The 55,205-nt window shown below is 64.0% G+C and carries 53 protein-coding genes and 6 pseudogenes (1 of these 59 running past the window's edge); 30 read left to right on the top strand and 29 right to left on the bottom strand.

Annotation, left to right across the window (positions count from 1 at the left end; genetic code table 11):
- The 4 genes and pseudogenes from WKW80_RS16255 to WKW80_RS16270 all read right to left on the bottom strand — a co-directional run.
- A pseudogene (locus tag WKW80_RS16255) lies at positions 1 to 222 on the bottom strand (NADP-dependent glyceraldehyde-3-phosphate dehydrogenase); the annotation flags it as partial.
- 82 nt (positions 223 to 304) lie between these two features.
- A pseudogene (locus tag WKW80_RS16260) lies at positions 305 to 459 on the bottom strand (ROK family protein); the annotation flags it as partial.
- Positions 460 to 957: 498 nt separating this feature from the next.
- Positions 958 to 1,209: a hypothetical protein gene (locus WKW80_RS16265; RefSeq protein ID WP_340364612.1), complete on the bottom strand. Its 252-nt coding sequence runs from the start codon at positions 1,207 to 1,209 to the stop codon at positions 958 to 960.
- Positions 1,210 to 1,356: 147 nt separating this feature from the next.
- On the bottom strand, positions 1,357 to 1,938 hold the full coding sequence (locus tag WKW80_RS16270; protein ID WP_340364613.1) for a cation:proton antiporter: 582 nt from the start codon (positions 1,936 to 1,938) through the stop codon (positions 1,357 to 1,359).
- Positions 1,939 to 1,963: 25 nt separating this feature from the next.
- Between WKW80_RS16270 and WKW80_RS16275 the strand changes: the two genes are divergently transcribed.
- From WKW80_RS16275 to WKW80_RS16300, 6 genes and pseudogenes are all read left to right on the top strand, one after another.
- Positions 1,964 to 2,320, top strand: coding sequence for a hypothetical protein (locus WKW80_RS16275; RefSeq protein ID WP_340364614.1), 357 nt, complete (start codon positions 1,964 to 1,966; stop codon positions 2,318 to 2,320).
- 16 nt (positions 2,321 to 2,336) lie between these two features.
- On the top strand, positions 2,337 to 3,629 hold the full coding sequence (locus WKW80_RS16280) for a TolC family protein (RefSeq protein WP_340364615.1): 1,293 nt from the start codon (positions 2,337 to 2,339) through the stop codon (positions 3,627 to 3,629).
- A complete protein-coding gene (locus tag WKW80_RS16285; RefSeq protein ID WP_340364616.1) occupies positions 3,626 to 5,143 on the top strand; it encodes an efflux RND transporter periplasmic adaptor subunit in 1,518 nt (505 codons plus the stop codon). The genes WKW80_RS16280 and WKW80_RS16285 overlap by 4 nt, the downstream gene beginning before the upstream one ends.
- A complete protein-coding gene (locus WKW80_RS16290; RefSeq protein ID WP_340364617.1) occupies positions 5,140 to 8,337 on the top strand; it encodes an efflux RND transporter permease subunit in 3,198 nt (1,065 codons plus the stop codon). Before WKW80_RS16285 ends, WKW80_RS16290 begins: the two co-directional genes overlap by 4 nt.
- A 12-nt stretch (positions 8,338 to 8,349) precedes the next feature.
- Positions 8,350 to 8,798 (top strand): annotated as a pseudogene (locus WKW80_RS16295) (DUF411 domain-containing protein).
- Between the two features lie 21 nt (positions 8,799 to 8,819).
- The gene (locus tag WKW80_RS16300; RefSeq protein ID WP_340364618.1) at positions 8,820 to 9,164 is read left to right on the top strand and encodes a copper-binding protein; all 345 of its coding nucleotides are present in this window, start codon (positions 8,820 to 8,822) and stop codon (positions 9,162 to 9,164) included.
- An 86-nt stretch (positions 9,165 to 9,250) separates the two neighbouring features.
- Here the strand turns inward: WKW80_RS16300 and WKW80_RS16305 are convergent, their stop codons facing one another.
- The 7 genes from WKW80_RS16305 to WKW80_RS16335 form a co-directional block, all read right to left on the bottom strand.
- Positions 9,251 to 10,387: a cupin domain-containing protein gene (locus tag WKW80_RS16305; RefSeq protein WP_340364619.1), complete on the bottom strand. Its 1,137-nt coding sequence runs from the start codon at positions 10,385 to 10,387 to the stop codon at positions 9,251 to 9,253.
- Between the two features lie 16 nt (positions 10,388 to 10,403).
- Positions 10,404 to 11,111, bottom strand: coding sequence for a fumarylacetoacetate hydrolase family protein (locus tag WKW80_RS16310; protein ID WP_340364620.1), 708 nt, complete (start codon positions 11,109 to 11,111; stop codon positions 10,404 to 10,406).
- Between the two features lie 36 nt (positions 11,112 to 11,147).
- Positions 11,148 to 12,365 (bottom strand): NAD(P)/FAD-dependent oxidoreductase, encoded by a 1,218-nt coding sequence (locus WKW80_RS16315; protein WP_340364621.1) that lies wholly within the window; start codon positions 12,363 to 12,365, stop codon positions 11,148 to 11,150.
- Positions 12,362 to 13,720, bottom strand: coding sequence for an MFS transporter (locus tag WKW80_RS16320; protein WP_340364622.1), 1,359 nt, complete (start codon positions 13,718 to 13,720; stop codon positions 12,362 to 12,364). Before WKW80_RS16320 ends, WKW80_RS16315 begins: the two co-directional genes overlap by 4 nt.
- Positions 13,721 to 13,826: 106 nt before the next feature.
- Positions 13,827 to 14,144 (bottom strand): non-heme iron oxygenase ferredoxin subunit, encoded by a 318-nt coding sequence (locus tag WKW80_RS16325; RefSeq protein WP_340364623.1) that lies wholly within the window; start codon positions 14,142 to 14,144, stop codon positions 13,827 to 13,829.
- Positions 14,145 to 14,152: 8 nt separating this feature from the next.
- Positions 14,153 to 14,623: an aromatic-ring-hydroxylating dioxygenase subunit beta gene (locus WKW80_RS16330; RefSeq protein WP_340364624.1), complete on the bottom strand. Its 471-nt coding sequence runs from the start codon at positions 14,621 to 14,623 to the stop codon at positions 14,153 to 14,155.
- A 3-nt stretch (positions 14,624 to 14,626) separates the two neighbouring features.
- Positions 14,627 to 15,892, bottom strand: a complete 1,266-nt coding sequence (locus tag WKW80_RS16335; RefSeq protein ID WP_340364625.1) for an aromatic ring-hydroxylating dioxygenase subunit alpha — start codon at positions 15,890 to 15,892, stop codon at positions 14,627 to 14,629.
- Positions 15,893 to 16,021: 129 nt separating this feature from the next.
- Here WKW80_RS16335 and WKW80_RS16340 point away from each other — a divergent pair, with 129 nt between their 5' ends.
- On the top strand, positions 16,022 to 16,936 hold the full coding sequence (locus WKW80_RS16340) for a LysR family transcriptional regulator (protein WP_340364626.1): 915 nt from the start codon (positions 16,022 to 16,024) through the stop codon (positions 16,934 to 16,936).
- 170 nt (positions 16,937 to 17,106) lie between these two features.
- On the opposite strand, the gene WKW80_RS16345 is transcribed toward WKW80_RS16340, so the two are convergent.
- From WKW80_RS16345 to WKW80_RS16375, 7 genes and pseudogenes are all read right to left on the bottom strand, one after another.
- A complete protein-coding gene (locus WKW80_RS16345; RefSeq protein WP_340364627.1) occupies positions 17,107 to 18,462 on the bottom strand; it encodes a sigma-54-dependent transcriptional regulator in 1,356 nt (451 codons plus the stop codon).
- Positions 18,459 to 20,375: a sensor histidine kinase gene (locus WKW80_RS16350; RefSeq protein WP_340364628.1), complete on the bottom strand. Its 1,917-nt coding sequence runs from the start codon at positions 20,373 to 20,375 to the stop codon at positions 18,459 to 18,461. Before WKW80_RS16350 ends, WKW80_RS16345 begins: the two co-directional genes overlap by 4 nt.
- Before the next feature lie 124 nt (positions 20,376 to 20,499).
- Positions 20,500 to 20,670: pseudogene (locus WKW80_RS16355) on the bottom strand (SDR family oxidoreductase); the annotation flags it as partial.
- Between the two features lie 39 nt (positions 20,671 to 20,709).
- A complete protein-coding gene (locus tag WKW80_RS16360; protein WP_340364629.1) occupies positions 20,710 to 22,044 on the bottom strand; it encodes an NAD(P)/FAD-dependent oxidoreductase in 1,335 nt (444 codons plus the stop codon).
- A 33-nt stretch (positions 22,045 to 22,077) separates the two neighbouring features.
- Positions 22,078 to 23,457 (bottom strand): dicarboxylate/amino acid:cation symporter, encoded by a 1,380-nt coding sequence (locus tag WKW80_RS16365; protein WP_340364630.1) that lies wholly within the window; start codon positions 23,455 to 23,457, stop codon positions 22,078 to 22,080.
- A 61-nt stretch (positions 23,458 to 23,518) separates the two neighbouring features.
- A complete protein-coding gene (locus WKW80_RS16370; protein ID WP_340364631.1) occupies positions 23,519 to 23,830 on the bottom strand; it encodes a lipoyl synthase in 312 nt (103 codons plus the stop codon).
- Positions 23,831 to 24,162: 332 nt separating this feature from the next.
- Positions 24,163 to 25,746, bottom strand: coding sequence for an MFS transporter (locus WKW80_RS16375; RefSeq protein ID WP_340364632.1), 1,584 nt, complete (start codon positions 25,744 to 25,746; stop codon positions 24,163 to 24,165).
- A 254-nt stretch (positions 25,747 to 26,000) separates the two neighbouring features.
- On the opposite strand from WKW80_RS16375, the gene WKW80_RS16380 reads away from it, so the two are divergent.
- Positions 26,001 to 26,282 (top strand): tail fiber assembly protein, encoded by a 282-nt coding sequence (locus WKW80_RS16380; RefSeq protein ID WP_340364633.1) that lies wholly within the window; start codon positions 26,001 to 26,003, stop codon positions 26,280 to 26,282.
- A 138-nt stretch (positions 26,283 to 26,420) separates the two neighbouring features.
- On the opposite strand, the gene WKW80_RS16385 is transcribed toward WKW80_RS16380, so the two are convergent.
- Entirely contained in the window at positions 26,421 to 27,125 is a 705-nt protein-coding gene (locus tag WKW80_RS16385) for a DUF2939 domain-containing protein (RefSeq protein WP_340364634.1), read from the bottom strand.
- A 48-nt stretch (positions 27,126 to 27,173) separates the two neighbouring features.
- Here WKW80_RS16385 and WKW80_RS16390 point away from each other — a divergent pair, with 48 nt between their 5' ends.
- From WKW80_RS16390 to WKW80_RS16425, 8 genes are all read left to right on the top strand, one after another.
- Entirely contained in the window at positions 27,174 to 27,506 is a 333-nt protein-coding gene (locus tag WKW80_RS16390; RefSeq protein ID WP_340364635.1) for a hypothetical protein, read from the top strand.
- 92 nt (positions 27,507 to 27,598) lie between these two features.
- Positions 27,599 to 28,000 carry an aspartate 1-decarboxylase gene (gene panD / locus WKW80_RS16395; RefSeq protein WP_340364636.1) on the top strand — a complete coding sequence of 134 codons (402 nt, stop codon included), beginning with the start codon at positions 27,599 to 27,601 and terminating at the stop codon, positions 27,998 to 28,000.
- 131 nt (positions 28,001 to 28,131) lie between these two features.
- The gene (gene bioA / locus WKW80_RS16400; protein WP_340364637.1) at positions 28,132 to 29,514 is read left to right on the top strand and encodes an adenosylmethionine--8-amino-7-oxononanoate transaminase; all 1,383 of its coding nucleotides are present in this window, start codon (positions 28,132 to 28,134) and stop codon (positions 29,512 to 29,514) included.
- Positions 29,480 to 30,682: an 8-amino-7-oxononanoate synthase gene (gene bioF / locus WKW80_RS16405; protein WP_340364638.1), complete on the top strand. Its 1,203-nt coding sequence runs from the start codon at positions 29,480 to 29,482 to the stop codon at positions 30,680 to 30,682. The genes bioA and bioF overlap by 35 nt, the downstream gene beginning before the upstream one ends.
- Positions 30,679 to 31,398, top strand: coding sequence for a dethiobiotin synthase (gene bioD / locus WKW80_RS16410; protein ID WP_422822916.1), 720 nt, complete (start codon positions 30,679 to 30,681; stop codon positions 31,396 to 31,398). The genes bioF and bioD overlap by 4 nt, the downstream gene beginning before the upstream one ends.
- 48 nt (positions 31,399 to 31,446) lie before the next feature.
- Complete coding sequence (bioB, locus tag WKW80_RS16415; protein WP_340364640.1) at positions 31,447 to 32,481, top strand: biotin synthase BioB; 1,035 nt, start codon at positions 31,447 to 31,449, stop codon at positions 32,479 to 32,481.
- Positions 32,478 to 33,743 carry a cytochrome P450 gene (locus WKW80_RS16420; protein WP_340364641.1) on the top strand — a complete coding sequence of 422 codons (1,266 nt, stop codon included), beginning with the start codon at positions 32,478 to 32,480 and terminating at the stop codon, positions 33,741 to 33,743. Before bioB ends, WKW80_RS16420 begins: the two co-directional genes overlap by 4 nt.
- Before the next feature lie 10 nt (positions 33,744 to 33,753).
- The gene (locus WKW80_RS16425) at positions 33,754 to 33,903 is read left to right on the top strand and encodes a hypothetical protein (RefSeq protein WP_340364642.1); all 150 of its coding nucleotides are present in this window, start codon (positions 33,754 to 33,756) and stop codon (positions 33,901 to 33,903) included.
- 318 nt (positions 33,904 to 34,221) lie between these two features.
- Here the strand turns inward: WKW80_RS16425 and WKW80_RS16430 are convergent, their stop codons facing one another.
- Positions 34,222 to 34,851 (bottom strand): DUF2652 domain-containing protein, encoded by a 630-nt coding sequence (locus tag WKW80_RS16430; protein WP_340364643.1) that lies wholly within the window; start codon positions 34,849 to 34,851, stop codon positions 34,222 to 34,224.
- Between the two features lie 427 nt (positions 34,852 to 35,278).
- Between WKW80_RS16430 and WKW80_RS16435 the strand changes: the two genes are divergently transcribed.
- Positions 35,279 to 35,893, top strand: coding sequence for a hypothetical protein (locus WKW80_RS16435; RefSeq protein ID WP_340364644.1), 615 nt, complete (start codon positions 35,279 to 35,281; stop codon positions 35,891 to 35,893).
- 181 nt (positions 35,894 to 36,074) lie between these two features.
- On the opposite strand, the gene WKW80_RS16440 is transcribed toward WKW80_RS16435, so the two are convergent.
- Positions 36,075 to 36,857 (bottom strand): IclR family transcriptional regulator, encoded by a 783-nt coding sequence (locus WKW80_RS16440; RefSeq protein ID WP_340364805.1) that lies wholly within the window; start codon positions 36,855 to 36,857, stop codon positions 36,075 to 36,077.
- Between the two features lie 244 nt (positions 36,858 to 37,101).
- Here WKW80_RS16440 and WKW80_RS16445 point away from each other — a divergent pair, with 244 nt between their 5' ends.
- From WKW80_RS16445 to WKW80_RS16465, 5 genes are read left to right on the top strand one after another with little or no spacing between them, the layout of a single operon-like run.
- Entirely contained in the window at positions 37,102 to 38,061 is a 960-nt protein-coding gene (locus tag WKW80_RS16445; RefSeq protein WP_340364806.1) for a TRAP transporter substrate-binding protein, read from the top strand.
- Between the two features lie 23 nt (positions 38,062 to 38,084).
- Positions 38,085 to 38,534 (top strand): type II 3-dehydroquinate dehydratase, encoded by a 450-nt coding sequence (locus WKW80_RS16450; RefSeq protein ID WP_340364645.1) that lies wholly within the window; start codon positions 38,085 to 38,087, stop codon positions 38,532 to 38,534.
- Positions 38,531 to 39,091, top strand: a complete 561-nt coding sequence (locus WKW80_RS16455; RefSeq protein ID WP_340364646.1) for a TRAP transporter small permease — start codon at positions 38,531 to 38,533, stop codon at positions 39,089 to 39,091. Before WKW80_RS16450 ends, WKW80_RS16455 begins: the two co-directional genes overlap by 4 nt.
- Positions 39,088 to 40,368 carry a TRAP transporter large permease gene (locus WKW80_RS16460; RefSeq protein WP_340364647.1) on the top strand — a complete coding sequence of 427 codons (1,281 nt, stop codon included), beginning with the start codon at positions 39,088 to 39,090 and terminating at the stop codon, positions 40,366 to 40,368. Before WKW80_RS16455 ends, WKW80_RS16460 begins: the two co-directional genes overlap by 4 nt.
- A 43-nt stretch (positions 40,369 to 40,411) precedes the next feature.
- A complete protein-coding gene (locus WKW80_RS16465) occupies positions 40,412 to 41,416 on the top strand; it encodes a TRAP transporter substrate-binding protein (protein ID WP_340364648.1) in 1,005 nt (334 codons plus the stop codon).
- Between the two features lie 101 nt (positions 41,417 to 41,517).
- Here WKW80_RS16465 and WKW80_RS16470 read toward each other — a convergent pair whose 3' ends face one another.
- The gene (locus tag WKW80_RS16470) at positions 41,518 to 41,946 is read right to left on the bottom strand and encodes a universal stress protein (protein ID WP_340364649.1); all 429 of its coding nucleotides are present in this window, start codon (positions 41,944 to 41,946) and stop codon (positions 41,518 to 41,520) included.
- A gap of 232 nt (positions 41,947 to 42,178) precedes the next feature.
- Here WKW80_RS16470 and WKW80_RS16475 point away from each other — a divergent pair, with 232 nt between their 5' ends.
- Both WKW80_RS16475 and WKW80_RS16480 read left to right on the top strand, forming a co-directional pair.
- Entirely contained in the window at positions 42,179 to 42,385 is a 207-nt protein-coding gene (locus tag WKW80_RS16475; RefSeq protein WP_340364650.1) for a universal stress protein, read from the top strand.
- A 9-nt stretch (positions 42,386 to 42,394) separates the two neighbouring features.
- Positions 42,395 to 43,086, top strand: a pseudogene (locus tag WKW80_RS16480) (YoaK family protein).
- Between the two features lie 27 nt (positions 43,087 to 43,113).
- Here the strand turns inward: WKW80_RS16480 and WKW80_RS16485 are convergent.
- Together WKW80_RS16485 and WKW80_RS16490 are read right to left on the bottom strand one after the other, a co-directional pair.
- Positions 43,114 to 43,692 (bottom strand): NAD(P)H-dependent oxidoreductase, encoded by a 579-nt coding sequence (locus WKW80_RS16485; RefSeq protein ID WP_340364651.1) that lies wholly within the window; start codon positions 43,690 to 43,692, stop codon positions 43,114 to 43,116.
- A 5-nt stretch (positions 43,693 to 43,697) separates the two neighbouring features.
- Entirely contained in the window at positions 43,698 to 44,540 is an 843-nt protein-coding gene (locus WKW80_RS16490) for a universal stress protein (RefSeq protein ID WP_340364652.1), read from the bottom strand.
- A 176-nt stretch (positions 44,541 to 44,716) separates the two neighbouring features.
- On the opposite strand from WKW80_RS16490, the pseudogene WKW80_RS16495 reads away from it, so the two are divergent.
- Positions 44,717 to 44,889: pseudogene (locus tag WKW80_RS16495) on the top strand (histone deacetylase family protein); the annotation flags it as partial.
- 22 nt (positions 44,890 to 44,911) lie between these two features.
- Here WKW80_RS16495 and WKW80_RS16500 read toward each other — a convergent pair.
- Positions 44,912 to 45,322, bottom strand: a complete 411-nt coding sequence (locus WKW80_RS16500) for a hypothetical protein (RefSeq protein ID WP_340364817.1) — start codon at positions 45,320 to 45,322, stop codon at positions 44,912 to 44,914.
- A 347-nt stretch (positions 45,323 to 45,669) separates the two neighbouring features.
- On the opposite strand from WKW80_RS16500, the gene WKW80_RS16505 reads away from it, so the two are divergent.
- The 3 genes from WKW80_RS16505 to WKW80_RS16515 all read left to right on the top strand — a co-directional run bounded on the left by WKW80_RS16505 (position 45,670) and on the right by WKW80_RS16515 (position 47,707).
- Complete coding sequence (locus tag WKW80_RS16505; RefSeq protein WP_340364653.1) at positions 45,670 to 45,846, top strand: hypothetical protein; 177 nt, start codon at positions 45,670 to 45,672, stop codon at positions 45,844 to 45,846.
- A gap of 298 nt (positions 45,847 to 46,144) precedes the next feature.
- Entirely contained in the window at positions 46,145 to 46,786 is a 642-nt protein-coding gene (locus WKW80_RS16510; RefSeq protein WP_340364654.1) for a glycoside hydrolase family 75 protein, read from the top strand.
- 147 nt (positions 46,787 to 46,933) lie between these two features.
- The gene (locus WKW80_RS16515) at positions 46,934 to 47,707 is read left to right on the top strand and encodes a M15 family metallopeptidase (RefSeq protein ID WP_340364655.1); all 774 of its coding nucleotides are present in this window, start codon (positions 46,934 to 46,936) and stop codon (positions 47,705 to 47,707) included.
- Between the two features lie 217 nt (positions 47,708 to 47,924).
- Here WKW80_RS16515 and WKW80_RS16520 read toward each other — a convergent pair whose 3' ends face one another.
- The gene (locus WKW80_RS16520; RefSeq protein WP_340364656.1) at positions 47,925 to 50,309 is read right to left on the bottom strand and encodes a DNA polymerase II; all 2,385 of its coding nucleotides are present in this window, start codon (positions 50,307 to 50,309) and stop codon (positions 47,925 to 47,927) included.
- Between the two features lie 292 nt (positions 50,310 to 50,601).
- On the opposite strand from WKW80_RS16520, the gene WKW80_RS16525 reads away from it, so the two are divergent.
- Positions 50,602 to 51,252 carry a hypothetical protein gene (locus tag WKW80_RS16525; RefSeq protein WP_340364657.1) on the top strand — a complete coding sequence of 217 codons (651 nt, stop codon included), beginning with the start codon at positions 50,602 to 50,604 and terminating at the stop codon, positions 51,250 to 51,252.
- A 201-nt stretch (positions 51,253 to 51,453) separates the two neighbouring features.
- Here WKW80_RS16525 and WKW80_RS16530 read toward each other — a convergent pair whose 3' ends face one another.
- From WKW80_RS16530 to WKW80_RS16540, 3 genes are all read right to left on the bottom strand, one after another.
- On the bottom strand, positions 51,454 to 52,512 hold the full coding sequence (locus WKW80_RS16530) for a class I SAM-dependent methyltransferase (RefSeq protein WP_340364658.1): 1,059 nt from the start codon (positions 52,510 to 52,512) through the stop codon (positions 51,454 to 51,456).
- A 375-nt stretch (positions 52,513 to 52,887) separates the two neighbouring features.
- Positions 52,888 to 54,351: a sensor histidine kinase gene (locus WKW80_RS16535; protein WP_340364659.1), complete on the bottom strand. Its 1,464-nt coding sequence runs from the start codon at positions 54,349 to 54,351 to the stop codon at positions 52,888 to 52,890.
- A complete protein-coding gene (locus WKW80_RS16540; protein ID WP_340364660.1) occupies positions 54,348 to 55,064 on the bottom strand; it encodes a response regulator transcription factor in 717 nt (238 codons plus the stop codon). The genes WKW80_RS16535 and WKW80_RS16540 overlap by 4 nt, the downstream gene beginning before the upstream one ends.
- Before the next feature lie 98 nt (positions 55,065 to 55,162).
- Between WKW80_RS16540 and WKW80_RS16545 the strand changes: the two genes are divergently transcribed.
- A protein-coding gene (locus WKW80_RS16545; RefSeq protein ID WP_340364661.1) for a cytochrome b/b6 domain-containing protein crosses the window boundary here: on the top strand, positions 55,163 to 55,205 show its beginning. 584 nt of this gene lie beyond the right edge of the window; only the first 43 of its 627 coding nucleotides appear in the window; its start codon is at positions 55,163 to 55,165; its stop codon lies off the right edge, out of view.

Raw genomic sequence — 55,205 nt, forward strand, 5'->3', positions numbered from 1 at the left:
CACCGGGTAGCTGCCGATCTCGACCTGCTTCACATCGCCCGTGGCCGGATCGCGCGTGCAGACCGGCGACAGCACCGTCTTGCAGGGGCCGTTCCATTCGATCAGGTCGCCGCGAATCAGCGAGTGCCGCTGGTGTACCTGTTCAGCCAGGCGATGCTCGGCCGGGATGTCTTCGGGTGTCGGGAAGTGCTGCGCGAGATGTTCGCCGCGGTCTGTGGTCATGGGGTCTCCGTGAAGTTGGGGATCAGCGATCGAGCTTGAGAAACAGGTCGCGATCGGGGGCAAAGTGCGGGTGCCGCGGCAGCAGCGCCCCGGCGTTGCCGATGGGTCCGGGGAGCAGGTGGCTGTCGATCACGGCCCCCCACCGATGAAGGTATCGATGAAGACGTACAGGAAGCTTCGGATGCTGCGTCCGCGCCCGGCCAACAGTTCGGCCACGCAGGCGGCTGCGGTGTCCCTGACGACTCGACCGGCAGGCCGATGACGTCGGGTTGCAGGACCGAGCGATAGCCCTCAGGGGTGCCGCTCACCTGCATGAACGCGACCGGCTGGATCACGGCTGCATCGAGCGGGAATGCGAACAGGACCGCGGCGCAGGCCTCGCGCATGTCCACACCGGACAGGCGCCGGATCGGCTTGCCGCGGCCGAACGATTCGGGCGGGAAATTGACATCGGCCAAGAGATCTCGTCGCGATGTCCCATTTCACCTGGCACCTTGAGCAGTTCGGGGCTCAGGAGCGAGTCGATGTTCTTCAGCAAGTGTGTCGTCTCCATGTGCTGGCGGTCGGCGGGCCGACGGCTGATCCTTGAGGTGTCGCCTTTGCGACAAGGGTATTATCGAGCGCCTCTATTAATAAATCAACTGGATTTATTAATGGTTCTCCCTAGTCGACTCACCGAGGAGAGGCCCACCCCAGCTCGGCAACGCTGCCTTCGCCGACGCTCCGTGTGACCCCTCACTCGGGGAAGAACCGCCTTGGGCAGGAACGCCCAAGAGCAAAAAAAAGCGAGCAGCGGACACCGGGCAGGATGTCCTGCAGCATGGAAACGCTTCCCTTGCGCAGCCGAGCATCGACACCCTGGGGCCAGGTTTGGCCGATGCCAAGGCGCTCCTCGCGCGGATGCAGGCCCAGATCGTCACGCGCCAGATCGAGATGCTGTTTAGCCAGCCAGCGCCATTGCGAAGCGTGCCGCTTGAATCGCGCCATCAAGGACTACCGCGGCGTTCAATACTGCAGCCTGTTTGGCAGCGTCGTCGTGAAGGGGCCGCGAGCACGGTGCGACGGCGCACGCTCGGTGTCGCGCGCCGGCTGGATGTTCAGCGCCTCGTCTGCGACGGAAGACGGCGTGCGCGTTCAGGAAGCGATGTTTCGGTCCATTGCTGCGGGTCTGCGCCATGCGACCAGGGAGAGCAGCGGCCCGGTTGCTGCAGTTGTGACCAAAGCCATGACCATGAGCATGGTGAACAGATCCGCACCGATCAGGCCCGCATCCAGGCCCACCTTGATGACGATGAGTTCCATCAACCCTCGCGAGTTCATCAGCGCGCCGGTGGCAAGGCTTTCCGGCCAGCCATAGCCGCAGATGCGCGCACCCGCTGCTCCGCCAACGATTTCTCCGACGCTTGCTGCCAGCAGGATCAGGCCAAGCATGCCCAAACCAGCGTTGCCGAATGCTCCCGCAGTGGTTCCCAGGCCGGCCATGGCGAAGAAGACTGGCATCAGCACCACGACCGATAGCGGTTCGATGCGCTCGGCCAGCGCATGCAGCAGTCGATCGTCGCGCGGCACGGCGATGCCGAACAGGAATGCCCCGAACACCGCATGCAGGTGCAGCCATTCGGTCGCGCTGGCGAACACTCCGATCAAGAGGGCAGTCAGGACCTTTGGGGAGGCCTGCTGCGAGCGTGTCCACGCCGCTACACTCTCGAAAGTCATGCTCCACCACCATGTCCATCGCTTCATGACCTCGTTCGCCGTGGTCATCTCGCTGCTGTTTTCGCAGCTGGCGTTGGCAAGCTACGTCTGCCCGGGTGCAAGCGACGTGGCGGCAATGGCGGAGATGATGGCCGCAGGGCAGCCCTGCGAAGGGATGGATGCAGCGCAACCCGTGCTCTGCCACCAATTCGCCGCCGACATGTCGCTGTCGTTCGAGCCGGTGAAAGTGGTGACTCCCTCGTTCCCGGCCATCGTGCAAATACTCGTCGTGCCGCTTCTCCTTGAGGCACAGCTTGCCGTCGCGTTCCCGGTCGCCGCAGCGCCGGAGCTTCGACCTCCCCCCGACCCCGTTTTCCTCTCCACGCTCAGACTGCGAGTCTGAAATCTCCGTCGACTGAATGGCGCTGGCGCGGCTCGTCCGCTCGCCAGCTGACGTCCCGTTTGTCTTCGGAGTTTTCATGCAATCCCACTACCTGCGTGTTGCCACCTTGGCAATCGCACTGCTCCCCCACCTGGTGGACGCGGCCCCCCTTACCCTTGAGACGGCGCTGGACCTTGCCGTCAAGCGCTCCGAGTCCGCTCGCGCCGCTCGCGCTGGCGTGACGAGCGCGTCCGAGCTCGCCCGCGCGGCGGGCCAGCTACCCGACCCAATGCTGCGGGCCGGCGTAGACAACTTGCCCGTGACGGGACCCGACCGCTACAGCACCACGCGCGATGCGATGACGATGAAACGCATCGGCATCAGCCAGGAATGGCTGTCGAGCGAGAAGCGAGCCGCTCGCCGCGCGTCGGCCGAGGCCGTGGTCGAGCGCGAGGGCATCCAGGCCCGCAGTTCGCTCGCCGAAATCCGCCTGAACACAGCGCTTGCCTACCTCGACGCGTACTACGTCGGCGAGGCACTCAAGCTTGCGACGCTCATGGAGCATCACGCGCATGAAGAATACGAGGCGGCGCGCGGACGCGTGGCTTCGTCCATGGGTAGCAGCCAGGAGGCGCTTGCCCTCACAGGCGCGCGTGGTTTGGCGGAAGACGAGTCGGCCGAATTGCGTCAACTGCAAAGTGCGGCCCAGGTGACGCTCGAGCGATGGGTGGGCACCGCTGCCGATGAATTGGCGCCTGTCGCCGCGATTCCTCTGCCAACGGAGCAGGCCTACGTCGCAGCCCATCCAACTGTGCTGGCAAAACAGTCCGATGTGGATGTGGCCACACGAGCGGCCGCTGTCGCAGCATCCGAGCGCAAGCCGAACTGGACCTGGGAGATTTCGTACGGGCAACGCGTCAACTATTCGGACATGGCGACTTTCGGCGTGAGCATCCCGCTCCAGGTGGCACCGTCCGAGCGCCAAGACCGAGAAACCGCCGCAAGGCTCGCCTTGGCCGACAAATCCGAGGCGGAGCTTGCCGAGGCTACGCGCGCAGCAATCGCCGAATACCGAACGCTTGGCAGCGACGCACAACGGTTGCTCGAACGAATCGAGCGGTATCGCGCGAGCGTCGTCACTCCCGCGGTGCAGCGAACTGTCGCGGCGACCGCGGCGTATCGCTCGAATCAGGGCACGCTGTTGTCCGTCTTCGAGGCGAGGCACGCCGAGGTGGATGCGCAACGAAAGCTGCTCACACTTCAGCGTGACCTCTCAAAGGCTCGAGTACAGCTTGCGTTCAAACCTTCTGCGCAAGGAGATGGCCAATGAAACGCACTCATCTCACCGCGCTTCTCGTTGTCGGCAGCGCTGTTCTCGCTGGCGGCAGCTTCCTGGCGGGACGCCACACCGGCGACGACGGCATGACGACCCAAACAAGCGCGGGTAGTGGTACATCGTCGCCCGAAGGGCGCAAGGTCCTCTACTGGCACGACCCCATGGTCCCGGGCCCACGCTTCGACAAGCCGGGCAAGTCGCCTTTCATGGATATGCAGCTTGTGCCGGTCTACGCCGACAGCGACCCAGGCTCGTCCGGTGTCAAGGTGAGCCCCACGGTGCAGCAGAACTTGGGCATCCGCTACGCGACGGCGCGCCGTGCGGAAGCGTCCACCTCGTTCGATGCCATCGGTGCAGTCCAGTTCGACGAGAGATTGAACGTGGCCGTGCAGAGTCGGGTCGCCGGCTACGTCGAGCGGTTGGCCGTCCGCGCGCCGATGGAACGTGTGCGCAAGGGCCAGGCTTTGGCGACCATCTTCGCGCCGGACTGGCTCGGGCCTCAGAACGAATTCCTTGCGCTCAAGCGAGCCGGGGTCGCGACGGACCTCGTGACAGCAGCGCGCGAGCGCATGCGCGCCATGTCGATTCCGGCCGAGCTCATTCGTCTGAGCGAGGAGACCGCCACTGCGCAGGCGCGCTTCACGCTGAGCGCACCGGCCAGCGGGGTGGTCGCTGAACTCGGCGTGCGCGAGGGCGTTGCGGTCACGCCCGGCATGACCTTGTTTCGCATCGCGGGGCTTGAAAAAGTCTGGGCTGTCGCTGAGGTTCCTGAAGCCCAAGCCGTGCGTTTGACTCGCGGCCAAAAGGTCAAGGCGGTGCTGCAGGCCGATGCCTCCCAGACCTTTGAGGGCGAACTCAAGGAAATACTGCCAGAGGTGAGCTCGAACACACGCACGCTCAAGGCACGCTTCGAGGTCGACAACAAGGAAGGCAATCTCACGCCCGGGATGCTGTTGCGCCTGCAAGTGACAGGACCGACAAGCACCCGGCTTGTCATACCCGCCGAGGCAGTGATTCGCACCGGCAGGCGCGCGGTGGCCATCGTCCGCAATGACACCGGCGCGTTCGAGCCGCGCGACGTCTCGCTCGGCCTGGACCTCGGCGACGACATAGAGGTCGTCCAGGGACTGAAGGAAGGCGAACAGGTCGTCGCGAGTGGGCAGTTCCTCATCGATTCGGAGGCCCGGCTGCGCTCCGCATTGGGGGGAACGCCCGCATCCGCCGCTGCGCCTGCGGTTGTACCCGCCTCGCCGGCCGGCCGGGCGACCATGACGTACGTTGGCGAAGGCAAGGTGGAGAGCGTCGAGACGGACGGAATCACCATCTCCCATGGACCGATTGCTTCGCTGAATTGGCCCCAGATGACCATGGGCTTCGGGAAAGCAGAGGCAAGGGCTTTTCCCGACATCAAAGTCGGCGACACGGTTCGCTTCGAATTCAAGGAAGGGGGCCCCTTGGGCTACCAACTGCTCTCGGTGCAGCGCCTGCCGTCTGGAACGAAGCAATGATTGCGGCGCTGATTCGCTGGTCGGTTGGAAACCGATTCCTCGTGCTTCTGACGACCGTCCTCCTCGTCGCGGCAGGCCTGTGGTCGGTGTCGAAGACCAGCCTGGACGCCTTGCCGGACCTGTCGGACGTGCAGGTGATCATTCGAACGCCCTTCCCCGGCAAGGCTCCACAGGTCGTCGAAGACCTGGTTACCTACCCGCTGACAACAACGATGCTAAGCGTCCCTGGCGCCAAGACGGTTCGCGGCTACTCGTTCTTCGGGGATTCGTTTGTCTACGTGCTTTTTGACGACACGACCGACCCCTATTGGGCGCGCTCGCGCGTGGTCGAATACCTCAATCAGGTTCAGAGCAAGCTGCCTGCGGGCGCCAACGCGTCGCTGGGCCCCGATGCAACCGGTGTCGGCTGGATCTATGAATACGCGCTGATCGACCGAACCGGCAAGCAGGATATCGGGCAATTGCGTGCCCTCAACGACTGGTTCCTGAAGTTCGAGTTGAAGACGATTCCCGACGTTGCCGAGGTCGCCAGCATCGGCGGCATGGTGCGTCAATACCAGGTGGTGCTCGACCCGGGCCGAATGCGCGCCCTGGGCATTGCCCAAGCGACTGTTGTGGTGGCCCTGCGGAAAGCGAACCAGGCATCCGGCGGCTCGGTCGTCGAGCTCGCGGAGGCCGAGTACATGGTGCGCTCACGCGGCTATCTCAAATCCCTGGATGACTTCCGCACGATTCCGCTCGCGGTCTTCGGCGGTACGCCGGTGCTGCTGCGTGACGTGGCGACGGTGCAGATCGGCCCCGAAATGCGCCGTGGCCTTGCTGAGTTGGACGGCGAAGGAGAAGTAACCGGCGGAGTCGTGGTCATGCGCTCCGGCAAGAACGCGCGCACCACCATAGAGGCCGTCAAGGCCAAGCTCGAAGCACTCAAACCGGGTTTGCCGGCTGGCGTCGAGATCGTGCCGACCTATGACCGTTCGCTGCTCATCAACCGTGCGGTCGAGCACCTCCAATACAAACTCTTTGAGGAGTTCGCGGTGGTGGCGCTGGTCTGCGCCATCTTCCTTTTCCACCTGCGTTCCGCCCTCGTAGCGGTGGTGGCGCTTCCGATTGGAATTCTTGTCGCCTTCATCGTCATGCATTGGCAGGGGGTGAATGCCAACATCATGTCGCTCGGCGGAATCGCCATCAGCGTCGGCGCCATGGTGGACGGCGCCATCGTGATGGTCGAGAACGTCCACAAGCATCTTGAGGCGTTCGAGGCGAAGCACGGCCGACCTCCCTCACCTGCGCAGCGGTGGCAATTGGTCAGCAGCGCATCCATCGAGGTCGGTCCGGCTCTCTTCTTCTCCCTGGTCGTCATCGCGCTGTCGTTCGTGCCGGTGTTCGCGCTCGAGGCGCAGGAGGGGCGACTCTTCTCGCCCCTTGCTTTTACCAAGACCTATGCGATGGCCGCAGCGGCAGGCCTGTCGGTGACGCTTGTGCCGGTGTTGACGGGCTACCTCGTCCGCGGTCGCATCGCTCATGAAGCTGCGAACCCGGTGAACCGTTTCCTGATGGCAGCGTACCGGCCCGCATTGGAAGCCGTACTCAGGTTCCCGAAGACCACGCTGGTCGTCGCGGCGACGCTCCTCGCGCTCACGACTATCCCCGTACTGCGCCTGGGCGGGGAGTTCATGCCTGCGCTTGACGAAGGGGACCTTCTGTACATGCCGTCGGCGCTCCCGGGGCTCTCCGTGTCCAAGGCATCGGAGCTCTTGCAACAGACGGACCGCCTCATCAAGACAGTACCTGAGGTCGCCACTGTTTTCGGAAAGGCCGGACGTGCCGATACAGCGACAGATCCCGCGCCACTGGAGATGTTCGAGACGACCATTCAGTTCAAGCCGCGCGAGAAATGGCGCGTTGGCATGACGCCTGACAGGCTCATCGAAGAACTCGACCGCACGGTGAAGGTACCGGGGTTGACCAATGTTTGGGTGCCCCCTATCCGCAATCGCATCGACATGCTGGCCACAGGCATCAAGACTCCCGTCGGCATCAAGGTCGCAGGCGCGGATCTGGCGACCATCGACAAGCTGACAACGCAGATCGAGGGCGTAGTCAGGAAGGTTCCCGGCGTCCCATCGGCGCTCGCAGAGCGGCTGACTGGCGGCCGATACATCGACGTCGACGTGGACAGGCTCACGGCAGCTCGATATGGCCTTTCGGTGGCCGACGTCCAGGCCATCGTGTCTACAGCCATCGGTGGTGACAACGTCGGAGAGGTCATTCAGGGCCGGGAGCGCTATCCCATCAACGTGCGCTACCCGCGTGAGATCCGTGACTCGCTGCAGCGCCTGCGCGAGCTGCCATTCGTGACAGACAAGGGGGCGCAACTGCTCCTTCAGGATGTGGCCAAGGTCAGCATCGAAGAAGGCCCTCCCATGCTCCGCAGCGAGAACGCGCGGCTCTCGGGCTGGGTCTACGTGGACGTTCGCGGTCGCGACATTCGATCTGTCGTGGACGACATGCAGAGGGAGGTGGCCAAGGCAGTACCCATGCCTGCCGGCTACGCCGTGTCCTGGTCCGGGCAGTTCGAGTACATGGAGCGCGCGGCTGAGCGCTTGAAGCTCGTCATACCTGTCACGCTGGCCATCATCTTCATCCTGCTGTACCTCCTGTTCAGGTCGATCGGTGACGCAGCACTGGTGATGGCCGCAGTTCCGTTTTCGCTCATCGGCGGCTTTTGGCTCGTCTGGATGCTCGGGCATTCCATCTCGGTGGCCACGGCCGTCGGTTTTATCGCGCTGGCCGGTGTGGCTGCCGAGTTTGGCGTGGTGATGCTGGTCTACCTGAAGAACTCTCTTGCGCGGCGAGTGGATGCGGGCGAACCCATGAACGAAGAGACGCTTCTCGCCGCCATTCGGGAGGGTGCGGTTCAGCGTGTTCGGCCCAAGGCGATGACAGTTGCCGTTGTCATGGCAGGCTTGCTTCCCATCATGTGGGGTAGCGGAACCGGCTCGGAAGTCATGACCCGCATAGCTGCTCCCATGGTGGGTGGCATGGTGACGGCTCCCTTGCTGAGCATGCTCGTCATTCCAGCGGCCTGGTACCTGGTGCATCGGCGCCGGTGCAACCCGAGTCCTGAGAGCCCCGTTGCTCCGGCGAGAGCTGCTGTTCCGCATCGCCCGCTCAAGCCAACATCAAACCCCTGAAAGGCAACACGCATGAACAGACGGTCAATCTTCAGTGCTATCGCAGCATTTCCGCTGCTGCAAGCGCTCCCTGCGCGATCCGCAGCCTCAAAGGTCCACGTCTACAAGAATCCCAGTTGCGGATGTTGTACGGCGTGGGTTGAGCATTTGAAGGCAGCAGGATTCGGCGTCGACGTGACGGAGACGGAAGACACCGCGTCCGTGCGAAAGCGCTACGGCATGCCGGAGCGGCTGGCAGGTTGCCACACCGGTGTGGTCGACGGCTATGTACTTGAAGGCCACGTGCCCGCTGCGGGGTCAAGCGCTTGTTGGCCGCCAATCCGCGGGCCGTTGGACTTGCCGTACCCGGCATGCCAGTGGGTTCGCCGGGCATGGAGTACGGAGACCGAAAGGACCCGTACAAGGTGCTCCTTGTCGACCGCAAAGGCCAGGAAACGGTCTTCGCCAGCTATCCAAAATAACCCCGGAAGGAGGAACTCCCAATGAACTTTCTGTATGTAGTCGTGGCCGCACCTCTGCTGACGTTCGGCGTTGCGCACGCCCAGACGTCCACTGGCTCCTTGCCTATGCCGATAAAACCTGCAGCGTCCGCTGCCGCTTCCATGCCCCTGACGGAAGCCGAAGTGATGAAGGTCGACAGGGAGCGCGGTGAGTTCGTGCTCAAGCATGGAGACTTGCCGAACATCGGCATGCCAGCGATGACCATGGCGTTCAGCGTCCCCGACCAGGCAATGGTTGACGAGTTCAAACAAGGGGGCAAGGGCCGGTTCAATGCCGAGATAGTCAAGGGCAAGCCGACCGTGACGCACATCGAGCCAGCGCGCTAACGTGGAGCCGGCGGACCTGCCGCGGTCACAGCGGCAATGTCCCGGCTCTCGACATCTGCACTGCAGAAGCGGCCATGGCAGGCGTCCTACGCCAAATCACCCGAGTGCGCACGATGCGCATGCAACGCTTCGAAGATGGGCGCATCGCTGAATCGGAAAAGGTCGAGCGTTGCATCGCCGGTTGCATCGCACTGTGCCGTGAATGGCGTCCACGAGGGTACGACAAACATGTCGCCGCGCCGGACCGCCCATTGCTTGTCGCCCACGGTCACGCTGCCGGTCCCTTCGAACACCTGGTAGACCGATGAACCGACCTCGCGTTGCGTCACCGTGCTGGCGCCGCGCCGGATCCGGTGCATCTCGGTGCGGATGGTCGGCAGCACGTCGCGCCCGTTGCTGGGGTTCGTGAATCGCACGGCCGCATGTCCCGGACTCAGCGTCGCGGCATGGCCCTCCTCTTCCAGTGCCAACTGGTCGGCGAGCGCCCGGTCGGTATCGACCCAGCGATAGGCCAGCAACGGCGTGGCTGACGGCGCGTCAGGTTGCGACAGCGGACGCAAGCCAGGGTGGCCCCACAGGCGCTCGGAGCGCGAGATCTCCGGCGTGGTCATCTCGGTTGTGCCAATGCGCTCGCGTCCGAACTCGAAGAACTGCGACTCCGTGTAATACGAGAACGGGATGTCCAGTCCATCGATCCATGCCATCGGTGCGCTGGCCGCGTTGTGATGGGCATGCCAGTTCCAGCCGGCTTGCGGCAGGAAATCGCCGCGCGACATGCGCACCGGATCGCCATTCACCACGGTCCACACGCCCTCGCCTTCGACCACAAAGCGGAAGGCGTGCTGGGTGTGTCGATGCTCCGGCGCGTTCTCGCCTGGCATGAGGTACTGGATGGCCGCCCACAGCGTGGGCGTCGCGAAGGGCTTGCCACCCAGCCCGGGATTGGCCAGGGCGATGGCTCGCCGCTCGCCGCCGCGGCCCACGGGCACGATTCGGCCCGCCTCGCCCGCCAGTTCCACGAGCCGGTCCCACCGCCAAAGGTGGGGCATTGCCTTGCTGCGCGGGCTCTGCGGCATCAAGTCGCCGATCTCGGTCCAGAGCGGGACCAGCAGCTCGCGCTCGAAACCACGATAGAGCTGTTCCAGCGCAGGGCTGGGGTCGGGCTGCCCCTTGGCGGCAACCGCCTTCAGGCGCACGGGGGAAGGCACGGTATCGACGGTCATGGTGTTCTCCTGTGCTTTACTCGGCAGGACCGATCTCGAGCGTGATCTCGCCCACGCCCGCGACACTGCCTTCGATGAGGTCGCCCGGTTGCAGCGGGCCAACCCCTTCCGGCGTGCCGGTAAAAATCAGGTCGCCAGGTTGCAGATGATAGAAAAGCGAGAGATCCGCAATGATCTCGCGAATGTTCCAGATGAGCTTGTCGAGGTCGGACTTCTGGCGCGGCTGCCCATTCACCGTCATGACGAGATCGCCCTTCTCGAGCACCTGGCCTTGCATGGGCACGACTTCCGAGATCACCGATGACTCCTCCACGTCCTTGCCCAAGTCCCACGGGCGTCCCTTGTCACGCGCTACGAGTTGCAGGTCACGGCGCGTCATGTCGAGGCCGCAGGCATAGCCGTAGATCAGCTTGTGTGCCTCCTCCTGCGGTACGCGAAATCCTGCTTCGCCGATCACCAGCACGAGTTCCATCTCATGGTGATAGTTCTTGGTCTCGGGCGGATACGCGACGGTCGCACCCGACTCGACCAGTGTCTGCGGCGCCTTCGTGAAGTAGAACGGGCGCTCGATATTCTTGTCGACGGGCTTGCCCATCTCGACCGCATGCGCATGGTAGTTGCGCCCCACGAAGAACAGGCGATTGATCGGCAGGCGCTCAGACTTGCCGCGCACTGGAAGCGACTGAACGGGAGGTGGAGCCCAGAGATATTGGGTCGTGGTCATGGTGTTCCTTGAGTGAAGGTTTGTTGGTTGAGAAAATCAGAACTTGGCAAGCGGTACGGCGGTATCCGCCAATCGGTCCGGATCGACGCTGGTGCGCCGCTCGATCAGCCGCCGCGCGAATCGCAGGTCTTTGGCAGCGTTGGGCCCCAACGCCGCGACCACCTTGCCCTCATCGAGGAAGAACATCACGAAGCTCTTGGAATTCCTGTCGCCGCGCACCACCATCTGGTGCGAGAGCGCCGGCATGCCGAAGATCTGGAGATTGACGTCGTATTGATCCGACCAGAACCACGGCAATGGCTGATGGTTCACCGCGATGCCGAGCGCAGTCCTGGCGGCAGCGATACCTTGCTCCTGCGCGTTTTGCCACGACTCGAGACGCATGCGACGACCGGCCCATTCGCAGTGCCATGCAGCGACGTCGCCCGCCGCAAGAATGTCGGGATCCGATGAGCGGCACTGCGCGTCGACCAGCACGCCACCATCGCATTCCAGCCCCGCTTCGCGCGCAAGCTCATCGTTGGCGACAAGGCCGACACCGACGAGGACTGCATCGCAATCGATTTCGCGTCCATCGCCGAGCGTTGCCGTCAGCCCATCCTGCGCGTTGCGCGCCAACTGGTTGACGCCCGCACCGAGCACGACGTCGACACCGTGCGAGGTATGCAGGTCAAGCAAATAGTCGGACATGCCGGGCGGTACGGTGCGCTCGCACAGGCGCCCCATCGCTTCCACGACGGTCACGTCCATCCCCTTCTTTCTCGCGGTGGCTGCCACCTCGAGTCCGATCCAGCCGCCACCCACGACCAGCAAGCGCCTTCCGGGGCGCAATGCCGCGCCAAGCGCCGCCGCATCCTCGATGCTGCGCAGCGTGTGAACGCCCGGCAGATCGGCACCTGGGATGTTCAGCCGTCTCGCGCGGCCTCCGCTGCAAAGGATCAGCTTGTCGTAGTGGACGGGTGCGCCGTGCATCAGAAGGAGCTGCTTCGCCGATCTATCGATGGCTGTTGCACTCACGTTCGGGCGCCAGTCGATATTCAGGAGGTCGAAGGCCTCGGGCTTCACGAGCGACGTGGTGTCCGCATGGGCGTCTCCCGACAACACGGCCTTGGACAACGGCGGGCGCTCGTAGGGGCGATGCGGCTCGCTGCCAACCAGGATGATGCTGCCCCTGAAGCCCTCGCTGCGCAGCGTCTGCGCCGCCCACCCACCGGCCTGGCCGGCACCGACGATGACGATGGTTTCGGCGTTCATCTGGCTGGCACCGCGTCAGGGATCGTTGCGCTGACGTCCTCGTGGCGCGAGGAGGCCGAACGACCGTGGTGGATGAGCAAGGTCGCAACAGCCGCCAGCACTGCAGGGATCGAGATCGCCATGAAATTCTGCTGCAAGGGAAGCGCCATGCCGACCAGCGTACCGATCACGATCGGCGCCGCCAGCGCGCCGATTCTTCCGACGCCGAGCGCCCAACCGATGCCCGTACTGCGCACGGCCATCGGATAGAACTGTCCGACGTAGGCCAGGTTGACGATCTGGGTGCCGATGGTCGACGCGCCGGCAAGTCCTACCATCAGGAACAAGACAGGCGTGGAAAGCGGATACCCCAGCAACGTGATCGAGACGGCCGCCAGCAGATACATGGTCACCAGCACATGCTTGATATGGAACCGGTCTGCCAGCCATCCGCCACCAATCGCACCGACCATGGCGCCGAAGTTCAACACCAGCACGAACGTCAATGCCGACCCCAGGCTGTAGCCTGCACTCGCCATCAGCTTCGTGAGCCATGAACTGAGGGCGTACACCATGAACAGGCACATCAGGAACGACATCCAGAACATGACGGTGCTGAACCCGCGGCCGTCCTGGAACAGGTGCTTGATGGGCGCACTGTCCGCCCTGTCTTCTTGCGGGAGCTCGAAGCGGTCGCTGGCTTGGGGTTTGTAACTCGGATCGAGCCTCGCCGCGGTGTTGCGCAATTCGTCGAATCGCCCCTTTCGGACGAGAAAGGGCATCGACTCGGGAAACGACCGGAAGATGAACGGTACCAGGACGACGGGCAAGCCGGCCACGAGGAAGACCGATGGCCAGCCGTAGTGCTCGATCATCCCCTTGCCAACCAGCGCCGCGAGCATCCCGCCGACGGAATAGCCGCTGAACATGACTGTGACCATCATGCTTCGGATGCGCAGCGGCGAGTATTCGGTCATCTGCGCAACGACGTTGGGCATGACCCCGCCGATGCCGACGCCGGCGATGAAGCGGAAGATGCTGAACATCACCGGGTCATTCGTGAGGCCGGCGGCAGCGGTGAAGATGCTGAACATGGCAACGCAGATCGCGACGGCCCACCGGCGCCCGATCCGGTCGGCGATGGTCCCGAGGATGATGTTGCCGAACATCATGCCGAACAACGCCGAACTCACCATCAGGCCCGCATTCGCGGGGCCGACGTTCATGCTCTGCATGATCGAGGGCAAGGCAATGCCGACGACGGCGAGGTCGTAGCCGTCGAAAACGATGATGAGCGCACACCAGAGCAGCACGAGGCCGTGGAAGCGATTGAAGCGCGCCTTGTCGGCTAGCGCATGAACGTCTATCTGCCGCATTTCTTGTCTCCTGGATGGTTGAATTTCTATGCCCGAACGCAGCCTGTCGGGCATGCGGCGGCGGCACCCCGGCTCGGCCGAGGGGCGTGGCATTGGCGAGAGCGGATCAGTCCAGCGCGAGGAAGACGCGGCCGCCTTCGATCCGGACCGGGTAGGACCGAATCGCTTCGGTCACCGGCGCGCAAGTGGGCTTGCCGTTGCGTACATCGAACTTTCCCTGGTGCAAAGGGCACTCGATTTCATGTCCATCGAGAAAGCCCTCGCACAGGCGCGCATGGCCGTGCGTGCAGATGTTGTCGGTGGCGAAGATCTCCCCTTCCACGCTGTAAAGGGCAAGATCTTTCCCGTCGATGACCATGCCGATGACGTCGTCGGTTGGCACATCATCGACGGGTGCGGCGTCAGTCCAATTCAATACGGTCATGGCGGGCCTCAAAGCGGATAGATGATGGAGTTGGGGATCATTTCGCTGTCATAGATGACTTGACGCGAAGAGAACTTGAGGCCGGCTTCGGTACGCACGACGACATCGATATAGCGGCCGACGTTGAACACCGACGACAGCTCCGAGAGCTTGGTGCGAAACACCGCGTAGTTGGCTTCGCATTCGAAGCGATCGGCCTCGGCCTTCTTCACCACCGGTGCGCCGACGACGTGCCGCTGGTAGTACGGGTCGTGGAACAGGGTTTCACGAATGCCGTAGACGCGGTCCTTGAGCATGCCCTTGCTTTCGAACGAGAGCGTGGCCAACGGAAATCCGCGCTCGAAATTCTCGCGCGGCTGCAGGCGGTAGCTGCATTCGTCAGTGAAGAACTCCGGCCATGCATCCCAATCACCGGCGCTCAAGGCGCTGGCGTAGTTTGCATAGAGTTGCCCCAGTTCGAAGTGGTCCTGGAAGTCCATGATTCAAGCCTCCATGACCTTGCGCCAGTATTCGTACATACCGCGTATCAGGGTTTCGGTCACCATGTGGTCGGTGTCTCCAACCTCGCGGCCGCCCAGTTCGGCTAGCGTGCGGTGGAATGGCTTCTGCTCGAACCCTTTTTGAGACAACTCGATCACCTCGCCGTCGTCCGCCGACACGAAGCCTGCGGGTCCGAACAGATTGGACTGGCGCAGGCGCCGCTGCGTCATGGCCTCGTCGTCGTCCTCGAATCCGAAATGGGTCCAGACGAAATCGAAGGCGCCGGGGCCGCTCGGCTGGATATGCCGCGTCGAGACACTGTTGACTTGCTGCTGGAAGATCACGCTCGGAAACAGCGTCATCATCACCGCCGTCGGGCCGCCCCACCAGGGCTCGGGCACGATGTCCAGGAAGCGGTCATCGTTGAGCTGCATGCTCTCCTTGAAGCTCGATACCTGGGTCACCTGGTCGGCCTTCCCGCTGGTGCCGCGGGTCGAGATCATCGCGGCGTGCCGATGGTGGTCGTCCATCTTCAACTGCGACTTGTTGTCCGCACGCCAGAGGCCGAACGTGACGAACCAGGTGTGCAGCAGGCCAGGGTGATACGGGTCCTTAATGTTTTCCTGCATCAGCTTCCAGTTGCCCGGGATGCGTTGGCGGTTGTAGCCGAGGATCTTGAGCTTGCGGCCGTTGAAGAGACGATCGAAATAGCCCAGGATCGTCGGGCCCATGAAGTCTTCGAGCGATTCGATGTCCGGATCGAAGGACGCGAAGACGACGCCCCCGCGCACTGCTACCTTGAGCTTGTTGAGGCCATGTTCTGCGGGCTTGAAGTCGGCGGGCATTCCGCCGTTGATCTTGCCGTCCTGCTTGACGCCGCGGCGGAACGGCACGCCTTGCAGGTCGCCGCTCAGCGAATAGTTCCACTGGTGATAGGGGCATGTAAAGCCGCCAGCCTTCTTGTTGCCGTGCCGCTCGCGGCAGAACTGCATGCCGCGATGGGCGCACACGTTCTCGACGACGTTGATCGCGCCTTCGGCATCGCGGATCATGATCACCGAGCGTTCACCGACGACGGTGCGCTTGAAGTCGCCGGCTTCAGGAATCTCGGCTTCCAGTCCGACGTAGCACCAATGGCCTTTGTAGAACAGGCGCTCGAGTTCACGTCGATGCTGGTCGGCCTCGGTGTAGGCCATGAAGGGTATGCGACTCGTACCCTTGTCTTCCCAATGAATTTGCTGGGGAAAGACAGTTGTTGTGTCATCCATGTTTTGTCTCCTGTGTCGTGTTCTCTCACGACCGGTGTTGTGGGGTGCACGAATGATCCTCGCTACAGCGCCATCGCTCAATAGAATATGGGCAATAGATTGAATTGATTTGGCGAATGTGAGGACGCGATGGAACTCAATGAAATCGACCTCAACCTGCTGGTTGTCTTCCGACAACTGCTCATCGATCGGCGGGTCTCGAGGGTGGCAACCAGCCTCGGACTTTCACAGCCCGGCGTGAGCAACGCGTTGGCGCGCCTGCGCAAGCTCACGGATGACCCCTTGTTCCTGCGAACGCCAAAGGGCATGGAGCCGACACCCTTTGCCGAGCAACTTGCCGAGCCGATGGCGCACGCCCTTCAGGTCATTCACGCAGCGATCAATCAGCGTGCGTCGTTCGACCCGGGAACGTCGAAGCGCGCATTCACAGTGGGAATGGCGGACGTCGGGGAGATCTACTTCCTGCCCAAGCTGATGAAGGAACTTGCACGCATTGCGCCGGGTGTTTCGCTCAGCACGGTGCGCAACACCGCGGTCAATTTGCAGGATGAGATGGAAGCGGGCCACGTCAACCTGGCGATCGGCCTGCTGCCGCAATTGAAGGCAGGCTACTTCCAGCGCCGGCTATTCAAGCAGCGCTACGTTTGCATGTTCCGGCTCGGGCACCCGCTCGACAAACGCAAAGTGTCCTTGAGCGAGTTTTCTGCGGCCGAGCACGTCGTGGTGATTTCGGAGGGGACCGGCCATGGTCAGGCGGATGAACTTCTCCGGCGCCAGGAGGTTGCTCGCAAGGTCGTCCTGACAGTGCCCCACTACGTCGCGGTGGGACACATCCTGCATGATTCCGACCTGGTAGCGACAGTACCGGAACGCCTCGCGCAAGCATTGGTGGATCCGTTCCGGCTGGCGTACGTGCCACATCCCGCAAAGCTTCCCGAGATCGCGATCAACTTGTTCTGGCACGCGCGCTACAACAAGGATCCCGCGAATGTGTGGCTGCGTTCCCTGGTCATCCAGCTTCACGGGGAAACTCTCGGCAGGTGAATTTGCGCCCGGCCGATCCGGGGCGGACACCATGAAGCCCTACAGTTTCTTTCGAAGCGAAACCTCCCACGGGCTGCGCATTGCGCTCGACCTTCCATCACGACAGTTGCTGATCAAACGCATGGCCACCGCGCCCGAAACGCGATCGCACACGATTTGGCGTGACCGAGTCACTTGAATTGATCCGCCGCGACACCAAGCTTGCGCAGCTTGTCGAACAGCGTCTGGCGTGGCAAGGAAAGCGCGGAAGCGGTCGCCGACTGGTCGCCATGGTGCTTGCGCAATGCCTCGACGATGACAGCGCGCTCGAAGGATTCGACCTGCTGCGGCAATCCTTGCGGCAAGGCCGCGTCGCCACGATGCTGCTGCGTGAGGCGCCCTCCTTCCAGTAGTCCGAGGACAAATCGGTCTGCCACGTTACGCAGTTCACGGACGTTGCCGGGCCATGCATAGGCCATCAGGTCTGCCACCTGGTCACTGCTCAACATTGGCGCGACACGCTCGTAGCGGCTCGCCGCGAGCAACGTGAAGTGCTCGAACAGCAGCGGAATGTCTTCCCGGCGCTCGCGCAACGGTGGCAACTCGATGAACGCGACGCCGATGCGGTAATACAGATCGGCCCTGAACTTTTGCTTGTCGCTGAGTTCCTTGAGATCGTCCTTGCTCGCGGCCACCACGCGGCAGTCGAACGGAATCGGCTTGTTCGAGCCGATGCGCTCGACGGAGCGTTCCTGCAGCGCCCGTAGCAGCTTGATCTGCACCGCCATCGGCATGCTCTCTATTTCGTCCAGGAACAGTGTGCCGCCGTGGGCATGCTCGAACTTGCCGACCCTCACGCGATTGGCACTGGTAAAGGCGCCGGGCTCGTGGCCGAAAAGTTCACTCTCCGCCAGCGCCTCGGGCAGCCCACCGCAGTTGACCGGCACGAAGTGCTGCCGACGGCGCCTGCTGTAGTCGTGCAGGCATCGCGCAATCAACTCCTTGCCCGTGCCAGTCTCGCCATAAATCAGCACGTCGGCCGACGTTTCGGCCAGCGTCATGACGGTGCGGCGCACCTGCTGCATCTGCGCAGAACGCCCGATCAGCACCGACTGGATGCCATTCCAGTTCTCCAGGGCATCACGCAGCGCACGAACCTGCAGCGTCAGTTGTCGACGCTCCATCGCATGGCGCGTGATCGCCACCAATCGCTCGGTCGTGAATGGTTTCTCGATGAAGTCGTAGGCGCCATCCCGCATCGCGTCCACGGCCATCGCGACATGTCCGTGGCCAGTGATGAGGATGACCGGCAATTCGGCGTCGGCCTTATGCAATTCGTGCAGCCATTCGGTGCCATTCATGCCCGGCAGGCGCACGTCGCACACCACGATGGCCGGCACGTCGAGCCTGATCTGCCCGCGCGCGCGTTCGACGCTGGCAAACGACTCGACCTCCATGCCTGCGAGTGTCAGGACTTGTGTCGTGCTGATGCGGACGTCTTCGTCGTCTTCGACCAGCAGCACCCGGATGGCAGGTACATCGCTCACTGTGAATCGCTCCCGTGGATTGGTGTTGACGGAATTCCGGGCATGCACCCGGGCAGGTCGATGGCAAAGCTCGCACCGCCTTCCTGCAGATTGGCAGCGCGCAGCGTGCCGTCCATGGCCCGGATCAATTGTGCCGAGATCACCAGCCCCAGGCCCAACCCCGTCCCGGCCGTCTTGCTCGTGACGAACGGCTCGAACAAGTGCGACAGGATGTCGGCACGGATGCCCGGGCCGGTGTCACGGACCTCGATGCGCACGCGCCCGTCGAGTGCCCTGGCCTCGAGCCGCAGCTTGCGCTGCGGCGAGTCGTGCATCGCGTCGATGGCGTTGCGCATCAAGTTGACGAGCACGCTGCCCAGCGCCGCCTCCTCGGCCATGGCGCTCAGCGCTCGGGGCTGGACGTCGACCTCGAAGGCAATGCCTTCGCGGTTGATCGCGTCGGCCACGATGCCCTGCGCGTCGGCGATGCTTTGCGCGAGAGCGACCGGTGCGAGCGGAAGCTCGCCCTTGTGCGCGAAGGTCTTCAACTGGGACGTCAGGCGTGCGAGACGATCGACCATGCTGCGGATTCGGTGAAGGTTGCCCGCCACGTCTGCGAGGCGGTTTTTCTCGAGCAGGATTGCCGCGCTTTCCGACAGGGCACGCATGGCCGTCAGAGGCTGGTTCAGCTCATGCGCCAATCCTGCCGACATCTGCCCGAGCGCCGCCATCTTGCCCGTATGCACCAGCTCGTCCTGAGCGGCGCGCAACTGCGCGGTGCGCGCGACCACCGTGGATTCGAGGGTGTCGTGCGCGGCCTGCAGTGCGGCCTGGTTCGCCAGCTTGTGCCGCTCCGCGCGACGGCGCTGCCACAGGGCCACTGCGACGAGCAGAAGCACCGCCATCGCAAGGCTTGCAGTGATGGCCGCGTTGCGCGCCGCTACGCGCAGCGAGCCCATGTCGTCGATCACCACGAGCCGCCAGGGCGCATTGGTGAGAGCGCGCCCAGACGCGAGCAGGTCTACGCCATTGAGCGCGATCGCCTGCACATCCGGCGCCAGGACCTCCTTCACCGACCACTTCAGCGGGTCGAGGCTCGCCTCGCCGTAGGGGCGTGAACGCAGCACGTCGGCGCGCTGCCGGTCGTCCAGCGGCCGCAATGGCTTGAACTTCAGGTCGTCACGCGTCGCGAGGATGATGACCCCGCGCTGGTCGATCAATGCCACGTCGCCCGGCAGCTTGCGCCAGCCGCGCTCGGCCTCCTCGAGGTTGACCTTGACGGTCACGACCCCGCGCGAAGACGGGTCACGGCGCAGCGCGTAGGACAGGTAATACCCCGGCCGCTTGCTGGTGATGCCGACTCCGTAGAACCGGCCCCTGCCCTGCCCCAGCGCATCGATCACGTACGGTCGGAACGACAGGTCCTGGCCGATGGTCGTTCCCGGCTTGTTCCAGTCCGATGCCGCCAGCGAGGTGCCTCTGCTGTCGAGTACATAGAGCATCTCCGCGCCCGCGGTGGCATTGACGCCGTCCAGATAGCGGTTGACAGCGTCGCGCAGCCCGGCGTCGGACGGCGTGCCGAGCAGCGCGGGCACGATCGGGGTCATCTCCAACAGCGCCGGCAGGTAGTCGAAGCGGGCGAGGTCGGCATCCAGCGCGGTCGCGAGCATATCGAGCCGATGGTTGGCAGCTTCGCGCAGGCGCGCCAGGCCCGCCTGCATCGCGACCTGGTGGCCGGCGAAGGCGGCGACCGCCACCAGTGCGAGCGCGCCGAACCAGCGCCACAGTCCTCGGCGCCGCCGGGATTTGCTGGAAGTGAGATCGAATTGCCGGACCGGCTCCCTCGGGGTCATGGGGTCGTTATTGCACAAGCCCGGCATGTCCGCATCGGTGGCAGCCCGCAAGGGCACGACGCGCAGGGTGGCGCGGGTCATTGGATGACCTCCGTGCTTCGCACTGCGGTGCGAGTTTGTTTGGGGCGGCCCGGCACTGCGCATTGGATAACCTCCGTGCTCCGCACTGCGGTGCGAGCTTGTTTGGGGCGGCCCGGCACTGCGCTCATAGCAAGTGCTGGCCGCCATTGATGGCGATGTCGGCACCCGTCACGAAGGCCGCCTCCTCCGAGGCCAGGAAGATGATCAAGCCCGCCACCTCCTCGGGCTTGCCGAGCCTGCCCACCGGGATATGCGGCAGGATCTTGCTGTCGAGCACTTCCCTTGCCGGCAGCGCAGGCGGTGCAGCGAAAAAAATGCGGGCTTGAAGGGGCGCTCAATGCAGCTTGACGTGCGGCTCGGTGCGCCGGGTGATGAGTCGGGCCAGCGTGTCCAGGGAGACCTTGGCGACGCCATGCAGGGCCAGCTCGTGCATCTTGTAGAGCGACACATACATCAGCCGCGCGAATCGGCCTTCGATCATCAGGCTGCCGCCGACCAGGCCGCCCATCATGTTGCCCACGGTGCTGAACTCGCCAAGCGAGACGAGCGAGCCGAAGTCGCGGTAGCGATAGGGCTTGAGCGGCTGGCCGTGCAGGCGGCGCTTGATCTGCGCAGCCACATGCGAGGCCTGTTGATGTGCCGCCTGCGCGCGCGGCGGCACGAAGCCGCCCTTGCCGCCGTTGGCCTCGGGCCAGGGGCATGCGGCGCAGTCGCCCATCGCAAGGATATCGGGGTCACGCGTGGTCTGCAGCGTCGGGAGCACCACGAGCTGGTTGCTTCGATTTGTCTCCAGGCCCGCAATGTCCTTCATGAAATCCGGAGCCTTCACGCCCGCAGCCCACACCACCAGTTCGGCTGGCAAGACCCGGCCGTCGGCCAGTCGAACGCCGTCCGGCAGCACCTCGGCGACTTTGGCGGAGATGTGAACATCGACCCCCAGCTTCTGCAGCAGCCCTTGCGTCGCTGTCGAGATGCGCGCCGGCAACGCCGGGAGCACGCGATCGGCGGCCTCGATCACGCTGACGTGGATGTCCCGCTCGGCATCCACACGGTCGAGCCCGTAGGCGATGACCTCGCGCGTCGTGCGATGGAGTTCGGCGGCCAGTTCCACACCGGTCGCCCCGGCGCCGATGATCGCGACATGCAACTGCTCGGGCCGCAGCGGCGTCGTCTGCGCATGGGCGCGGATGCACGCATTGACCATGCGCTGGTGGAAGCGCTGCGCATCCGACTTCGACTCGAGCCGCATCGCATGCTCGCGCACGCCGGGCGTACCGAAGTCGTTGCTCAGGCTTCCAATGGCAACCACCAGCGTGTCGTAACCAAAGCTGCGCGCTGGCGTAACGAGCCGCCCTTCGTCGTCGAGGTAAGGCGCGACGTGCACCTCGCGCCGCTCGCGGTCGATGCCGGTCAACTCACCGAGGCGGAAGCGGAAGTGGTGCCAATGCGCCTGCGCCAGGTAATCCACCTCATGCGCGCTCATGTCCATGCTGCCGGAGGCGATCTCGTGGAGCTTGGGCTTCCAGACGTGCGTGCGATTCTTGTCGATCAGCGTGATATCCGCACGATCGCGCAAACCCCGCGCATCGCCAAGGCGCGTGGCCAGTTCGAGGCCGCCGGCACCACCGCCCACGATAACAATGCGGTGCTTCAACTGGGGGGTGGGCATGATGATGCTTCGTGCGTTGGTGAGCTTGCCTGGTCAACGCGTCACGTGCGCGGGCAAGTGTGCGGGCACGTGCGCGGGCAAGTGCGCGGGCATGTGCGCCTCTGATGAATCGAGCACCATCTCCGGCTCGTCCGCCTCGGCCGGCGAATCCTGGTTGAGTTGCTGCGTCATTCGCTGCATGTCGAGATCTCCGGTCCACTTCGCGACAACAAGCGTGGCCACGCCGTTGCCGATCAGATTGGTCAGCGCCCGCGCCTCCGACATGAAGCGATCGATGCCCAGGATCAGCGCCAGGCCCGCCACCGGGACATGGCCCACGGCCGACAACGTGGCGGCCAGCACGATGAAGCCGCTGCCGGTCACGCCCGCAGCGCCCTTGGAGGTCAGCAGCAGCACCCCGAGCAACGTCAGTTGCTGGACCCAGGTCATGTCGGTGTTGGTGGCCTGGGCGATGAACACGGCCGCCATCGTCAGGTAGATCGACGTGCCATCAAGGTTGAACGAATAGCCGGTGGGAATCACCAGCCCTACCACTGACTTCTTCGCGCCGAGGTTTTCCATCTTGGCCATCATGCGCGGCAGCACCGATTCGCTCGACGAGGTGCCCAGCACGATGAGTAGTTCTTCCTTGATGTAGCGGATGAACTTCCAGATCGAGAAGCCGTGGAACCTGGCGATGCTCCCGAGCACGATGAAGATGAACAGCACGCAGGTGGCATAGAAAGTCGCCATCAGCTGGCCGAGTTGCAGCAGCGAGCCCACGCCGTACTTGCCGATGGTGAAGGCCATTGCGCCGAAGGCACCGATAGGCGCCACCTTCATGATGTAGCCAACAATGCTGAAGAGCACATGCGAACCCTTCTCGATCACGTCGAAGATCAGCGTGCCGCGGCCGCCGAACTTGTGCAGCGCGAAACCGAACATCACGGCGATCAACAGCACCTGAAGGATCTCGCCTTTGGCAAAGGCATCGACCACGGTGTTCGGGATCACGTTGAGCAGGAAGTCGGTGGTGCTCTGCATCTTGCCCGGGCCCGTGAACGCCGCGATGCCCTTCGTGTCGAGCTGGCTCACGTCGATGTTCATCCCCGATCCGGGTCTCACGAGGTTGATGATGACCAAGCCCACGAGCAGCGCGACGCTGCTCACGATCTCGAAGTACAGCAGCGCCAGGCCGCCGGTCTTGCCGACCTTCTTCATGTCCTCCATGCCGGCGATGCCCACCACCACCGTGCAGAAGATGATCGGCGCAATGATCATCTTGATGAGCTTGATGAAGCCGTCGCCGAGCGGCTTCATGGCCGCGCCGGTCTCGGGCCAAAAGTGACCGAGTAGCACACCGATGACGATCGCGGTGATGACCTGGAAGTACAGGGACTTGTAGAGTGGCTTTGATGCGGGTGGGTGGTTCATGAGGGTCTCCTGGAAAATTTCAGATGCCTGCGGCGTGGGCTTGCCGGTCAGCGTGATTGCTCTATCGCGCCAGTGGCCCACAGGCGGTGTGGGCAAAGCCCATGGCCTGCGCGTGCCGCGCCAGCGCGTCGAACTGCGCCGGCGCGACGTAGCGCTCGACCGGCAGGTTGCCGGCGCGCGGCGGGAGGTATTGGCCGACGGTCGGCATGTCGACGCCATGGCGGCGCAGGTCGCGCAAGACGTCCAGCACTTCCTCGTCTGACTCACTCAGGTTGACGTGCGTGTGGTCGAGGCCGCGAGGCTTTTGGATCGCGCGAAGCGCGTCGATCCGATCGCTGGTTTCCGTGGGGTCCGCATCACCCGTGGTGCTCATCGATTTGTCTCCTGTGTCATGGCCTGGCTTCGCATCGGGCGATGCGAGCGGCGAATGACCTGAGCAATCGACATGCCACAGAAAAACAGTGCTGGCACGCCGCCTAAGTGGTTGACTGGATTAGGTTTTTCGAAACAGCCATTGCGGTCGCCGCCGAGCGTCAGAGAAAATGGCCGGCCGTCTGTCCGGTGGACCGGACGGAGGAGTTAGTGTTAACCCTATGAGTCTGGGTGACGGTTCGATGCCCGATTGCCGCTGGAGGCTCCTTCGTCGGCCTGCGCCGGCGATTGGCCGAGCACGACTTTGCTTCGCGCGGCGGCCCCGCCTCCCGCTTACCGTACGGCGATGTAGTGTTGGGTCGTCACGACTTCGCTCTCTGCGAGGTACTCGCGAACTCGTGCCTCGACTTCCTGGTCTGCCAGCGTGGCCCGCGCGCGCTGGTGCAAATAGTCGGCCCAGGAGGCGACGATGAAGCGCTCCACGTAGCGCGACGGATCACCCAAGTCACGGTACACCCGCCACAGCGTGGCGCCGTCGCGTCTTCGCGACGCGCGCAGTTCACTCACGACATGCAGGAACTCATCTGCTTCGCCCGTGCGAATGCGATAGCTCACTTCCACCGAGACCGGTCCGTCATCCGGAAGGGGATGCTCCTTGACCAACTTGTCGTCCCACAACGCGACCGGCGTCACCTCGAGTGCTTCGCCCATGCGAAGTGGAAACCAGCGGGCCAGGGCAATGCCGGCTGTCATCGCCACGGCTGCGACGCCCAAGGCGATCTGCAGCCCGGCGACGCCGGAAACTGCGCCCCAGAATGCCGAGCCAATTGCGAACGAGCCCAGCGCGCTGATCGTGTGCAGTGCGACGGCGCGGGATCGAACCCATGGCGGCGCGCTGGATTGCGTCGCTGTGTTGAAGGTGGCCATCACCGCCATCCAGGCGGCGCCTCCGATGGCCAATGCCACGAAAACCATCATCGGGATGCGAACCAGCGCGGCGATGAGCATGACCGCCGCAAAGACGACGCAGCCCGTCGCCACCAGCCGCTCCAGGCCCAGGCGCGAGCGCAACTTGCCGAGCACCAGGCCGGCCGCGACTGCACCCGTCCCCAGGCAGCCCATGAGGATTCCGAAACCTGCGGCACCCAACTGCAGCTGCTGCGCCGCGATGGCCGGCAACAGCGCCCACAGCGCTGACCCCGTTCCGCTGTAGGCGACGGTACGCAGCAGCTGCGCCAGGATCATCGGTGAGTGGCGCGCATAGCGCAGGCCCGCGAGCGTGCCACTCCACAGACGCTCTGCCGGAAGCGGCGACTTTGCATGCGGGGCGGGCGGCCAGCGCTGGACCGCACCCATCATCAACACTGCGCTGATCACTGCCATCGCGAATACCCAGCCTGCACCCAACCAGGCGAACACGAAACCCGCAATCGACGGCCCCAGCGCCCGCGCGCTGTTCCATGCAATCGAGATCGCCGTGATGGCTTGCGGCATTTCGGCGCGCGGCACCGTGTCCGCCAAACTCGTGTTCCAGGCAGGTGACAGCAGGGCCGTGCAGCAGCCAGCGGCGAAGGTGAACACCAGAAGGGTCGTCGATCCCGCCCACCCCAGCATCGCCAGCAATGACAGGATTACGAGGACACCAACCTGGGTGCGCAGCGAGTTGAGAATCAGCCGCCTGCGATCCATGGTGTCGGCCAGCACGCCCGCCGGCAGGGCCAGCAAGAACATCGGAAAGAATACGGCCGTCTGCACCAAGGCCGCCAGGAAGGACGAGCCGGTCAGTTCCACCATCAGCCACGAAGCCGCCATGACCTGCATGGCGTTGCCAGTGAAATAGATCGCGCTGCCGGCCCAGAGGCCTCGGAAGCTGGGCAGCCGCAACGGAGACCAGAGGGAGTGGGATGGAGAGGACATCGTTATTTCCTGCCGCCATTTTGCGATGCCTCCACGCTTCAGAACCGGACTGCTTTCACGCGCTCATCGCGTTCGATGGTCAGTACAGGGGCGTGGCTCCCACAAATGCATGCCCAAAGTCTTGCTTGACGGCCCGCTGGGCCTCGAGGTCACGAAGTGCCTTGCTTATAGAACGGCGTTCTCCTGCGGCCAGCAGGCCTATAGACAAAATACTCACAAAGTAATACGTTGGGGTTCACATGAGATAGGGCGCCATGGAATCGCTGGAGAGAGCAATGCTCGCCCGCCTACGGTCGGCTTGGTTGAAGCGCATGGCGATTGCCGCCGCAGAGAGAGCACGCCTGATCGAAATGGCAGGTGAACAGATCTGCACGGGCGTCGGAGGGCCGACCCAGCAGGAAGTGGACCGCCTGGAAAAGCTGGAGAGGGCGCACCGCCTCGCATGGGACAAGTACGCGTCGAAGCTCTCGACCACGAACAGCAGTTCGGTTCCACGTGCAGGCGCGCATGCCTCGGGCCGGTCGAGCAGTACTTGACGGTTCGTCACGATCTAAACGGATCCGTGGTCGCACAGTCCCGACTGCGCCGAGTGCGCCGAGACCCGGCACGTCAACCAGCCACGCCCGTGACTCCAGGGAATCTGCTGATCTCCTTGGCGTTCTTGCAGCCGGGGCTCATAGGGGTATCTGCATCTCGGAAAGCTTCCACGTGAACAAGCCGTCGCGGTGCAATACGAAGCGCACCGGCGAGCCGTCCTTCGATCGAACTTCGGCGGTTGAGAAGTTGATGTAGTTGATCGCGAAGTCGGGCTTGGGTTTCGCTTCGGTTTCGGGCTGGGGTGCTGAAGACTTCAGGGGTGCCGCCTTCCCCTGCTCCATCATCAACATGACGCCGGCCGGTGATACCAGGGTTTCGACCATCTGGTTGATCACACCCATCCCGATCATCTGGCCCAGGCCTGCGAAAGGGATGTCCTTCATCCCGTCCGACTTCATCATGTCGTTCATCTTCAGCATCAGCTGGGCCTTGACGTTTTCCTTCAATGCGGGAAAGTCGACGTAGCTGGAAAACGCAGTTGCGTCCTTGGCGTCGATCGCAGATTTCATCCGGTAGATCGTCCAGTGCGGACCGAAGTACAGCACAGCGACAACCACCGAGACAATCACTGCCGCAAGCAGCGCCGGGGCTCGTGATCTTGCCGATGGACCCGCAGTGGCCGTGGTCACCGCGCTGCGCTCAGGCCGTGTGCGCGCCCCGGGCTGTACCGGCAGCTCACCGGTGTCCCTCGACGCGGCGTCATAGGCAAAAGCCTCATCCGAAGTGCCGAATGTTCTGCGGCCAACTCTGTATGTTCCGTCTTCGAGCTTTTCTACTGCCATTGCCTGCTCTCATTGTTGCAAGTGGTCTATAGGAAGAGCCGTCGCGGGTTGCTCACGCTCGAAGCGCAGATTGAAGGGAGACGACACGGCCCGATTTGCGCCGTCCAGATCGATTTTCGCCCTGGCTACCAGCATCGCCGGTATGTCGGCGTGTCGCGCAGCCACGGCGACGCCCGCCCGCCCAAGTCTATTTCAATGAAGAAACAGCCGATGAGGCGCCTTCTTTCGGAATTCGAAATGAGACGGGGGCGCAAGTGCATGGCGCTTGCAAACGGCGCGCGCGCAGAGTCGATGGCCTGCCTGGAGCGCGAACAACCGACGTCGCGCAGCCGAGGCACAAAGTACCTACCCGGAATTTTTCAATTGATGCTTCTCCACTAGCATTCGCCGCTTTGGCGCGTTGGTCCTGAACAGAAACTGCCAGCGAGGCCCACCGCCCGCCCTCTTTTGCCCACCTGTATCGTCTCATCCCAATGTTTCGCACTCTGCTCAAATCCAAGATTCACCGCGTCGCCGTCACGGATTGCGAACTTCACTACGAAGGCTCTTGCGCCATCGACGAAGACCTGCTCGACGCTGCCAACCTGGCCGAGAACGAGCAGGTGCACATCTGGAATATCAACAACGGCGAACGCTTCGTGACTTATGCGATCCGTGGCCAGCGCGGTAGCGGCATCATTTCGGTCAATGGTTCGGCAGCACGACGCGCATCGGTGGGAGACCTGGTCATCATTGCCGCCTTCGACCTGGTACCCGAGGACCAGGTGGCCGGCTACCGGCCGAAGCTGGTGTTCGTGGACGACGCCAACCGCATCAAGGAAGAGCGCGCCCACATTCCGGTACAGGCGGCGTCGACCGAAGCCGTTGCGGCCTGAGCGCTGGGCGAGCGCTGGGCGTTTCCGCTCTGGTTCGCAGCGCTCTGATCGATCGGTCCGGCTCCCGTCGGGCATTTACGTCTCCAGACACAAGTCGAGACGCCATTCGCAGCACTGTTCACATTCATCGCATGCATACACCCGTCGGCGCAAACAGCTCTTGGCAACAGCGCAGCCTGCGCAGCATCTGGCACCCCTGCACGCAGATGCAGCGCGCCGCGGCGGTGCCGCCACTGCCTATCGCGCGCGGCGAAGGCCCGTGGCTCATCGACCACGAAGGACAGCGCTACTTCGACGCCACCAGTTCGTGGTGGGTCAACCTGTTCGGCCATGCCGACGCACGCATCAACGCGGCGCTGAAGGACCAACTCGACCGCCTGCCGCACGTGATGTTGGCCGGCTGCACCCACGCGCCGGCGGTGGAACTGGCCGAACGCCTGTCTGCGCTGACCGATGGCGTGCTCGGCCACTGCTTCTTTGCCAGTGACGGCGCCTCGGCGGTCGAGATCGCATTGAAGATGAGCTTCCACCATTGGCGCAACCGCGGGCGTTCGGACAAACGGGAGTTCGTCTGCCTGCGCCAGGGCTACCACGGCGAGACGCTCGGCGCCTTGGCGGTCACCGATGTGGCGGTGTTCCGCGATGCCTACGATCCGTTGCTCATGCGGGCGCACCAGGTGATGTCGCCCGACACGCGTCAGGCCGGACCGGGCGAGACCGCGGTGGACGTAGCCGCGCGGGCCGCGGCCGAGTTGCAGGCGTTGTTCGAGTCCCGCCACGAACATATCGCCGCGCTCATCATCGAACCGCTGGTGCAAGGCGCTGCCGGCATGGCGATGCATGACGCGGCCTACCTGCGCACGGTGAGAGCGTTGTGCGACCGTTACCAGGTGAGCCTGATCGCCGACGAGATCGCGGTGGGCTGCGGGCGCACCGGTACCTTCTTCGCCTGCGAGCAGGCCGGGATCTGGCCGGACTTCGTCTGCCTGTCCAAGGGGATCAGCGGCGGCACGCTGCCGCTGTCGCTGGTGATGACGCGCGACGAGATCTACGAGGTCTTTCTCGATGACGACGTCGCGCGCGGCTTCCTGCACTCGCATTCCTACACCGGCAACGCACTGGCCTGCCGGGCCGCGCTGGCGGTGCTCGACCGCTTCGAGCAGGACGACGTCCTGCAGCGCAACCGGCAGCGCGCCGCGGCGCTGAGCTTGGCGCTCGCGCCCTTGCAGCACGATCCGCGCGTCGAGCACTTCCGCCAGCGCGGGATGATCTGGGCCTTTGATGTGCGGGAGCCCTTCGTCGGTGAGCGCTTTGCCGAACGCTTCCACCTCGCCGGCCGTGCCCGCGAACTGCTGATCCGCCCCATCGGCCGTACCGTCTACCTGATGCCGCCCTATGTGCTTGACGATGAGCTGGCCGTGTGGCTCGCGCAGCGCGTCACGGCCACGCTGGACGCGGTAGCCGACACAGAGAACGCCCATGCTGATCGAACATCTGAACCGTCGACTGCGTGAGCACGAGGCCCAGGCGCTGCGCCGGCACAGGCGCACGGCCGAGTCGCCCTGCGCTCCGCACCAGCGGGTGTCCGGGCGCGAGATGCTGTCTTTCTGCAGCAACGACTACCTGGGGCTGGCGAACCATCCGGCGCTGATCGAGGCGTTGGCCGAAGGCGCGCGCCGCCATGGCGCGGGCAGTGGCGCGTCGCACCTGATCAGCGGGCATTCGTGTGCACATGTGCTGCTCGAGGACGCGCTCGCCCGCTGGCTGTCGCCCTGCATCCCGGAGGCGAGGGCACTCACCTTCTGCACCGGCTACATGGCCAACCTGGCGCTTCTCACCGCCTTGGGCGACGCCAGCGCGACGATCTTCGCCGACAAGCTCAACCACGCGTCGCTGGTCGACGGCGCGCTGCTGGCCAAGGCGCCGCTGCAGCGCTACCCCCACGGCCGGCTCGACCTGCTCGCCAACCAGCTCAGGCTTTGCAGCACGCCGGTCAAGCTGATCGTGACCGATGCCGTCTTCAGCATGGATGGCGACCTGGCCGACCTGCCGGCCCTTCTGACGATGGCCGAGGCGCATGACGCCTGGCTGGTCATCGACGACGCCCATGGCTTCGGGGTGCTGGGCCGGCACGGCAGCGGCAGCCTGTCGCACTTCGGCCTGCGCAGCGAGCGCCTGATCTACATGGGCACGCTCGGCAAGGCCGCGGGCCTGGGCGGGGCCTTCGTGGCCGCCCACCCGATCGTGATCGACTGGCTGGTGCAGTCGGCGCGCAGCTACATCTACACCACGGCGGCGCCACCGGCGATTGCGCATGCCGTGCTCGCCAGCCTGCAATTGATCGCCGGCGACGAGGGCGACGCGCGGCGCGCCCGATTGGCGCAATCGATCGGCATGCTGCGCGACGGCCTCACGACATGGGTGCAGGAACACCGCAGTCTCGGCTGGCGGCTGGCCGATTCCGCCACGGCGATCCAGCCGTTGATCGTCGGCGACAACGCCGCGGCGCTGGCCCTCGCCGCGGGGCTCGACGCGCAGGGCCTGTGGGTGCCGGCGATCCGTCCGCCGACGGTGCCCGCGGGCACCGCACGGCTGCGCATCACGCTGAGTGCAGCGCACACGCCGCAGGACGTGCAAACGCTGGTCGATGGCCTGGCGCGAGCGGCGCGGGCCCTGCGATGAATGTGGAGACATTGCGAGGCTGCTTCGTCACCGGCACCGACACCGAGGTCGGCAAGACGCGCATCAGCGCCGCGTTGCTGCACTGGCTCGGCGAGCGGGGGCAGCGCTGTGCCGGCTACAAGCCGGTGGCGGCCGGCACGGAAGTAATCGGTGGCGAAGACGTCAACGAAGATGTGCGCGCGCTGCGCGACGCGAGCTCGGTGGCGTTGACCGATGCCGACGTCGGCCCCTTCCAGTTCGAGGCTGCCTGCGCACCGCACATCGCCGCAGCCCTTGAAGGCCGCACCATCGAGCGCGCCGTCTTGCTGCAAGGTGCCCTCGCGCTTGCAACGCACGCCGAGTGCCTGATCGTCGAAGGCGTTGGCGGCTTCTGTGTGCCGCTCGGACGGGGCTTCGACAGCGCCGACTTCGCGACGGACCTGGGCTTGCCGGTGGTGCTGGTGGTCGGGCTGCGCTTGGGCTGCATCAACCATGCGCTGCTCACGGCCGCAGCCATCCGTGCACGCGGCTTGCGGCTGGCAGGCTGGGTCGCGAACACCGTCGATCAAGGAATGCTGCATCTCGACGACAACTTCGCCACCCTTCGCGGTGAACTGCGACGGCGCCACCACGCGCCCTGCCTTGGCATGGTTCCCCGGCTGGCCAGCCCTGACCCTGCGGCAGTTTCGGCCCACCTCGACGATGCAGCGTTGCGCACGCTGTTCGGCGTGGCCTGAACCAGGCTCTTTCTTTACGCGAAACACAACTCACGATCGGGAATCAACATGACGACGAACACCATTTCTCTCTCCGCGCTGCGCAACTCGGCTTCTCGCGCTCCGACGCAATCTGATGTGCGCTGGCGCGTCGCGGACGTCGAGGCGCTGTACGCAATGCCCTTCATGGACCTGCTGTTTCGCGCGCAGCAGGTTCATCGCGAGCACTTCGATGCCAATGAGGTGCAGCTGTCGACGCTGCTGTCGATCAAGACCGGCGGCTGCGCGGAAGATTGCGGCTACTGCCCGCAGTCCGCGCACTTCGACACCGGCGTCGAGGCCAGCAAGCTGATGCCGCTGCAGGAAGTCGTCGAAGCGGCGCAGGCCGCGAAGGCCCAGGGCGCCACGCGCTTCTGCATGGGGGCCGCATGGCGCAGCCCCAAGGCGCGCGACATGGAGCGCGTGACCGACATGGTGCGCGAGGTTCGCGCGCTGGGCCTGGAGACCTGCATGACGCTGGGCATGCTCGAAGCCGAGCAGGCCCAGGCCCTGAAGGATGCGGGGCTGGACTACTACAACCACAACCTGGACAGCGCCCCCGAGTTCTACGGCAGCATCATCAGCACCCGCACCTACCAGGACCGGCTCGATACGCTGGCCCATGTGCGCGACGCCGGCATCCATGTCTGCTGCGGCGGCATCGTCGGCATGGGCGAGAGCCGCACCCAGCGCGCCGGGCTGATCGCGCAACTGGCCAACCTCGAGCCCTATCCCGAGTCGGTGCCGATCAACAACCTGGTGCAGGTCAAGGGCACGCCGCTGGCCGGTACCGAGCCGCTCGACCCCTTCGAGTTCGTGCGGACCATCGCGGTCGCGCGCATCACGATGCCGACGACGATGGTGCGCCTGTCGGCCGGGCGCGAGCAGATGGACGAGGCACTGCAGTCGCTGTGTTTTGCCGTCGGCGCCAATTCGATCTTCTATGGCGACAAGCTGTTGACCACGAGCAATCCCCAGATCGCGCGCGACCGCGCGCTGTTCGAGCGGCTGGGTTTGAAGGCGCAGGGTGAACGGCCAAGCGCGGCGGGCGCGCCAGCGCAATGAGTGCGCTGCCGATGCCGGCCGCGGTGCCGAGCCCGCTCCGCCGCCCGATCATCGACGCAGCGTTTCGCGCAGACCCCTATCCGAGCTACGCCGCGCTGCGCGAGGCCGGCCCGATCCACTGGAGCGAGGAGTTCTTCGGCGGTGCGTGGCTGCTGACCCGCCATGTCGATGTCGAGGCGGTGCTTCGCGATGCCATGCGGTTCTCGGCGCAGCGCACCGGCGGCTGGGTGATGCAAAGCGCCGCCGCGCGCAGCGAGCTGAGGGATTTCCAGCAGCTCTTCGCACGGGCGATGCTGTTCGTCGACGCGCCTGATCACACGCGTATCCGCGGGGTCCTCAACGCTGGCTTTCGCAGCGACGTCCTGCAACAGTTCGTGCCGGCCATCGAGCGGCGCGTCGACGCCTTGCTCGATGCCGTGGATGCCGACGAAGGCTTCGACTTCATGCAGGCACTGGCGCGGCCGCTGCCGGCCGAGGTGATGGCGATGCTGATGGACATCCCCGTGGCCGATCGCGGCGACTTCATCGCCTGGTCCGACGATCTGGCAACCTTCATCGGTGCGCCCATGCCCTCCCTCGAGCAGGCACGGCGCGCGCGCACCAGCCTGCTGGCGATGAGCTCCTACTTCGAACAGCTCGTGCCGCAGCGCCGACACGCTCCGGGCGACGACCTCGTGAGCCGGTTGCTGCGGGCTGAGGCGGCCGGCGACATCCAGCCCGGTGCCGAGTTGCTCGCCCAGTGTGCAATGCTGCTGTTCGCCGGGCACGAGACCACGCGAAACCTGTTGGGCAACGGACTGCGGGCGCTGCTGGCCGATCCCGTCGCATGGCAGCGCCTGCGCCACGAGCCTGCCCGGCTGCCGGGCGCGGTGCGTGAACTGCTTCGCTTCGACAGCCCGGTGCAGTACACCGGCCGCCGCGTCGCGGCCGATCTGACGCTGCATGGCCGGAAGCTGTGCCGTGGCGAACTGGTGGTCGCGCTCATCGGCTCCGCCAACCGCGACCCGATGCGCTACGAGCAGGCCGAGCGGCTGGACATCACGCGTCGCCCAGGTGGCCTGTTGTCCTTCGGCGCCGGCCCGCATGTGTGCATTGGCGCGAACTTGACGCTGATGGAAGCCGAGATCGTTTTCAGACGCCTGCTGCATCGCTTCCCGCAGCTGAGTCTGGTCGATACCCAGCCGCGCTGGAGCGGCAATGCGGTGTACCGCGGCCTGAACGATCTAATGGTGCGCCAGGCTCGACAGGGGGTTGCTTCATGAGGAGCACCAAGTGATCCACCTCCTCGCCGACATCGTCGAGGATCTTCGAGTTGATGACAACGATTGTCGACAGCCATTCGCAGCGCCTGCCCGGGGTTGCAGGCGTGCGGTTTCGGAGAATTCGAACGTCATCTGGAAATACCTCGTGAAGGAAGATTGAGATGGCTTCATCGCAGGCAGACGGTCGCATGCGGAACAGTGAATGGCTGCTCTGTGAGATGAAGTTTGCATCGAAAAATCGCGTGGAATACCTGGCGCAACCGAACCATGCCGTTCGCATGATCGAAACAATCAGAGATGTACGTGGGCGTACAGGTTCAAGTGAGAGCCGGCACCGCTGAAAAAAACATTGCTCCCATCGGTTTCGGTGGGTCCTATTCTCCAAGGCGGGTTGGCTGACCTCGTGAAATACGATCACGAGCTACGAGTGAAGCGTCGCTCGAGGCCACTCCCGGCCACACGCGTGGCGATGCACCTTTCATGCATGGGGTCCGGTGACCGCAGCCTTCGCCTCGGCCAGATACGGCGCCATCGAATGGTGCCGATACGCGACCTCCCCGATCTCGTCGTAGCTGCAGTTGCCGCACTCGAACGACGAGGCCGTCTTGGTGCCGTCGGCCAGCTGGTTCAGCGTCTCCTCGCTCACCAGCAGGTACTCGGACTCGGGCACCTGGTTCTTCAACAGCCGGTGCGCGACGATGATGCTCTTGCCGATGAATTTCGAATGTCCCTTGACCTGCATGGTCCTGGCCGGCCCGAAATGCGCGACGAACTTGAGCGACAGGCAATGGACGCTGGAGCAGGCGCCGCATGCGCAGGTGCGCATGATCTCGATCCGCTTGATGTGCGAATGGAAGTCCACGAACATCTTCCGTGCCTGCGCCAGAAGCTCTTCCAGCGACGGCGGCGCGCCAGGACGAACGAACAGCACCGCATCGCCTTCAAACTCGGAAACCTCCAGCCCGAGCTGGTTGGCGTCCACGATCAACTCCAGCAACTCCTGGATGATGTGCTGGCTATGGCTCACCTCGGTCTCGGTCACGAACTTCGTGAATCCGCTGATGTCCGGAATGAAGAAAAGCACGTCGTCGGGATTTGTTGTCGCCACGGTTCGCTCCAGGGATTTGCGTCGTCGAATTCAACCACGCGCGCCCGTGCAGATCAGACGCCGCCACAACAAGACCCCGAAGGCAACCCAGTCTGGCGATAGGCGAGCCGAGCGAGAACGGCTCGCCATACCGACTTCGATGCGGGCGACTTGCGGCGGCGTCGCCGGCAAGCACGCATCCCTGTGGGCGCTGGCAGAGCTTTCGCGATGATCTACCGAACTCCGCGGTCATCGCAAAGTCGGCGTGCGACGATGCCGAGCGCGGGCTGTCGAAAAGCGCCCTGCCTCCACCAGAGGGGCCATCACGGGAGAGCCGGTACTGCGTCGTCATACCGACCCGATCACGATGCGATGCCGCGAGGCAAAACGCTGGAAAGACAGCGTCCCAAGCGACAGTCTGCACACGTCGCAACTTCGGGATCGACTGATGAACCTGCGAAGACTTGGCCTCGGCGCCTTGCTGGTTCCAGGCTTCCTTTGCATCGGATGTGCGCCAGTTCCGGTTTCGCTCTACGTGGCCGACGCGACGCAAGGCAAAACCATTTATTCATCCTGTTCGATCAACAAGAGCGTTCCGGAAGGCATCGAAGTGGATCTGCAGGGCTTGCACGCACAGGTCAAGCTGGTCCAGGCGTTCTCGAACGGGTACCTTGAAGTCCGGCTCGATGTCCCGCAAGGCATGACAGTGCAGCTCGACGATGCAACCGTCACGATTTTTCGCGGAAACGGACGATCGCCGTTGGAAGCTCGCTACCCGAACATCAGCCTGGTGGACGCACCCGGCATCAACAGCTTCAGCGGGTCACCGGCCTTGGCGAAATACATGGTGCCCGTGCGTACGCAGCTGGTCGGCGGCCGCTCGGTCATCGGCCGGCGGGTGTGGAACAACCACTACTGGATGGCTGCGCGACTTGACACGGAAGGCGCTCGCGATGTGTCAGTCACGCTGCCGGACCTCATGATCAATGGCTCGCCCGCACGGTTTCCAGCGCTTCGATTTCACCGTGAGCTTTTCGTCGTGCTCGCGCCATTCAATTGTTGAACAAGCGAGCCCGAACGGCCGTCGATCTAACGTTTAACGATATGACCATCAGCACTCGACGCTGCACCACAGCCGACCACGGATGCGTCGCCGCAAGGCCTCGAAAACGAGACGTCTGACTACGGGATGCCACGCGAAGACTGCACCGAATACGAGGCGCACCAATAGCGGTTTTCGTGCGTCAGGCCCGCTTCTTGAACATGGCCGATGCGCCGCTCGCGTGCGCAACATCCTCGGCAGTGGCAAGCAGAGCCGGGCCGAGCGCCAGCATCCGTTCCTCCGTGAGCCTGACCAGCGGGCCTGCAATCGTGACCACCCCGATTGCCGCGCCATTGCCAATTCGGATCGGCGCTGCCATGGCCGTCATGGCCGGGGCGAAAACCTCGTTGATCATGCTGAAGCCACGCTTGCGGGCGTTGCGCACATAGGTGAGAACGGCCCTGACGGTGGTCGGCGCCTTGGGGCCGAACTCGCCCGGCTTGCCGAGGCCTTGCCGCGCGACCAGTTGCAACACTTCTTCGTCGGTCATCGTCGACAGCCATGCATGACCAGCCGAACTGCATGAGAGGTTGACCGAAAGGCCCATGTCCGGGTCGTAGCGAAGCCCGCGCCTTGCACCCTGTGCCTTGGCCACGAATGTCAGGTCATCGCCATCGACCACCGCCAGCCGCACCAGTTCACCAGACTCGGCGGCGAGGCGATCGAGCAGCGGCTGTGCAACATCGACGATGCCGCTGTTGCTGAGGAAGCTGAGGCCCAACGAGACGAGCTTGATGGTGAGCCTGTAGTCACCGTGGTTCTGGTCTTGGCGCACATAGCCGCAACGAATCAACTCGGCCAGCAGGCGGTGCGTCGCACTCAGCGGCATGCCGAGATCGGTCGCCAATGCAGACAGTTGCCGACCTTCCGGATGCTCGGCAAGGTGCTCCATTATTTTGAAGCTGCGTTCAAGTATTGCGCTCATTGTCATGGCCCCGAAGGCGCCCGGTCCACGGGCCTCATCATCGTACTGAAGTGCCACTGTACCTGCACTCGGTAAAGTGTTTTCACTTATGGAAACCTTTTCCAGATTTTCATAACATCGCGCCGCATTGGGCATCCGGCCGTTGCCAACAACGCGCCTTGCCCTCCGATTTCATACCCGACTGGAGTCTGTGTTGAGCGCTCTTTTTCTTCGTTCGCTGGCCGTCGCCGGCATCGCCATTGCCATGGCCGCCTCGGCCTTCGCGCAGGATGCGCAGGATCGTGTGATCCGCTTCGGCCACCTCAACAATGCCGACCATCCAGTGAGCTTCGGCGTGAAGCGCTTTGCGGAACTGCTGGCCGCCAAGAGCGGCGGCAAGATGAAGGTACAGGAGTACCCGGCCTCGCAACTGGGCAACGAACTGCAGCAGCAGTCCGCGCTGCAGGGCGGCGTGCAACAGATGTCGGCGCCGGCCACGACCTCGCTTGCGGGCATCGTCAAGGAGTTCGGCCTGATCGACTTTCCGTTTGCGGTGAGCACCTTCACGCAGGCCGATGCGCTGCTGGATGGCCCGCTGGGCCAGGCGCTGATTGCCAAGCTGCCGGAAAAAGGTCTGGTCGCGTTGGGCTACTGGGACCTGGGCTTCCGCAACGTGACCAACAGCAAGCGCCCCATCACCAAGGCCGAAGACCTCGATGGCTTGAAGATCCGCGTGATCCCGAATCCGGTGTTCCTCGACACCTTCAAGGCATTCAGGGCCAATCCGGTTCCGATGCCGTTCGCCGAGTTGTACGGCGCGCTCGAATCGAAGGCGGTCGACGGCCAGGAGAACCCGTACTCGGTGATCCTGTCGAACAAGATGTTCGAGGTGCAGAAGTTCCTGAGCGCCACCAACCACGTCTACGCGGCCAACATCGTGCTGGTCAGCAGGAAGTTCTGGGACACGCTCTCGCCCACCGAGCAGAAATGGATGAACGAAGCCGCCAACGAGACACGCGGCTACCAGCGCCAGGTGAGCCGCGCCGCCGCGCAGAAGTCGGTGGGCGAACTGCAGGCCAAGGGCATGCAGTTCAACGACGTGAGTTCCACCGAGCAGGCCCGCATGCGCCAGATTGCCAAGCCGGTGATCGACAAGTTCGCCGCCAGCTATGACCCCGCAATGGTGAAGCTTTATTACGACGAACTTGCACGCATCCGCAAGTGAGTTCACATCCGACAAGGCATCCCATGAAGATCCTCGTTCTGCACGGACCGAACCTCAATCTTTTCGGGCGTCGCGAGCCGCACATCTACGGCCATACGACGCTGGCCGAGATCAACGCGCGGCTCGACAAGCTGGCCGCCGAACTCGGCGTGACGCTCGACGTCATCCAGTCGAACCACGAAGGCGACCTGATCGACTTCCTGCACAGGAACATCGACGAAGCGCAAGGCGCGCTGGTCAACCCGGCCGGCCTCACGCAGCATGGCGTGCCGCTGCACGACGCGATCAAGGCCATGCCCTTCCCGATGCTGGAGGTGCACATGTCCAACATCGCGGCGCGCGAGGCATGGCGCGCGCATTCGATCATCTCTCCGGCCGTCAAAGGCACGGTGCAGGGACTCGGGCCGGTGTCGTACCTTGCCGCATTGCGCGGGCTGGTCGAGATGCTGCGTGAAAGCGAAGCCGCAGCATGAGCCGCTGGATCGACCGAGGCTGCAAGGTCGTCGAGGCTGTCATCGCCCTGTTCCTCGCGCTGATGGTGGTGCTGGTGTTCGGCAACGTGGTGCTGCGCTACGGCTTCAACTCGGGCATCACCGTGTCGGAGGAAGTCTCGCGCTGGTTGTTCATCTGGGTCACGTTCCTTGGCGCACTGGTCGCGCTGAAAGAGCATGGTCACCTCGGCATGGACATGGTCGTGCAAATGCTGCCGCCGATCGGCAAGAAGGCTTGCGCGGTGGCCGGCCACGTGGTGATGCTCTACATCGTGTGGTTGCTGTTCCGGGGCAGCCTGGCGCAAACGCGCATCAACTGGGATGTGACCGCGCCGGTCACGGGCGCATCGATGGCCATCGTCTACGGCGTTGGCATCGTGTTCGCGGTGCTCGCTGCCGGGCTGCTGGCGCTCGACCTGATTCGCATCCTCACCGGCCAGGTCGCCGATGAAGACCTCGTCATGATCCAGGAATCCGAGGAAGCGGTGCAGCTTCAGCAGATCCTCGGCTCGGCGCATGAACCCGGGGCCAGGAAATGACCGTCTTCGTCTTCGTGGGTTCGCTGCTCCTGGCAATGGCCATGGGCATCCCGATCGCGTTCTCGCTGCTCGCGAGTGGGGTGGCGCTGATGTGGCACCTCGACCTGTTCGACGCGCAGATTCTTGCGCAGAACGTCATCGGCGGCGCCGACAGCTTTCCGTTGCTGGCGGTTCCCTTCTTCATGCTGGCCGGCGAGATCATGAACGTCGGAGGGTTGTCGAAGCGCATCGTCAATTTCGCGATGGCGCTGGTGGGCCATGTGAAGGGCGGTCTCGGCTATGTGACCATCCTGGCCGGCTGCCTGCTCTCGGCGCTCTCGGGTTCGGCCGTTGCAGATGCTGCGGCGCTGACGGCGCTGTTGCTGCCGATGATGGTCAGTGCAGGGCACGACAAGGCACGCGCCGGTGGTCTCATCGCGGCCACCGGTGTGATCGGCCCGGTCATTCCGCCGAGCATCGGCCTGGTGATCTTTGGCGTCGCGGCCAACGTCTCGATCTCGAAGCTGTTCCTTGCGGCCATCGCGCCCGGCCTGCTGATCGGCGCCGCGCTGTGGGTGACGTGGGCCTGGCTGGTGCGTCGCGAAAAGATCATCCCGCCGCCACGCAAGTCGGGCGTCGAAATCATGCGCGCGTTCCGCCACGCGCTGTGGGCGCTGTTCCTGCCGGTGATCATCCTGGTGGGCTTGCGCATGGGTGTCTTCACGCCGACCGAAGCGGCGGTGGTCGCGGCCGTGTATGCGCTTTTCGTGTCGATCGTGATCTATCGAGAGCTCACCTGGAAGGACCTGTACGGCATCTTCGTCAGTGCGGCGAAGACCAGTGCGATCGTGATGTTCCTCATCGCCGCTGCGATGGTGAGCGCATGGTTGATCACCGTGGCCGACCTGCCGTCGAAAGTGGTCGGCCTCCTGCAGCCTTTCATGGGCAACAAGATCCTGCTGATGTTCGCGATCATGGTGCTGGTGATGATCGTGGGTACGGCGATGGACATGACGCCCACCATCCTGATCCTCACGCCGGTGCTGATGCCGATCGTGAAGGCGGCCGGCATCGACCCCGTCTACTTCGGCGTGCTGTTCATCATCAACAACTCCATCGGCCTGGTCACGCCGCCCGTGGGCACCGTGCTCAACGTGGTGGCCGGCGTGGGCCGCATCTCGATGGACGACGTCACCAAAGGCGTGGTGCCTTTCATGATCGCGGAGTTCCTGATCATGTTCGTGATGGTGCTGTTCCCTTGGCTGGTCACAGGGCCGGCCAGATTTTTCAGCGGCTGAGAAGGCCCGCGTTCGCTTCACTCAAGACGATAGGAAACACATCATGAAAAGTCGCATCTGGAAGACCCTCGTCGCCGCCGCCGCAGTACTGGCCATGGCTGGCGCAGGGGCGCAGGTGAAGGAACGCACCCTGAAGTTCGCGTTCCAGAACCAGACCGGCCATCCGCAGGCGCAGGGCGCGCAGAAGTTCGCCGACCTCGTATCTGCGAAGTCGGACGGCAAGATCACGGTCAAGCTGTTCCCCGGCGGCGCGCTCGGCGGCGACCTCCAAACGGTGTCGGCCCTGCAGGGCGGCACGGTCGAGATCACGGTGCTGAACGCTGGCATCCTCAGCGCGCAGGTCAAGGAATTCGCGGTCTACGACTTTCCGTTCCTGTTCAACAATGGGCAGGAGGCCGATGCCGTGACCGATGGCCCGTTCGGCCAGAAACTGTTCGGCACGCTGGAAGACAAAGGGCTGCACGGCCTCGGCTACTGGGACCTCGGCTTTCGCAACGTCACCAACAGCAAACGCCCGATTGCCAAGGCCGATGACATCGCGGGCTTGAAGATCCGCGTAATCCAGTCGCCCATTTACGTCGACCTGTTCAACACCCTCGGCGCCAATGCGACGCCGCTGCCTTTCCCCGAGCTCTATTCGGCGCTTGACCAGAAGGCAGTCGACGGCCAGGAAAATCCGAACACGGTGATCCTGTCGTCCAAGTTCGCGGAAGTGCAGAAGTACGTGACGCAGACACGCCACATCTACAACCCGCAAGCCCTGATCGTCAGCAAGAAGACCTGGGACACGATGAGCGACCAGGAGAAGAAAATCATCTCCGACTCGGCCTCGGAAGCGACCACCTTCCAGCGCCAGGCTTCGCGCGGCGCGGCCGACAGCGCGCTCGAAGCGCTCAAGCAGGCGGGCATGACCGTGACCGAACTGCCACCGACCGAGGTCGCCAAGCTGCGCGAGAAGGTGAAGCCTGTGATCGACAAGTACACCGCGTCGATCGGCGAAGCGACCGTGAAGGAACTGATGGCCGAGATAGCCAAGGTACGCAGGTAGTTGTCGTTCAATGGACCTGTTCGAGCGCGGCATTGGCGTCGGAGCTGACGATGGTGACATTGAAGTGAGACAGCGGGCCGGCAGGACGGCCGCCCACCGCTCTACTTGACGACCATCACAGGCTGCGGCGAGGTCGCCAGCACGCGCTGCACGACCGAACCCAGCAGCAGGTCGGCCACTGCGCTGCGGCCCTTCGACCCCAGCACGATCAGGTCGAACTTCCCTGCTTTGGCGCAGTCGACGATCGCGCCGGCCACGTGCCCGGTGCGGATCTCGATGTCGTAATCGATGCCCGTCGATTTCAGCCACCGCACGGCCGGCCTGAGTTCCTTCTCGCTGAGTTCGCGCAGATAGTCGCTGACTTCGGCGGCGCCCACGAACGCTTTGGCGTGGCGCAGGCCGGTGTCGTCATGGACGCTGATGAGCGTGATCCTGTTCGGGGACGAGCGCACGTCGCGCGCGAGCCCGGCCGCGTACTTGACCGCACGCAGCGCGTGCTTCGAGCCATCGGTGCCGACAAGTATCTTCATGGTCGCACCGCTCCCGTCAAGGAGCTTTGGTGAACAAGGGTAGGTCGCAGGTCGTGCATGCAATCACCTTTCAGGTTGTGCGCGACGCTGGCGCGCTTGAATTTCCGCGTGCAACCATTTTGCAAGGTACGCCGCCGTCCGCGCTTGACGCCGATCAAGGCTGCGCACGGCTGTCGCTCCGGACTCGTGGCGGTAACGCGCCCGCGCCGCGGGCGTCGAATCCGAGTCGGTCTTGCACAGCGGCTTCACCGGCAAGATGGCTGAGCTGGTCGCGGCGCAGGCGAGCAAATGGCCGGCGGACATCATCGTGCTGGGCACGCACGGGCGCCACGGCGTCGGGCGGCTGCTGTTCGGCAGCGGCGCCGAGGCCGTGCTCCGCGGTGCGCCGGTACCGGTGCTGCTGGTGCGCGACGCCCCGGTGGCCGCGGCCGAGTCCTGACCGGACCCGATGCGCAGACTGTTCCTGCTCACGAACCGCCATCGCGCGCCTTCGACCAACGCCGGCCTGGGTCTTCTGCTCGCGTTCAACGCGGGCGCCAACAACGCGGGCGGCTTTCTCGTACTGCACATGTACACCTCGCACATGACAGGCTTCGCCTCCCAGGTCGCGGAGGGCTGGTGCTGGGAAGCACGACGCTGGTGCTCAATGCGTTTGGCGCCATCCTCGCGTTCATGGTCGGCGCCGGCAGTTGCGCAGTGCTCGTGAACTGGAGCCGCAGGCACCGCCTGCACAGCGTCTACGCCCTGCCCTTGCTGCTGGTCATGGGCCTGCAAAATGCCGTCGCGTCCAAGACCTCGGGCGGCAGCGTGCGCACCACGCACATGACGGGCAACATCACCGACCTGGGCATGGAACTGGGCAAGTGGCTCTACTGGGCCCGCAGCAACCATGCTCCGTCACGGCTGCAGGTCCGGCGCAACCGCCAGCGCATGGGCATCGCCGGTGGACTCGTCGCGATGTTCGTGCTGGGCGGCATCACCGGCGCGCTGGGGTTCAAGCATGTGGGCTTCGTGTTCGTGGTGCCGCTGGCGGCCCTGCTGCTCGGCCTGTCGGTGCCGCCGCTGCTGCGGGATGCTGCGCGTGCCAGAGCCTTGGTGGACCGCTTGACCGGCGATGCGGCCCGCGAAGCGCAACGGTGAGGATCGCGCCCCGGTGCAGGAGTCGTTTCAGACGGCCGCCCGCCCCCATGTCCGCAAGCGCCGCAGCCAGACGATCCTCTGCTTGCGCGTGAGGTTCTCCACCGAGCCGACGATCGCGTCGCGCACCGGCGCGATGCCGATGAGGCCGAGGATGTTGCGCTTGAGCAGACGCAGGCCGTGGGCCAGGAAGTACCAGCGGTAGACCAGGGCCGGCATTCCCATGGTGACGACCACGCGCGCGCTGCGCCCGGCGAGCAGCTTCGCCCGGAGGTTCGGCCCGTCCGCCGGAACCGCGAACCCCGGACGCATCACCTGCTCGAGGAAGCCCTTGAGGGCCGCGGGCATCCCACCCAGCCACAGCGGATAAACGATGACCAGGTGCTCCGCCCGGGCGATGGCCGCTTGCGCATCGGCCAATGCGGGCGGCAAGGCGGCATGCTTCCATTCCTCCTGGCTGCGCAGGAAGGCGAAATCCAGCATCCCGATGTCGACCCGTTCGACCTCGTGCCCGGCACTGCGCGCGCCTTCGGCATAGGCATCGGCGAGCGCATGGCAGAAGTGCTGCGCGCAGCCGTCCGGGTGCCCCTGGATGATCAGGACTCGCATGGCCGTCAGTGGGTCATCAGCACCGGCACCGTCATCTGCGCCAGGATCTGCCGCGTGACGCCGCCCAGCATCAGTTCGCGGAAGCGCGAATGCCCGTAGCCACCCATCACCAGCAGGTCGGCACCGAGGTCGGACAGGCGCGACAGCAGCGCATCCCCGACGCCGATCTCGGTGACGTCGCTTTCGGCCGTCGCATGGACGCCATGCCGCGTCAGGAATGCAAGCATGTCCGGCACCAGCAAGCGCTCTTCCGAGCTGTCGTCATGGACCGCACGGCAGGAAACCAGCGTGACCTTCGACGCCTGCCGCATCGCCGGCACCGCGGCCCGCAGCGCGACCGCCGACTCGCGCGAACCATCCCAGGCGACGGCCACGTTCTTCGGCACGCCTTCGAAATGGCCTGCGTACGGCACCAGCAGCACCGGCCGGCCCACTTCCATCACCACGCGTTGCGGCAGGTCGCGCGTCGTGATGTCCTTGACCTCGTCGTCGTCGCGCTGGCCGAGCACCACAAGGTCGCTCGTGCGTCCGTGCCGGACGACCGCGTCGACCGTCGTGGAGTCGATGAGGCGGACTTCGTACGACAGTGGTCCGTGTGCCGACAACAGTTCCCGGAATTCAAGGCTGATGGCTTCCGCGCGATGGCGCAGGTACTCCGCGCACTCCGCGATGTAGTCGGTCGCACCGGACAGGATCTCTTCGGCCGGGATGATGCCGTCGATGAGACCGGTCGAGATGAGCCCCACGAGGTGGCTCCCATGGGCCTGCGCCCACCCTGCCGCAAGGTCCGCGCGCTGGCAGAACGCGCCGGTGCGATCCAGATGCACGAGGATGGTTGGATAGGTCATGGTCTCGCCTGTTGATTCAGGTGCGCCCATGTTCTTCCACGCGACGTCGCTGCGCCTTGATGCGCATCAAGCCATCTCCTCGCAGGCTTCGACGGCCACCGCGACGACCATGTTGCCAAGCCTGATCGCGACAACGCGTTCCCCGGCTTTGCCGAGCGTATCGAACTCGGAGGTACATGGGCGACCTCGGATTGGTCGAGAGTGACTATGCCTGGGTGACGCGGCGGATCATGGACATTGCGCACCGGCACTCCGGTGGCCGGGCGTCTCGTGCCCGGAGGGCGGCTACGCGCAGGCGCCGATCGCCCGCAGCGTCGCTGCCCACGTCAGGATCCTGATGGGCCGCGACGGATCCGGCGGGTACGCGAGGCTCAGCCGTCGAGCGGTACCCCGCCACCGAAGCGGCAGATCCACTGATCCCACAAGTCGCGCTGCGAGTCTTCCATTGCCTTCTGCCAGGCGGCCAGGAGCTGGAACTGATTCTGCTGCGCTTGCAGCAATTGGGCTGCGAAAGCGTTCTGCCACTCGAGAGCCAGGTGCAACAGGCCATCCTGCACGGGGAATGCGAGCTTGTCGTCATGGGGCATGGTGATCTCCTGTGGGTGAGGATTGAGCTTCCTGCGAACGCCGTCGCGCGTTTTGATATGACGCAAGCCGCGCGTGACCATTTCGACCCATTTGGCCGCCCGCGACGACAAAGCCGGCATTGCCCAACTACTGGCAACCTGTTTGGGCAGCCACAGCCATCGCATCAGCCAGGTGCACTCGGCAAAGGCACCCATGGATCTCATGGCGCGCCCGACGCACGCGCGCTGGTTTTGCTCGCATGGTTCTTCCCGGCGAAGGCGGCTTCTCGATCGGCGGTTTGGGTCGCTCAGCAACCGCGAGCGGCTTGATGCTGCAGAGATTACAGCAATGCTGGTGAAGATCCAACTCCCGCGAATCGCCGGCGCTTGCAAGGCACTCGCGGCGTGGCGCACCCCCGACTTGCAGATCCCGATTCCCGCCGGCACCAACGCAAACCGCTATTCGGGGATGCAGGCGCCGGCGAATCACGGGCGCTCAGAGCCAACTCCAACCGGTTGCCGCTCGCGGCGTCGAAGATTTCGGCGATGTCGCTGGACGAGTTATGGACCTACGTGCAGGTTTTGAGCTCTGCGGTATCGGCGACTGGGTCGAGCGCAAGACGCTGGCCCAGATCATCCCCGCGCCCTTCTTCCACGACGTGAAGTACATGAGCACGATGCTGATGGAGACCGGGCTCGACAGCGCCGCCTGGACCCACAAGGACTACGACACGTACTGACCGCGAAAGCGAAAGATCGCTCAAGTCGGGGGCATGGACCGCTGGACGCACCTTTCAAGTCGAGCGATGCTTGCACACCAGTCGCCAGCAGGCAATTGCCTTGCGCACTGTGTCGGGCGGCTGTTCCTTGGCACTGGTTGGCCGGCTTGATAGCGCCGGTCGACTGCCTCGACATCCCGCCAACAGGGGACGCCACCAGCCACGTTGCAACGTATGCTGTGCTGCGCGCGGATTTCATGCGCAGCGCTCCTGGCGGCATGCAATCATCCATTCCAGGCACAGCTTTGAAGGAGTTCCAATGACCGGTCAGACATTGGGCATCATCACGGCGGAGGGATTCACCTGCACAATTGTGCAGGACGAAGATGGCCGGGTGCACTTTATGGCGGACGCTGACATCGATGCCGATGGCGCCAATGGGCAAAGCGGTCATCAGCCCGCCTACAAGGCGGACAACAGTGGCTCGGAAGCGCTTGCCAATGGCGGCATGAAAATCAGTGGCGGTGGCAAGGTCGTGTGCGCCCACGATTGGGCCCGGGATGTCGTGCTCCTGGACACAGACAACGAGCCCAAGATATTTCCGGGCGGAGTGATCGCCTCGATGACTTGGTATCGTCACCGAGACAAGCTCGCCTCCGATCCGGCGGCCTATGTGGATGCCGAGACGGTTCCCTATATCGTGGTGCCGCCACTCATCGTTCAAAAGACGTCGGGCGTGGTGCGCGGCTGCAAGGCCCAGGTGACCTGGCACGGCAAGACCGTGGCTTGCGTTGTCGCCGACCGTGGGCCTGCGCAGCGCATCGGCGAGCTCAGCATCGCCGCGGCCCGTGCACTCGGCATGCCGAGCAGCCCGCGCAACGGTGGCACCGAAAGGGCCGAGGTGCTGTATGAGTTGTGGCCTGGCACCGCGGCGCCGGGCTTTGAGTTGCAGCCTGCTTGAACGCGCTCACAGGCGAGGACCCATTCGAACCCACGTTTCCGCCGGAGATTCCAGGCCCGGGCAAATCTGGGGCGAGCTGATTCCGTTGGGGGGTTTATCGACCCGAGTCGGATCGATGCGGCTGTTTGAGCTGCACAGGAGGTGCCAATGTTTGACCGTAGCTATCTTGCCAAGAGCTTCACAGTTTCTGATCCGGACGCGCGCCTGCGGCGGGCAGGCGATCTCATGACTTTCGAAACGTCGAGTGGCACGATACAGAAAATACCGCAGGCAACCGTCATACGCGTTGACGCTGTCCAGCGCTTGCAGGCTGGAGCAAACAAGGTCGCACTGTTCGCGCATGCCGTCCAGCAGGATGGGACTCCGCTTGGCTGGACCTCAACAAACAATCTCCAAGGCAAGTTCGTCAATGAGACTCTCGAACTGCTCAAGCCGTCTGCGGGGAGCGGCAAATTCGGTCCCAACGCTGCCTGGTCGCGCGGTACCTACATTGGCCAGATCGACCTCGTCGAGATCGTCGACGCGAAGACGGAGATAGAACGCATAGCCGCTGGAACTGTCGCGCCATACCTGAAGATGGTTGGTGAGGCGAGCTTGTCGAGTGTTGTTGTCGCCATCAACAGCGGATTTCGGTCCTATCCGGAGCAGAAGTTCCTGTGGGATGGCTTCGACAGGGGGCTTCCAGGGTTCAACAAGGCTGCGAAGCCTGGCTCATCAAACCATCAGAACGGGATCGCCTTCGATATCGCTGTCGCGGGCGCGGACGGCAACGAGGTGTATGACTGGCTGAAACGGAACGCACCCGCACTAGGCTTTGTGCGCACTGTAAGTGGCGAGCCATGGCACTGGGAATTCGATCCAGCACGCGCGCAGCAGGCCGTTCAAAACCAGACCTTCAAGATTCCCTCCGTAACCGACTGATTGGGTCTCGACTTCACGCCGCGCACGATGTTCATGCGGGTGCCGGCATGCGATGGTCGCGGCCATTGCGGCACGTGCTCCCAATCTTGCCGAACCCGGATCTACCCCCGCCCATTTGCACAGCATGGCAACAAACGACGTGTGGTCGAAATCGCAAGTCGATCCAGCCGGCGCCCGAAATACCGTGCCCCATGCAATAAACCCCAATCGCAACGCGCTAGAAAAGAACTTTCTGTGAAGTCGTCAGGGCCGTGAAGCTTTCTCCCATGGGCTGAAGGATCGCGTTGGCAATCGGCTGGAGCTGCTTGGTCAGGTAGTGTTCGTAGTCGATGCGGGAATGACGCGTCTCCAGCGGCTCCGGCCCGTTTTGCGTCATGACATATCGAATCCACCCGCCATTCTGGTACTGCCTGGGTCGATTGACCCGAGCGTTGTACTCGTCGGCGATGCGAGCGGCGCGGACCTGTGGCGGCACGTTGACCAGGTAGGCGTCCAGGCGATGGCGCAGGCGCTTCCTGTAGATGAGCAGGTCATCCTTCCTGCCAGCCAAAGTCGACTGCGCATAGTCGGCCACGAAATCCCGGTAGGGCTCGCCCTGAAAGATTCGCGAAAGCAGACCCTCCTGGAACTGGCGCGCCAACGGGGTCCAGTCGCTGCGGGCCATCTCCAGGCCGCGATAGACCATTTCTTCCTTGCCCGCGGCATCCGTGCTCAGGCCCGCGTAGCGCTTCTTGCTGCCGACGTCCGAGCCGCGAATGGTGGGCATGAAGAACTTGCTGTAGTGGGTGTCGAACTCGATCTCCAGGAAGTTCTCCAGGTTGTGCTCGTCGCGCAACGTGCGCGTCCACCAGTCGTTGATGTCTTTGACCAGGCTTGCCGCGACGGCATGGGCTTCCTGGTTGGCGTGGGTTCGCCCCAGCCATATGAAAATGGAATCGGTATCGCCGTAGATGGCCTGGTATCCCCGCCGCTCCACGAAGTCGCGCGTGAGCTTCATCATTTCGTGCCCACGAAGGGTCACGGCGGACACCAGCTTGGGATTGAAGAAACGGCATTCGGCCGCACCGAGCACGCCCGCGAACGAGTTCATGAGCAGCTTCAGCGCCTGGGAAAGCGGCTCGTTGCGCTGGCGCTTGGCTTCATCCCGCGCCCGCGAGAGCGTGGTCACGATTTCCGGCAGGCAATGCTGCGTGCGCGAGAAGGTGGTCCCTTGCGGCCCCTTGACGAGCATCGCAGGGTCGTCGATGTTCGAACCCTCCACCAAACCCACTGGATCAACCAGGAAAGTCCGGATGATCGAGGGGTAGAGGCTCTTGTAATCCAGCACCACGACAGAATCGTAGAACCCCGGTTTCGAGTCCATCACGTACCCACCGGGGAAGGCCTTGCTCGGAATCTCGCCCACGTTCGGCGCCACGTAGCCCAGGCGATGCATCCGCGGCAGGTAGTGGTGGCTGAACGCGGCAATGGAGCCACCGAAGTGATCGGCCTGCAGGCCTGTGACCTGTGCCCGCTCCAGCACGAACTGCAGCAGCTTCGCCTTGTCGAAGATGCGCAGGACCAGCTCGCAGTCTCGAATGTTGTAGAGCGCGAGCGCGGGCTTGTCGTGCTGGTAGCGCCGCTCGATCTCCGCCATCTTGTCGTACTCGTCGCCGATGGCCTTGCCCTCGCCCAGCAAGGTTTGCGAGACGGTCTCGAGGCTGAAGGAAGGAAAGCTCCAGACAGCAGCCTTGAGTGCGTCGATGCCGTCGATGACCAGCCGGCCGGGCGTGGGCGCGAACAGGTAGCCCTGCTTGCGCGGATGGGTTCGCCAATCAATGGGTCGACGCTCCCGCCCCGGAAGGAACTGCGCCCCACAGTCGTCGGCCGTCTTCTGAAGCACCCGCAAGTCGAACTGAATGACGTTCCAGCCAATGACGACGTCGGGGTCGTTCCGTTCGAACCAGTCGTTGAGCTGTTCGATCATGGCCTTGCGGGTCGGGCAATAGACGAGCGCGAAGTCCGCAGTTTCATCGGGCGCCAATTGCGGACCGGATGGCGGCTCGCCCAACATGAAGACGACACGGTCCCGCATGCCGTCCAGCGCAATGGAATAGAGCTCCTCGTGCTGGCTCGTCTCGATGTCCAGCGACACCACCCTCAGCGCCGGCCGGAATTCGGGCGCAGGTTTGAGCGTGCAGTCGACGATCGTGTGGCCGTCTGTCCTCCCCCCTTCCACCAGCACGCCGGCGGTGATGAACCGCTCCATCAGGTGGCGGTCGTGCGGACGCACGTCGGCTTCGAGCACGGCAATGCTCTGTGTCTGGAGGGCTCGTGCCAATTGACCGAGCTGGCGAAAGTGCTTCGCATAGACACCGATGACGGGCTCGTGATGGAAGGTCTTCAGCGCAAGCTCACGTACCTGCATCCCTGGCTTGGCCACGAGGTGCGATTCCAGCGACGCCCGATGCCGGATTTCGACAAATGCGACGCAGGTCTGGGAGGTCAGGACCACTTTCATGGGCCCCGCGTCTGTTGCCAGCCAGTACTCGATTTCTGTGCCAGCCGGGGCATCCCGCCAGCGGCGGGTGAGGATGAAACCCTTGAGTTCGGTGGAAGTCACGAGAGCTTCGGGAATCGGATGGAGCAGGAGAGAACGCTTGCGCCGATTTTCGCCCGGTTATGACCGGCTGCTGTCTGCAAGGCTGGACATGATGGCCGCTTCATAGGCGAAGGAAGGCCCGTCTCCCGTCCCAAGGAGAGCAGTGCGCCTGCACAACGGTCGCCGCGGCATGCGCGCCGCCGAGGGCGTCCGTCGGCTCAAGCCGTGTCAAGGCGAATTGGAACCCAGGCGCACCGGGCAAGCGCGCAGCAGCAAACCATAATGCGATGCCCATGTTCCAAGCCACGCAAGAATGAGTGCCGCAGATTTTCTCTTTGCTCCGGAAGTGCAAAAGCTCTTGAAGGTCGTCTACGCGGCACCCGACCAGCAGTTCGCGACGAGCGAACTCGCCCAGCTTTCCAAGCTCGACACCGAGGATGTATCGCGTACCTTGGAGCATCTCGTCAAGAGCGGCATCCTGACAAGGAAAAAGCCGAAGGCGGACTTGCCCGAGACCGTCGAGGCCGACCGTTCGTTCGTCTTTTACAACGAGCTGCGGAGCATCGCGCTGAAGTCGTTCGCCGCGGCAGAACCTATTCGGGCCATGCTGCGTTCCAGATTCAGGGAGTCGGTGTTGCGCGCTTTTGTGCTGGGAGAGGACGAGGACGCCAACGTTGAGTTGTTGATCGTCCATGGCCACCTGGTGCCCGATGAGGCAGCCATGACAATCGCCTGCGAAAAGCTTTCGAGGATTCTCCGTCGCCATCTGAAAGTGCACGTCATATCGAACGCCAAGTTCAGCAGACTGACGCCGCGCGACCCGCTTGCGGCAAAGCTTGCGGCAGATTCGACGCACGAGATCATCGCGTACGGAGAAACCAGGGCGCAATTGCCCGTCGAGCGGGCCGGCCTCATGCAGAGCGCGAAGAGGAAGTTGGCAACGCTTTGCGGCTCGACCTCGTGAACGTCGCGTGTCGTGAAGAGTCGCCAATATGAATCTTCCGCACCCGAAGTGACGCGCGCTGAAGCACCGCTCGTCCGGTGTACCCATCGAACATGGGCAGCCACCTCGTCGAGAGGCGGCCCTTCTCGCGTTCCTGCCGGTTACGGCCGTCGTTTAAAAACGGCCTTTTGCGCCGGACAGTCGGTCTAGCCCGGGGAAAGCCTACGGACGGGCTTCGAAAACAAGGTTGAACGGCGTTTGTGTAGCGCGCCGAAAGCGGCGGAATCCCCCTTCGTGGACGACGCTGCGAATGCGCTGCTCGCCGGCTTGCGCGCCCAGTCCGAGCCCCACTTCCTGCGACAGCGAGCAGGGCGTACAGACCATCGTGGAGGCAGAGTAGAAGATGCGCCCGACCGGATTGAGGTTGTCTTCCAGGCGATCGTTGGCGAACGGCTCGACGATCATCCACATGCCGTCCGCCGAAAGCGTCTCGCGCACGTGCCTGGCCGCTCCTACCGGATCGCCCATATCGTGCAGGCAATCGAAAAAGGCGACCAAGTCGAAATCGCGGCCCGGATACGTCTTCGCGCCGGCCACCTCGAAGCTCACGCGATCGGCGACGCCCGCTGCGGTGGCGCGCTCGCGAGCAGCTGCGATCGAAGGCTCGTGATAGTCGTAGCCGACGAATGTCGACGCCGGGTAGGCCTGCGCCATCACGATCGTCGAAGCGCCGAAACCGCAGCCCACATCGGCCACGCGAGCACCGGCATGCAGGCGCTTGCTCATGCCATCCAATGCTGGAATCCAGCTCGGCTCCAGATTCGCGTTGTAGCCGGCGCGAAAGAAGCGTTCCGTGCCGGAAAACAGGCTCGGATGATGTTCGTGCCAGGCAAGGCCGGTGCCATCGCGAAAGGCCTTTTGCACCTTGTCGATGTCGAAAAACATCGACATGAGGCATTCGAATCCACCACCCATGAAGGCGGGGCTGCTTTCGTCCGCCAGCACCAGTGCAGCCTCGGGCGAGAGCGTATAGGTCTGCGCGCTCGCGTCGTAGTCGACGAAAGCGCTTGCGACCTGCGCGTTGAGCCATTCCTGCGCGTAGCGCAGACGCAGGCGCGTGCGTCCGCTGAATTGGTCCACCGTCATCGGGCCGGCGCCTGCCATCGCCTTGTACAACCCGAGCCGGTCACCAAGGATCACCAGCGGCGCGCTGGCCAATGCGCCGAACTCGGCCACCATCCTGGCGAGCAGGGCATTGAGCTTGTCTTCGTCGATCTGCATGGCGTCACTCCTATTGATCACGACTTGAAACATGCCGGTCCGCGTGGCCAGCTTCGCACCCTGGACTGGGCCCACCGGTTCCATTCACACAATCCAACCCACAGCGAAATTGGGAGCGGCTGCTTGCGCCGGCCCCCCGTAGTAGTTCGGGCCTTGAGATATCGCGGTTACCGTCCAGAACAAGATAGTCGAATGCATGCTGTGTCATTGCAAGGCGCCGCCATCCTGCCTCCGCATCCGCGCAGACCATCGCGTTGTCTTGCGCCTTTGACCCTGACGCGATCTTCGACAAGCCCGACGAACTGCAAGCATCTTGCGATGGGGCATGCATCGTCGTGGGGTCCATCTCCATTTCGAGTTGTCGCAGTCGGAGGTCTATGTCAGGCGGAAACAAAACACCGCGCCCTTGCCGGGCCGCGGCTGCAGGTGGATGTCGCTGTCGTGCAGCTGGAGGATGCGCTTCACGATCACCAGGCCCAGGCCGCCACTGCGGCCGCCTGTCGAGGAGAACATCGGCCGCGTGAAGATCGCGGTGCGCAGTTCGCTCGGGATGCCCGGCCCGGTGTCGCTGATCTCGACCCGGACGCCGGCCTTGTCCTGCCGCAGCTGAACCATGATCTGGCCGCCCGCGGGCGTGTGACGGATCGCGTTGTCCAGCAGGTTGGTCAGCACGCGCTCGATCATGCCGAGGTCGGCGGTGACGCCCGGCAGGTCCGGCGCGATGTCGGCCACCAATCGCTGATGCCGTGCTTCGGCGGCCAACTCGAACTTCTGGAAGACGTCCTGCACCAGATCGGCCAGCGCGAAGTGCTCTTTCTCGAGCTTGACGACACCGTATTCCAGCCGCGCCAACTCGAACAGCTCCTGCGACAGCCGCGCGACCTTCCGGCTCTGGGCCAGCGCGATCTCGAGGTAGCGGCGCCGCTCCGCGATGTCGAGCGTGTCCGCCTTGATCAGGAGCGTCTCGAGGTAGCCGTGCAGCGACGTCAGCGGCGTGCGCAGGTCGTGCGAGATGTTGGCAAACAGTTCGCGCCGCTGCTGGTCCTGCCGTGTGAGCTCGCGCCATTGCTCGGCGATGCGCCGTGTCATCTGCGCGAAGGCCTGGGCGAGCGTGGCGATTTCGTCGCGGCCCCGGCCGACGCGCTCGAAGGCCGGCGCGACGTCCTGCAGCGCTGCCACTCCGTCGTTCTCGAACCTGCGCACCGCGCCGGTCAGTTCGCGCAGCGGACGCGTGATCAAGCGAAATGCCGCCAGCCCGGCGATCAGACCCAGAAGGGCCACCAGCGCCACCGACCACAGCGTCGTGCTCAGCACATTGCCGGCCACGGCATCGGCCACCAGCGCATCGCGCTGTTCGCCCGACAGCACCACGTAGACGTAGCCGACCTCCCGGCCGTCGACGCGCAGCGGCGCCGCACTGAACACCTTGCGAGTACCGCTGCCGCGCGGATCGTCACCGACGATTGGCAAGGGCGCGCCGTCGAGCAACCGCCGGATCGGATCGAGATCGACCCGGTCGCGCTTCAGATGCCCGGGCGGCGCGGCCTGTCCCTGGATGCGGCCATCGAGGCCGAGCAGGTAGACCTCGACGCTGGGGTTGACGGCCATCAGCTTGTCGAACAGGTCGCTCACGGCCGCCGGATTGAGCCCGTCGCGTTCCATCAAGGTCGAGTTTTCCGCGATGTGCGCCGCAAGGCCGCGAGAAAGGCGCTGCGTCACCTCCTGCTCGTAGCGGACGTTGGCGTGCATCTGCAGCCAGATCGAGGCACCGCAGCAGGCCAGCAGCAGCACGGCGAAGACGACGGAGATGCGCCGCGACAAGCTCGCGCGAAAGGTCATGAAACACCCTCCTGCGCCACCAGCTTGTAGCCCCGCCCCCACACCGTGAGGATGCAGCGTGGCTGCGACGGGTCGGCCTCGATCTTCATGCGCAGGCGATTGATGTGCGTGTTGACCGTGTGCTCGTAGCCGTCGTGCTGGTAACCCCAGACATGGTTGAGCAGGTCGAGACGCGAGAACACCTTGCCCGGATGGCGGGCGAAGAAATGCAGCAGATCGAACTCCCGAGGCGTGAGCTCGACCGGCTTGCCGTCCACCTGCACCTCGCGGGCGACCGGATCGATGCCGAGCTTGCCGATGTCCAGGCGTCCCGCCTCCATCCGCGCATTGCGCGCCAGCGCATCGCTGCGCCGCAGCAACGCCCTGACCCGCGCCACCAGTTCCAGCACCGAGAACGGCTTGGCCAGGTAGTCGTCGGCGCCGAGCTCGAGCCCCAGGATGCGATGCACCTCGCTCGACCGGGCACTGGTGATGATGATCGGCGTGTAGCGCGTCATGGCCCGGGCCCGGCGGCAGATTTCCAGGCCATCGACACCCGGCAGCATCAGGTCCAGGATCAACGCGTCCCAGCTGCCGCGCTCGAGTTCGCGCATGCCTGCATCGCCATCGGCCGCGTGCGTGATGGCGTAGCCCTCGTCCTGAAGGTGCATGCCCATCAGCTCGGCGATGTGGGTGTCGTCTTCGACGATCAGAACGCGTTTGGCGGGGTCCATGAAAGCGGATTGTGCGGCGATATGAGCCGCGCATTTATCACAATTAATTGAACTCTTCGTGATGAATCGGCCATGGGGTGAGCCCAAGAATCTGCCCCATGCAACGCGAATCCCCGACACCCGGCAACCCTCCCATCCACC

The organism is Variovorax humicola (assembly GCF_037889915.1).
Taxonomy (GTDB): Bacteria; Pseudomonadota; Gammaproteobacteria; order Burkholderiales; family Burkholderiaceae_C; genus Variovorax; species Variovorax humicola.

What these genes read in the sequence shown, in the direction of transcription:
- WKW80_RS16385 (WP_340364634.1), bottom strand. Translation starts at nt 27,125, where the DNA reads ATGGCAGTAGAAAAGCTCGAAGACGGAACATACAGAGTTGGCCGCAGA.
- WKW80_RS16530 (WP_340364658.1), bottom strand. Translation starts at nt 52,512, where the DNA reads ATGCAGATCGACGAAGACAAGCTCAATGCCCTGCTCGCCAGGATGGTG.
- WKW80_RS16435 (WP_340364644.1), top strand. Translation starts at nt 35,279, where the DNA reads ATGAACCTGCGAAGACTTGGCCTCGGCGCCTTGCTGGTTCCAGGCTTC.
- WKW80_RS16370 (WP_340364631.1), bottom strand. Translation starts at nt 23,830, where the DNA reads ATGAGCACCACGGGTGATGCGGACCCCACGGAAACCAGCGATCGGATC.
- WKW80_RS16465 (WP_340364648.1), top strand. Translation starts at nt 40,412, where the DNA reads ATGAAAAGTCGCATCTGGAAGACCCTCGTCGCCGCCGCCGCAGTACTG.
- WKW80_RS16455 (WP_340364646.1), top strand. Translation starts at nt 38,531, where the DNA reads ATGAGCCGCTGGATCGACCGAGGCTGCAAGGTCGTCGAGGCTGTCATC.
- WKW80_RS16310 (WP_340364620.1), bottom strand. Translation starts at nt 11,111, where the DNA reads ATGACCACGACCCAATATCTCTGGGCTCCACCTCCCGTTCAGTCGCTT.
- bioA (WP_340364637.1), top strand. Translation starts at nt 28,132, where the DNA reads ATGCATACACCCGTCGGCGCAAACAGCTCTTGGCAACAGCGCAGCCTG.
- WKW80_RS16490 (WP_340364652.1), bottom strand. Translation starts at nt 44,540, where the DNA reads ATGACCTATCCAACCATCCTCGTGCATCTGGATCGCACCGGCGCGTTC.
- WKW80_RS16460 (WP_340364647.1), top strand. Translation starts at nt 39,088, where the DNA reads ATGACCGTCTTCGTCTTCGTGGGTTCGCTGCTCCTGGCAATGGCCATG.
- WKW80_RS16315 (WP_340364621.1), bottom strand. Translation starts at nt 12,365, where the DNA reads ATGAACGCCGAAACCATCGTCATCGTCGGTGCCGGCCAGGCCGGTGGG.
- WKW80_RS16335 (WP_340364625.1), bottom strand. Translation starts at nt 15,892, where the DNA reads ATGGATGACACAACAACTGTCTTTCCCCAGCAAATTCATTGGGAAGAC.
- bioB (WP_340364640.1), top strand. Translation starts at nt 31,447, where the DNA reads ATGACGACGAACACCATTTCTCTCTCCGCGCTGCGCAACTCGGCTTCT.
- WKW80_RS16525 (WP_340364657.1), top strand. Translation starts at nt 50,602, where the DNA reads ATGAGTGCCGCAGATTTTCTCTTTGCTCCGGAAGTGCAAAAGCTCTTG.
- bioD (WP_422822916.1), top strand. Translation starts at nt 30,679, where the DNA reads ATGAATGTGGAGACATTGCGAGGCTGCTTCGTCACCGGCACCGACACC.
- WKW80_RS16300 (WP_340364618.1), top strand. Translation starts at nt 8,820, where the DNA reads ATGAACTTTCTGTATGTAGTCGTGGCCGCACCTCTGCTGACGTTCGGC.
- WKW80_RS16285 (WP_340364616.1), top strand. Translation starts at nt 3,626, where the DNA reads ATGAAACGCACTCATCTCACCGCGCTTCTCGTTGTCGGCAGCGCTGTT.
- WKW80_RS16470 (WP_340364649.1), bottom strand. Translation starts at nt 41,946, where the DNA reads ATGAAGATACTTGTCGGCACCGATGGCTCGAAGCACGCGCTGCGTGCG.
- WKW80_RS16445 (WP_340364806.1), top strand. Translation starts at nt 37,102, where the DNA reads ATGGCCGCCTCGGCCTTCGCGCAGGATGCGCAGGATCGTGTGATCCGC.
- WKW80_RS16290 (WP_340364617.1), top strand. Translation starts at nt 5,140, where the DNA reads ATGATTGCGGCGCTGATTCGCTGGTCGGTTGGAAACCGATTCCTCGTG.
- WKW80_RS16515 (WP_340364655.1), top strand. Translation starts at nt 46,934, where the DNA reads ATGTTTGACCGTAGCTATCTTGCCAAGAGCTTCACAGTTTCTGATCCG.
- WKW80_RS16305 (WP_340364619.1), bottom strand. Translation starts at nt 10,387, where the DNA reads ATGACCGTCGATACCGTGCCTTCCCCCGTGCGCCTGAAGGCGGTTGCC.
- WKW80_RS16360 (WP_340364629.1), bottom strand. Translation starts at nt 22,044, where the DNA reads ATGCCCACCCCCCAGTTGAAGCACCGCATTGTTATCGTGGGCGGTGGT.
- WKW80_RS16380 (WP_340364633.1), top strand. Translation starts at nt 26,001, where the DNA reads ATGGAATCGCTGGAGAGAGCAATGCTCGCCCGCCTACGGTCGGCTTGG.
- WKW80_RS16510 (WP_340364654.1), top strand. Translation starts at nt 46,145, where the DNA reads ATGACCGGTCAGACATTGGGCATCATCACGGCGGAGGGATTCACCTGC.
- WKW80_RS16500 (WP_340364817.1), bottom strand. Translation starts at nt 45,322, where the DNA reads ATGGGTGCCTTTGCCGAGTGCACCTGGCTGATGCGATGGCTGTGGCTG.
- WKW80_RS16320 (WP_340364622.1), bottom strand. Translation starts at nt 13,720, where the DNA reads ATGCGGCAGATAGACGTTCATGCGCTAGCCGACAAGGCGCGCTTCAAT.
- WKW80_RS16275 (WP_340364614.1), top strand. Translation starts at nt 1,964, where the DNA reads ATGACCTCGTTCGCCGTGGTCATCTCGCTGCTGTTTTCGCAGCTGGCG.
- WKW80_RS16325 (WP_340364623.1), bottom strand. Translation starts at nt 14,144, where the DNA reads ATGACCGTATTGAATTGGACTGACGCCGCACCCGTCGATGATGTGCCA.
- WKW80_RS16540 (WP_340364660.1), bottom strand. Translation starts at nt 55,064, where the DNA reads ATGGACCCCGCCAAACGCGTTCTGATCGTCGAAGACGACACCCACATC.
- bioF (WP_340364638.1), top strand. Translation starts at nt 29,480, where the DNA reads ATGCTGATCGAACATCTGAACCGTCGACTGCGTGAGCACGAGGCCCAG.
- WKW80_RS16440 (WP_340364805.1), bottom strand. Translation starts at nt 36,857, where the DNA reads ATGAGCGCAATACTTGAACGCAGCTTCAAAATAATGGAGCACCTTGCC.
- WKW80_RS16365 (WP_340364630.1), bottom strand. Translation starts at nt 23,457, where the DNA reads ATGAACCACCCACCCGCATCAAAGCCACTCTACAAGTCCCTGTACTTC.
- WKW80_RS16270 (WP_340364613.1), bottom strand. Translation starts at nt 1,938, where the DNA reads ATGACTTTCGAGAGTGTAGCGGCGTGGACACGCTCGCAGCAGGCCTCC.
- WKW80_RS16485 (WP_340364651.1), bottom strand. Translation starts at nt 43,692, where the DNA reads ATGCGAGTCCTGATCATCCAGGGGCACCCGGACGGCTGCGCGCAGCAC.
- WKW80_RS16340 (WP_340364626.1), top strand. Translation starts at nt 16,022, where the DNA reads ATGGAACTCAATGAAATCGACCTCAACCTGCTGGTTGTCTTCCGACAA.
- WKW80_RS16450 (WP_340364645.1), top strand. Translation starts at nt 38,085, where the DNA reads ATGAAGATCCTCGTTCTGCACGGACCGAACCTCAATCTTTTCGGGCGT.
- WKW80_RS16265 (WP_340364612.1), bottom strand. Translation starts at nt 1,209, where the DNA reads ATGGCGCGATTCAAGCGGCACGCTTCGCAATGGCGCTGGCTGGCTAAA.
- panD (WP_340364636.1), top strand. Translation starts at nt 27,599, where the DNA reads ATGTTTCGCACTCTGCTCAAATCCAAGATTCACCGCGTCGCCGTCACG.
- WKW80_RS16330 (WP_340364624.1), bottom strand. Translation starts at nt 14,623, where the DNA reads ATGGACTTCCAGGACCACTTCGAACTGGGGCAACTCTATGCAAACTAC.
- WKW80_RS16505 (WP_340364653.1), top strand. Translation starts at nt 45,670, where the DNA reads ATGGACCTACGTGCAGGTTTTGAGCTCTGCGGTATCGGCGACTGGGTC.
- WKW80_RS16375 (WP_340364632.1), bottom strand. Translation starts at nt 25,746, where the DNA reads ATGTCCTCTCCATCCCACTCCCTCTGGTCTCCGTTGCGGCTGCCCAGC.
- WKW80_RS16350 (WP_340364628.1), bottom strand. Translation starts at nt 20,375, where the DNA reads ATGACCCGCGCCACCCTGCGCGTCGTGCCCTTGCGGGCTGCCACCGAT.
- WKW80_RS16420 (WP_340364641.1), top strand. Translation starts at nt 32,478, where the DNA reads ATGAGTGCGCTGCCGATGCCGGCCGCGGTGCCGAGCCCGCTCCGCCGC.
- WKW80_RS16280 (WP_340364615.1), top strand. Translation starts at nt 2,337, where the DNA reads ATGGCGCTGGCGCGGCTCGTCCGCTCGCCAGCTGACGTCCCGTTTGTC.
- WKW80_RS16535 (WP_340364659.1), bottom strand. Translation starts at nt 54,351, where the DNA reads ATGACCTTTCGCGCGAGCTTGTCGCGGCGCATCTCCGTCGTCTTCGCC.